Origin of the sequence: Pseudomonas sp., assembly GCF_030683065.1 — a bacterium.
Lineage (GTDB): Bacteria > Pseudomonadota > Gammaproteobacteria > Pseudomonadales > Pseudomonadaceae > Aquipseudomonas.
Genome location: NZ_JAUXMX010000008.1, coordinates 1 through 55,628 on the forward strand (window position 1 = coordinate 1; position 55,628 = coordinate 55,628).

Annotated in this window: 45 protein-coding genes; 21 read left to right on the forward strand and 24 right to left on the reverse strand. The window is 62.8% G+C overall.

Annotated features, from left to right (window positions below):
• Both Q8K09_RS02340 and Q8K09_RS02345 read right to left on the reverse strand, forming a co-directional pair.
• On the reverse strand, positions 1–1,334 hold a 1,334-nt coding region (locus tag Q8K09_RS02340), incomplete at its 3' end, for a sodium:alanine symporter family protein (RefSeq protein WP_305253416.1).
• 414 nt (positions 1,335–1,748) lie between these two features.
• Positions 1,749–3,173 (reverse strand): aspartate ammonia-lyase, encoded by a 1,425-nt coding sequence (locus Q8K09_RS02345; RefSeq protein WP_305253417.1) that lies wholly within the window; start codon positions 3,171–3,173, stop codon positions 1,749–1,751.
• 293 nt (positions 3,174–3,466) lie between these two features.
• Here Q8K09_RS02345 and Q8K09_RS02350 point away from each other — a divergent pair, with 293 nt between their 5' ends.
• The 3 genes from Q8K09_RS02350 to Q8K09_RS02360 all read left to right on the forward strand — a co-directional run bounded on the left by Q8K09_RS02350 (position 3,467) and on the right by Q8K09_RS02360 (position 8,456).
• A complete protein-coding gene (locus tag Q8K09_RS02350) occupies positions 3,467–4,372 on the forward strand; it encodes a LysR substrate-binding domain-containing protein (RefSeq protein ID WP_305253418.1) in 906 nt (301 codons plus the stop codon).
• A 132-nt stretch (positions 4,373–4,504) separates the two neighbouring features.
• Positions 4,505–7,402 carry an ATP-binding protein gene (locus tag Q8K09_RS02355; protein WP_305253419.1) on the forward strand — a complete coding sequence of 966 codons (2,898 nt, stop codon included), beginning with the start codon at positions 4,505–4,507 and terminating at the stop codon, positions 7,400–7,402.
• Positions 7,392–8,456, forward strand: a complete 1,065-nt coding sequence (locus Q8K09_RS02360; protein WP_305253420.1) for an HD domain-containing phosphohydrolase — start codon at positions 7,392–7,394, stop codon at positions 8,454–8,456. The genes Q8K09_RS02355 and Q8K09_RS02360 overlap by 11 nt, the downstream gene beginning before the upstream one ends.
• A 92-nt stretch (positions 8,457–8,548) precedes the next feature.
• Here Q8K09_RS02360 and Q8K09_RS02365 read toward each other — a convergent pair whose 3' ends face one another.
• The 4 genes from Q8K09_RS02365 to adhP all read right to left on the reverse strand — a co-directional run bounded on the left by Q8K09_RS02365 (position 8,549) and on the right by adhP (position 13,130).
• A complete protein-coding gene (locus tag Q8K09_RS02365; RefSeq protein WP_305253421.1) occupies positions 8,549–9,679 on the reverse strand; it encodes a polyamine ABC transporter substrate-binding protein in 1,131 nt (376 codons plus the stop codon).
• A 39-nt stretch (positions 9,680–9,718) separates the two neighbouring features.
• Positions 9,719–10,753 carry a histone deacetylase family protein gene (locus Q8K09_RS02370; protein WP_305253460.1) on the reverse strand — a complete coding sequence of 345 codons (1,035 nt, stop codon included), beginning with the start codon at positions 10,751–10,753 and terminating at the stop codon, positions 9,719–9,721.
• 200 nt (positions 10,754–10,953) lie between these two features.
• Entirely contained in the window at positions 10,954–11,946 is a 993-nt protein-coding gene (locus Q8K09_RS02375) for an AraC family transcriptional regulator (protein WP_305253422.1), read from the reverse strand.
• A 161-nt stretch (positions 11,947–12,107) separates the two neighbouring features.
• Positions 12,108–13,130, reverse strand: coding sequence for an alcohol dehydrogenase AdhP (gene adhP, locus Q8K09_RS02380; RefSeq protein WP_305253423.1), 1,023 nt, complete (start codon positions 13,128–13,130; stop codon positions 12,108–12,110).
• A 276-nt stretch (positions 13,131–13,406) separates the two neighbouring features.
• Here adhP and purE point away from each other — a divergent pair, with 276 nt between their 5' ends.
• The 4 genes from purE (at position 13,407) to Q8K09_RS02400 (ending at position 16,015) form a co-directional block, all read left to right on the forward strand.
• Positions 13,407–13,898 carry a 5-(carboxyamino)imidazole ribonucleotide mutase gene (gene purE, locus Q8K09_RS02385; protein ID WP_305253424.1) on the forward strand — a complete coding sequence of 164 codons (492 nt, stop codon included), beginning with the start codon at positions 13,407–13,409 and terminating at the stop codon, positions 13,896–13,898.
• 88 nt (positions 13,899–13,986) lie between these two features.
• Positions 13,987–15,072, forward strand: coding sequence for a 5-(carboxyamino)imidazole ribonucleotide synthase (locus Q8K09_RS02390; protein ID WP_305253425.1), 1,086 nt, complete (start codon positions 13,987–13,989; stop codon positions 15,070–15,072).
• A 127-nt stretch (positions 15,073–15,199) separates the two neighbouring features.
• Complete coding sequence (locus tag Q8K09_RS02395) at positions 15,200–15,445, forward strand: GlsB/YeaQ/YmgE family stress response membrane protein (RefSeq protein WP_305253426.1); 246 nt, start codon at positions 15,200–15,202, stop codon at positions 15,443–15,445.
• A gap of 36 nt (positions 15,446–15,481) precedes the next feature.
• A complete protein-coding gene (locus Q8K09_RS02400; RefSeq protein ID WP_305253427.1) occupies positions 15,482–16,015 on the forward strand; it encodes a DUF3299 domain-containing protein in 534 nt (177 codons plus the stop codon).
• Positions 16,016–16,364: 349 nt separating this feature from the next.
• Here the strand turns inward: Q8K09_RS02400 and Q8K09_RS02405 are convergent, their stop codons facing one another.
• The gene (locus Q8K09_RS02405; protein WP_305253428.1) at positions 16,365–19,238 is read right to left on the reverse strand and encodes an EAL domain-containing protein; all 2,874 of its coding nucleotides are present in this window, start codon (positions 19,236–19,238) and stop codon (positions 16,365–16,367) included.
• A gap of 235 nt (positions 19,239–19,473) precedes the next feature.
• Between Q8K09_RS02405 and uvrD the strand changes: the two genes are divergently transcribed.
• The 3 genes from uvrD (at position 19,474) to aroE (ending at position 23,730) form a co-directional block, all read left to right on the forward strand.
• Positions 19,474–21,663, forward strand: coding sequence for a DNA helicase II (uvrD, locus tag Q8K09_RS02410; protein ID WP_305253429.1), 2,190 nt, complete (start codon positions 19,474–19,476; stop codon positions 21,661–21,663).
• A gap of 109 nt (positions 21,664–21,772) precedes the next feature.
• Positions 21,773–22,867 (forward strand): TRAP transporter substrate-binding protein, encoded by a 1,095-nt coding sequence (locus Q8K09_RS02415; protein ID WP_305253430.1) that lies wholly within the window; start codon positions 21,773–21,775, stop codon positions 22,865–22,867.
• 44 nt (positions 22,868–22,911) lie between these two features.
• Entirely contained in the window at positions 22,912–23,730 is an 819-nt protein-coding gene (aroE, locus tag Q8K09_RS02420) for a shikimate dehydrogenase (protein ID WP_305253431.1), read from the forward strand.
• 433 nt (positions 23,731–24,163) lie between these two features.
• Here aroE and Q8K09_RS02425 read toward each other — a convergent pair whose 3' ends face one another.
• The 3 genes from Q8K09_RS02425 to betC form a co-directional block, all read right to left on the reverse strand.
• Positions 24,164–25,732, reverse strand: a complete 1,569-nt coding sequence (locus Q8K09_RS02425) for a SulP family inorganic anion transporter (protein WP_305253432.1) — start codon at positions 25,730–25,732, stop codon at positions 24,164–24,166.
• A gap of 140 nt (positions 25,733–25,872) precedes the next feature.
• On the reverse strand, positions 25,873–26,799 hold the full coding sequence (gene choX / locus Q8K09_RS02430; protein ID WP_305253433.1) for a choline ABC transporter substrate-binding protein: 927 nt from the start codon (positions 26,797–26,799) through the stop codon (positions 25,873–25,875).
• A 48-nt stretch (positions 26,800–26,847) separates the two neighbouring features.
• Positions 26,848–28,356, reverse strand: a complete 1,509-nt coding sequence (gene betC / locus Q8K09_RS02435) for a choline-sulfatase (RefSeq protein ID WP_305253434.1) — start codon at positions 28,354–28,356, stop codon at positions 26,848–26,850.
• A 112-nt stretch (positions 28,357–28,468) separates the two neighbouring features.
• Here betC and Q8K09_RS02440 point away from each other — a divergent pair, with 112 nt between their 5' ends.
• Entirely contained in the window at positions 28,469–29,425 is a 957-nt protein-coding gene (locus Q8K09_RS02440) for a LysR family transcriptional regulator (protein ID WP_305253435.1), read from the forward strand.
• Between the two features lie 98 nt (positions 29,426–29,523).
• Entirely contained in the window at positions 29,524–30,429 is a 906-nt protein-coding gene (pbpG, locus tag Q8K09_RS02445; protein ID WP_305253436.1) for a D-alanyl-D-alanine endopeptidase, read from the forward strand.
• A gap of 804 nt (positions 30,430–31,233) precedes the next feature.
• Here the strand turns inward: pbpG and trpA are convergent.
• Both trpA and trpB read right to left on the reverse strand, forming a co-directional pair.
• On the reverse strand, positions 31,234–32,043 hold the full coding sequence (gene trpA, locus Q8K09_RS02450; protein WP_305253437.1) for a tryptophan synthase subunit alpha: 810 nt from the start codon (positions 32,041–32,043) through the stop codon (positions 31,234–31,236).
• Positions 32,040–33,251: a tryptophan synthase subunit beta gene (gene trpB, locus Q8K09_RS02455; protein WP_305253438.1), complete on the reverse strand. Its 1,212-nt coding sequence runs from the start codon at positions 33,249–33,251 to the stop codon at positions 32,040–32,042. Before trpB ends, trpA begins: the two co-directional genes overlap by 4 nt.
• Before the next feature lie 129 nt (positions 33,252–33,380).
• On the opposite strand from trpB, the gene Q8K09_RS02460 reads away from it, so the two are divergent.
• The 4 genes from Q8K09_RS02460 (at position 33,381) to Q8K09_RS02475 (ending at position 36,409) form a co-directional block, all read left to right on the forward strand.
• Positions 33,381–34,268, forward strand: a complete 888-nt coding sequence (locus tag Q8K09_RS02460) for a LysR family transcriptional regulator (protein WP_305253439.1) — start codon at positions 33,381–33,383, stop codon at positions 34,266–34,268.
• Between the two features lie 89 nt (positions 34,269–34,357).
• A complete protein-coding gene (locus tag Q8K09_RS02465) occupies positions 34,358–34,573 on the forward strand; it encodes a dodecin (RefSeq protein WP_305253440.1) in 216 nt (71 codons plus the stop codon).
• 340 nt (positions 34,574–34,913) lie between these two features.
• Positions 34,914–35,915: an LLM class flavin-dependent oxidoreductase gene (locus tag Q8K09_RS02470; protein ID WP_305253441.1), complete on the forward strand. Its 1,002-nt coding sequence runs from the start codon at positions 34,914–34,916 to the stop codon at positions 35,913–35,915.
• A gap of 68 nt (positions 35,916–35,983) precedes the next feature.
• Entirely contained in the window at positions 35,984–36,409 is a 426-nt protein-coding gene (locus Q8K09_RS02475; RefSeq protein WP_305253442.1) for an OsmC family protein, read from the forward strand.
• 44 nt (positions 36,410–36,453) lie between these two features.
• Here the strand turns inward: Q8K09_RS02475 and Q8K09_RS02480 are convergent, their stop codons facing one another.
• Complete coding sequence (locus Q8K09_RS02480; RefSeq protein ID WP_305253443.1) at positions 36,454–36,867, reverse strand: hypothetical protein; 414 nt, start codon at positions 36,865–36,867, stop codon at positions 36,454–36,456.
• Between the two features lie 81 nt (positions 36,868–36,948).
• Between Q8K09_RS02480 and Q8K09_RS02485 the strand changes: the two genes are divergently transcribed.
• From Q8K09_RS02485 to Q8K09_RS02495, 3 genes are all read left to right on the forward strand, one after another.
• Positions 36,949–38,025 carry an aminopeptidase gene (locus Q8K09_RS02485; RefSeq protein ID WP_305253444.1) on the forward strand — a complete coding sequence of 359 codons (1,077 nt, stop codon included), beginning with the start codon at positions 36,949–36,951 and terminating at the stop codon, positions 38,023–38,025.
• A 62-nt stretch (positions 38,026–38,087) separates the two neighbouring features.
• Entirely contained in the window at positions 38,088–38,318 is a 231-nt protein-coding gene (locus Q8K09_RS02490) for a DUF1161 domain-containing protein (protein WP_305253445.1), read from the forward strand.
• 871 nt (positions 38,319–39,189) lie between these two features.
• Positions 39,190–40,425, forward strand: a complete 1,236-nt coding sequence (locus Q8K09_RS02495) for an HD-GYP domain-containing protein (RefSeq protein WP_305253446.1) — start codon at positions 39,190–39,192, stop codon at positions 40,423–40,425.
• Between the two features lie 13 nt (positions 40,426–40,438).
• On the opposite strand, the gene Q8K09_RS02500 is transcribed toward Q8K09_RS02495, so the two are convergent.
• From Q8K09_RS02500 to Q8K09_RS02510, 3 genes are all read right to left on the reverse strand, one after another.
• Entirely contained in the window at positions 40,439–40,582 is a 144-nt protein-coding gene (locus Q8K09_RS02500) for a hypothetical protein (protein ID WP_305253447.1), read from the reverse strand.
• 794 nt (positions 40,583–41,376) lie between these two features.
• The gene (locus Q8K09_RS02505) at positions 41,377–42,024 is read right to left on the reverse strand and encodes an HAD family hydrolase (protein WP_305253461.1); all 648 of its coding nucleotides are present in this window, start codon (positions 42,022–42,024) and stop codon (positions 41,377–41,379) included.
• 163 nt (positions 42,025–42,187) lie between these two features.
• Complete coding sequence (locus Q8K09_RS02510; RefSeq protein ID WP_305253448.1) at positions 42,188–42,730, reverse strand: gamma carbonic anhydrase family protein; 543 nt, start codon at positions 42,728–42,730, stop codon at positions 42,188–42,190.
• A 124-nt stretch (positions 42,731–42,854) separates the two neighbouring features.
• On the opposite strand from Q8K09_RS02510, the gene prlC reads away from it, so the two are divergent.
• Positions 42,855–44,903, forward strand: a complete 2,049-nt coding sequence (prlC, locus tag Q8K09_RS02515; protein ID WP_305253449.1) for an oligopeptidase A — start codon at positions 42,855–42,857, stop codon at positions 44,901–44,903.
• The gene (locus tag Q8K09_RS02520) at positions 44,900–45,187 is read left to right on the forward strand and encodes a YheV family putative zinc ribbon protein (protein WP_305253450.1); all 288 of its coding nucleotides are present in this window, start codon (positions 44,900–44,902) and stop codon (positions 45,185–45,187) included. Before prlC ends, Q8K09_RS02520 begins: the two co-directional genes overlap by 4 nt.
• A 236-nt stretch (positions 45,188–45,423) precedes the next feature.
• Here Q8K09_RS02520 and Q8K09_RS02525 read toward each other — a convergent pair whose 3' ends face one another.
• From Q8K09_RS02525 to Q8K09_RS02560, 8 genes are all read right to left on the reverse strand, one after another.
• A complete protein-coding gene (locus tag Q8K09_RS02525; RefSeq protein ID WP_305253451.1) occupies positions 45,424–45,726 on the reverse strand; it encodes a transcriptional regulator in 303 nt (100 codons plus the stop codon).
• A 1-nt stretch (position 45,727) separates the two neighbouring features.
• Positions 45,728–46,669: a sodium-dependent bicarbonate transport family permease gene (locus Q8K09_RS02530; RefSeq protein WP_305253452.1), complete on the reverse strand. Its 942-nt coding sequence runs from the start codon at positions 46,667–46,669 to the stop codon at positions 45,728–45,730.
• A gap of 935 nt (positions 46,670–47,604) precedes the next feature.
• Positions 47,605–48,021 carry a hypothetical protein gene (locus Q8K09_RS02535; RefSeq protein ID WP_305253453.1) on the reverse strand — a complete coding sequence of 139 codons (417 nt, stop codon included), beginning with the start codon at positions 48,019–48,021 and terminating at the stop codon, positions 47,605–47,607.
• Positions 48,022–48,052: 31 nt separating this feature from the next.
• On the reverse strand, positions 48,053–48,595 hold the full coding sequence (locus Q8K09_RS02540; protein WP_305253454.1) for a rhodanese-like domain-containing protein: 543 nt from the start codon (positions 48,593–48,595) through the stop codon (positions 48,053–48,055).
• 359 nt (positions 48,596–48,954) lie between these two features.
• On the reverse strand, positions 48,955–50,616 hold the full coding sequence (cydC, locus tag Q8K09_RS02545) for a thiol reductant ABC exporter subunit CydC (RefSeq protein WP_305253455.1): 1,662 nt from the start codon (positions 50,614–50,616) through the stop codon (positions 48,955–48,957).
• On the reverse strand, positions 50,609–52,288 hold the full coding sequence (gene cydD / locus Q8K09_RS02550) for a thiol reductant ABC exporter subunit CydD (RefSeq protein ID WP_305253456.1): 1,680 nt from the start codon (positions 52,286–52,288) through the stop codon (positions 50,609–50,611). The genes cydC and cydD overlap by 8 nt, the downstream gene beginning before the upstream one ends.
• Complete coding sequence (gene cydB, locus Q8K09_RS02555; protein WP_305253458.1) at positions 52,272–53,273, reverse strand: cytochrome d ubiquinol oxidase subunit II; 1,002 nt, start codon at positions 53,271–53,273, stop codon at positions 52,272–52,274. Before cydB ends, cydD begins: the two co-directional genes overlap by 17 nt.
• 1 nt (position 53,274) lies before the next feature.
• Positions 53,275–54,675, reverse strand: coding sequence for a cytochrome ubiquinol oxidase subunit I (locus Q8K09_RS02560; RefSeq protein ID WP_305253459.1), 1,401 nt, complete (start codon positions 54,673–54,675; stop codon positions 53,275–53,277).
• Positions 54,676–55,628 lie beyond the last annotated feature (953 nt).

Sequence of the window (55,628 nt, forward strand, 5' to 3'; positions counted from 1 at the left end):
TCGAAGACCGGCACCTCTACACCTGCCTTGATCTGCTTGTCGTAGTCGCGCATCAGACGCAGGCCGACCTTGAACAGCAGGGCCAGGGCGATCAGGTTGGCGATGGCCAGCAGGCCCATGGTCACGTCGGCGAAGGCGAACACCGTCCCCAGATCCTGCATCGAACCCCACAGTACCAGCAGGATTACCAGCACGCGGTAGGCCTGGACCAGCCAGCGCTTGTCGCTGAAGAAACCCAGGGCGTTCTCGCCGAGGTAGTAGTTGTAGATCAGGGTGGTGAAGACGAACAGCAGCAGGGCGACGCTGATGAATACCCGGCCCCACTCGCCGACTACGCTGGCCATGGCGGTCTGGGTCAGGATCACCCCGGAGACTTCCATACCCGGCTGATAGACGCCGGAGAGCAGGATGATCAGCGCGGTGCAGCTGCACAGGATCATGGTGTCGATGAATACGCTGAGCGATTGCACGATGCCCTGGGCAACCGGGTGCTTGACCTCGGCCACGGCGGCGACGTTGGGTGCACTGCCCAGACCGGCTTCGTTGGAGAACAGGCCGCGCTTGACGCCCATGATGATGGCCGCGCCGATGCCGCCAGCGAAGGCCGGTTCCAGGCCGAAGGCGCTCTTGACGATCAGCGTCAGGGTCGCCGGGACGGCCTCGATGTTCAGGCCGATTACCACCAGGGCCATGGCGATGTAGGAGAAGGCCATTACCGGCACCAGTACTTCGGCGAACGTGGCGATGCGCTTGATGCCGCCGAAGATGATCAGGCCGATCACTGCCATCAGGACGATGCCGCTGACATAGGTAGGCAGGCCAAAGGTGTCATGCATCGAGCTGGCCACGGTGTAGGACTGCACGGCGTTGAAGCCGAAACCGAAGGTCACCAGCAGCAGAATCGAGACGACGATACCCAGCCAGCGCTGACCGAGACCGTGCTGGATGTAGAACGCCGGGCCACCGCGGTAGCTGCCATCGGCTTCGCGGCGCTTGTACAGCTGGGCCAGCGAGCACTCGAAATAGCTGGTGGCCATGCCGACCAGCGCGACCATCCACATCCAGAACACGGCGCCTGGGCCGCCGAGCATGATGGCGACGGAAACCCCGGCGATGTTGCCGGCGCCGACGCGCCCGGCGACGCTGAGCATCAGCGCCTGGAATGAGCTGAGCTGACCCGGACGGTGCTTGAAGGCTTCGCCGAAGATGCGAAACATGCTGCCGAAGTAGCGAAACTGGACGAAGCGCGAGGCGATGGTGAAGTACAGCCCGAGGCCGATCAGCATCACGATCAGCAGCTTGCTCCAGATCAGGTCGTTGAGAATGTCGAGCATGGGGGCCTCTCCCTTTTTTGTATTTATCGGGAATTAATGGTGATGGCGCCGCCTGGGTAGGGCGCCGCTGGCGTACGCAACGGGTGCCCGGATAGCCTGCCCAGTTCAGTCGTTTCCGGCTTAGTGTGCCGACACAGATAACCGCTTCGTATCAGGGGCTAACCCTGGCGCGCAGCGGCATGAACGCGGAGCCGACTGGACTGGACTGACTATTTCGAGCGCTAGCGCATCGGGGATTGCCCGGTGCTTGGCGGTGAGCGGTGGTTGAGCTGTTTCATGGTGTCACCCGGCGTGATGTCTTTTGGTAAGCCCACGTCGCGCAATAGCGGCATGTTGGCCGCCGGTTGCACGGCCGCGCCGGTTAGGCGCAGTCGTCCCGCACATCCTTGCGCGGGTGTTGCTCGTGGCTGTGGTTCAGGCTTTGAGCGGCACCAGGCGCGGCGCGATCATGTTTTCCGGGCGCAGGATGTCGGCCAGGGTCACGTCGTCCAGCAGATTTTCTTCGCGCACCAGTTCGAGTACGCCGCGGCCGCTGTCCAGGGCCAGCTTGGCGATGCGGGTGGCGTTCTCGTAGCCCATGTAGGGGTTGAGCGCGGTGATCAGGCCGATGGAGTTTTCCATCAGCGCCCGGCAATGCGCCTCGTTGGCGGTGATGCCGACGATGCAATGCTCGCGCAGCATGTCCATGGCGCGCTGCAGCAGGCGGATCGAGTCGAAGATCTTGTAGGCGATCAGCGGCTCCATGACGTTGAGCTGCAACTGGCCGCCCTCGGCGGCGATGGTCAGGGCCAGGTCGTTGCCGATGATCTCGAAGGCCACCTGATTGACCGCTTCCGGGATCACCGGGTTGACCTTGCCGGGCATGATCGAACTGCCCGGCTGGCGCGCCGGCAGGTTGATCTCGTTGATCCCGGTACGCGGGCCGCTGGAGAGCAGGCGCAAGTCGTTGCAGATCTTCGACAGTTTGACCGCGGTGCGCTTGAGCATGCCGGAGAACAGCACGAAGGCGCCCATGTCCGAGGTGGCTTCGATCAGGTCGGCGGCCGGCACCAGCGGCTGGCCACTGATCAGCGCCAGGCGGTCGACGGCGAGCTGCTGGTAGCGCGGGTCGGCGTTGATCCCGGTGCCGATCGCGGTGCCGCCCAGGTTGACTTCGGTGAGCAGCTCCGGCGCCAGGCTGCGCAGGCGCGCCAGGTCTTCGCCGAGGGTATTGGAGAAGGCGCGGAATTCCTGGCCGAGGGTCATCGGCACGGCGTCCTGCAACTGGGTGCGGCCCATCTTCAGTACATGGGCGAACTCTTCACCTTTGCCGGCGAAGGCCTGGATCAGGCTGTCGAGGCTGGCCAGCAGGCTGTCGTGGCCGAGCAGCAGGCCGAGGCGAATGGCGGTCGGGTAGGCATCGTTAGTCGACTGCGCCATGTTCACGTCGTTGTTCGGGTGCAGGTACTGGTACTCGCCCTTGGTGTGACCCATGGCCTCCAGGGCGATGTTGGCGATCACCTCGTTGGCGTTCATGTTGGTCGAGGTGCCGGCGCCACCCTGGATCATGTCGACCACGAACTGCTCGTGGAAGTCGCCGCGGATAATGCGGGCGCAGGCTTCGCTGATCGCCGCGTGCTTGGCCGCGCTGAGGTGGCCCAGTTCGCGGTTGGCATCGGCGGCGGCCTGCTTGACCATGGCCAGCGCGGTGACAAACTTGGGGTAGTGCGCCAACGGCACGCCGGACAGGCGAAAGTTATGCACGGCACGCAGGGTCTGGATGCCGTAATAGGCCTCGGCCGGAACGTCCAGGGAGCCAAGCAGATCTTTTTCGACGCGGAATGATGCGGCAGCGGACATGATGAGAGATATCTCTAGGGAATACGGCTAACGCCGCGATGTCCCGTAGGCTAGGGGCTGTGGCTGGAAGCTGGCCAATGCTGTTAAGCGCTGGGGTATGCATAATCGGCATAATGTCAGTGTGACTGCGAGCGTCTGGCGAACGTAGGCTGCTTCTGTAGCCCGGATGAAATCCGGGAAGCGCAGGCGGCGGCGCAACCTGCCCCGGATTGCATCCAGGCTACGAAACGCGACGCTATGGCGGCCCTAGCAGTGGGCAGCAAAATATAGATGCAGCAACGGGCGGAGCAGCGATGAATCTGGAAACCAAATGGCTGGAAGACTTTGTCACTCTGGCCGCCACCCGCAGCTTTTCCCAGGCGGCGCAAAAGCGCTTCGTCACCCAGCCAGCCTTCAGTCGACGGATCAAGGCGCTGGAGAACATGCTCGGCCTGACCCTGGTCAACCGTGCCTGCACGCCGGTCGAGCTGACCGAGCCCGGCCAGTTGTTTCTGGTCACCGCGCGCAGCCTGGTCGAGCAACTGGGCGAGGTGGTGCGTCACCTGCACAACCTGGAAGGCAAGCAGGGCGAGGTGTTGCAGATCGCCGCCGCGCACTCGCTGACCCTGGGCTTCTTCCCCGAATGGATCGCCCGCTTGCGCCGTGAAGGCCTGCCGTTGAATACCCGGCTGGTGGCGACCAATGTCGGCGAGGCGGTGCACTCGCTGCGCGAAGGCGGCTGCGACCTGATCCTCGCCTATTACGACCCGGATGCCGCGCTGCAGATGGACCCGGAAATCTTCCCCTCGCTGCACCTGGGCGTGACCTCGATGCTGCCAGTGTGCGGGGTGGGCGATGACGGTCAGCCGCTGTTCGACCTCGACAGCGGCCAGACTGTGCCGCTGCTCGCCTATACCGCCGGGGCCTTTCTCGGTCGCTCGGTCAACCTGCTGCTGCGCCAGCGCGCCCTGCGTTCGACCACGGTGTACGAAACGGCGATGGCCGACAGCCTGAAAAGCATGGCCCTGCAGGGCATGGGCGTAGCCTGGGTGCCGCGTCTGTCGGTCACCGCCGAGCTGGCCCGTGGCGAGCTGGTGGTGTGTGGCGACGAACAGTGGCAAGTGCCGCTGGAGATTCGTCTGCACCGCTGCGCTTTGGTACGCAAGGCCTCAGTGCGCCTGTTGTGGCGCAAGCTGGAGAGCGGCGAGGTGGGGCGTTAAGGCTGCCTCAGTTCGTGTCGTCGCGGGCTTCGCTCGGGGCGATGAAGGTGTATGGCATTACCAGAAGTCAGTGATATCATTTTAATATCATATTTTATCGCATTCCTCCGCGTGCCCATTGGAGCGCCTTTCATGTCGTTGAAACATCCTGTCGGTCTGCGGCAGTGGATTTGGCGCGCCTTTGTGCAGAGTGCCCTGATCCCGCTGGTGCTGGTGGAAACGGTGCTGATCGCCATCTATCTACTGAGCAACAATGCCATTCGTGATGCGCAGATCGAGCATCTGCGCCAGACCGCATTGACCGACCTGGAGGCGACGGCTTCTCTGGAAGCGAGCATCGTCGATGAGCAGCTCAAGCATGTCAGTGCGCTCACCAATCTCTACCGCAACCTGACGACCCGCACTCTGCTTGATGAGGGCGCAGTGCAACCGCTGGCCCTGGCGCTGAGCAGCGACGGCGTGCGCTTCAATCGTGAGGACCAGGGCGGCTCCGCCTACTTCTATTCGAATGCCACGCCCGTCGAGCAGCAAGACCTGCGCAAGGCTGCAAAACTTGCCAGCCTCGACCCGCTGATGAAGGAGCTCCAGACCAGCAGCCCCTTGGTCGCCAGTCTGTATTTCAACAGCTGGGACAGCCTCAACCATATTTACCCCTGGTTCCTCACGCCTGATCAGTATCCGCATGACATGGTTATCCCGGACTACAACTTCTATTACCTGGCGGATGCCACGCATAACCCCGAGCGCAAGGTGGTATGGACCGATGTCTATCTCGATCCAGCCGGTCATGGCTGGATGATGTCGGCCATTGCCCCGGTCTACCGTGGCGACTTTCTTGAAGGCGTGGTTGGCGTCGACATCACCGTCGGCGGCATCCTCGAGCAGATCGGCCAGTTGCAGGTGCCTTGGGATGGCTACGCCATGTTGGTCAGTGATGACTTGAACATCATGGCCATGCCTGCGCCTGCTGAAGAGGACTTCGGCCTCGACGAGCTGACTGAACACTCCTACGAGGAAGCGATTCGTCGCGAGATTTTCAAGCCTGAAGACTTCAGTCTGCTCAACAACGCCCAGACGACTCAGCTAGCCGGTGCAATCAAGGCACAACCGAGCGGTGTGCAATCGGTTGTGCTCGGTGGGCGCACTCATCTGGTGGCCTGGGCCATCGTCGAGCAGACGGGCTGGCGGCTGCTCACGGTGGTCGACGAAGCGGATGTGTTCAGTCAGACCAACGCGCTGGCCAATCGTTATCAACAAATCGGTTACCTGTTGATCGCCGGCCTGGTGGTGTTTTACCTGCTGTTCTTTGCCTTCATGTGGGCACGTGCGCGCCAGCTCAGCCAGCACCTGCTCAACCCTATCGCCGGTATCTCGCGGATGATGGATCAGATCGGTTCGGGCAACTGGTTGCCGCAGCAGGTGAAGTCGGAGATTCGCGAACTGGATCAATTGGCCGGCCATGCGACGAGCGTGGGCACCCAGCTGGAGCAGAGCGAGGCTGAGCGTACGCGTATTCAACAGCGTCTCGAACTGGTGCTGGAAAGTGCCACCGAGAGTATCTGGGAGCGCAGTTACGAGACCGATATCATCCAGTTGCGTGGGCGTTTCTGCGCGCGCTTCGGGCTGTCTTCGGAGGCGCTCAGCGAGGCTGATTTTCTCCAGCGTATTCACCCGCAGGATGTCGCCAAGGTTAAAGAGTCGCTCCGTCTCGCTCACGTAGGTGAACTTGATCGGTTTGACGCCGAATATCGCTTTGCCGATGCCGCTGGCGAATACCATTGGTTGCTTAGCCGTGGGCGTGTGCTTGAGCGCGATGCGCGGACGGGAAAAGCCCGGGTTTTGGCCGGCACTCACGTTGATATTAATGCACTCAAACAGATCGAAGATGAACTGCGTACAGCCATTCTTGATGCGCATGTATCTTGCGAGGCCAAGTCACGCTTCATCTCCAGCATGAGCCATGAGTTGCGTACGCCGCTCAATGCCATTCAGGGTTTCGCTCAGTTGATGCGCATGGAGCAGGGCGACCAGGCCGAGGGCGAAACGGATCACCTTGAGGAAATTCTGTTGGCCAGCCGACACCTCAATCAGCTGGTCGACGATATCCTCGACTGGTCGAGTATTCAGGCCAATGCCACCCGCGTCGACTTGCAGCCCGTCGATGTAAGCGCCCTGATGAGCGAAACCGCCGGGATGGTGCGCGGCAAAGTGGCCCGGCATGGCTTGCAGCTCAATCTCGACCTGCCCGATGAGTATTTGCAAGCCATTGCCGACCCGCGCCGCCTGCGCCAGGTGCTGATCAACCTGCTGTCCAACGCGGTCAAATACAACCGGCCAGGCGGACACGTTACGCTCAGCTACCAGGTCGCCGCCGGTCATATCCGCCTGGTGGTGGAGGACACCGGGCTGGGTATCGCCGAGGATCTGCAGGCGCAATTGTTCGAGCCATTCAAGCGCCTGGGCCGCGAGAACACCGCGATCCAGGGCACCGGTCTCGGCCTGTCGTTGTGTCGCGAGTTTGCCGCCCTGATGCATGGCAGTATTGGCCTGCACAGCGAGCCTGGTATTGGCAGCAGCTTCTGGATCGAACTGCCGCTGATCAGGCGTGGAGGCACGTTCACTGTGCCAGAAGACAGCAGCAAGCCGGCGCAGCAGCCGCGGATCTTTTATGTCGAGGACAATCCGGCCAGCCAGTTTCTGGTACGTAAGGCACTGGCCGACTTGGGCGAGGTCAGCGTTGCGAGCAATGGTCGCGTCGCGCTGGAGCAAATTCTGGCTGCCCCCCCCGACTTGTTGTTACTCGACCTCAACCTGCCGGGTCTGAATGGTGACGAAGTGCTCCGGCAATTACGCCTCGACCCGCGGACCAAGGGGTTGCAGGTCATCGTACTGAGCGCTGTTGCAGTGAGTGAGGTGATGCGCATGGCGAGCCTGGATTGTCAGGGGTTGCTGAGCAAACCCGTGGATGTGGCTGAGTTGCGCGGCTTGGTCAAGGCCATACTCTATGGAGTGACTGCAGATGCTGACTGAGGCAATGCGCTTCGCCAAGGTGGTAGTGATCGACGATGTTGCCGCCAATTTGCGCCTGCTCGAATCGAGCCTGCGCGCCCTTGGCCTGAGTCAGGTCAAGGCATTCAGCGACTCGGCAGCTGGCCTGGCGTGGTTGCAGCAAAACCCCTGGGATCTGCTGCTGCTCGATCTGGATATGCCACAGCCGGACGGCTTTGAAATCCTCCGGCAATTGTCCGAGCGCGACCGCAGCTGTTCTACGGTGATCGTTGTCACCGCGCTGAGCGATGCCGATAATCGTCGGCGCGGCCTGGCCATGGGCGCCAACGACTACATCAGCAAACCGCTGGATTTGCCGGAACTGCTGATGCGCGTGCACAGCTGCCTGCAGTTGAGCCGGGCCAGCCAGCTGCTTAAGCAGGAGCGGGCGAGCCTGGAACAAAAAGTCCAGCAACGTACCGAGCAGTTGAGCGCCAGTTTCCAGTCGTTGGTTCGCAGCCTGTCGCGGGCGGCAGAGTACAAGGACGATGAAACCGGCAGTCACATCATGCGCATCGGCGCATCCGCCGCGTTAATCGCCAGTGCCCTGGGTCAAGACCCTGAGTGGGTCGAGCTGCTGCGTCTGGCAGCGCCGATGCACGATGTCGGCAAGATAGGGATTCCCGATAACATCCTGCTCAAGCCTGGGGCATTCACCGCCGAGGAGCGGGCGATCATGAATCGTCACGCGCAGATCGGCTTCGATATTCTGCACGATGAAGCGCATTCACCGCTGCTCGAACTGGCCGCCGAGGTTGCCCTGTATCACCACGAAAAGTGGGATGGCAGCGGCTATCCGGCAGGCCTCAAGGGCGAGGCAATTCCCTTGGCTGCGCGTATTGTCGCCCTGTGCGATGTGTATGACGCACTGCGCTCGACACGCCCCTACAAGCAGGCCTGGTCGGCTGAGCGCGCTCAGCAGCTGATTCGCACCGAAGCCGGCAGGCACTTCGATCCACAGCTGGTGCAGGTGATAGAAGGCTTGTTTGAGCAGATCGAAGACCTGCAAAACAGATTTTCTGACAGCGCTGCCTGAGTGGTCGTGGATCGATCGTCGAGGCAGCCCAGCGTGCGTCTTCATGCAACCGTACGCCAGCGATTGGGCGACCTCAGGTTAGCAGGAGATCCTCAAGTCCCTGACTTGATCTTGGTCCAGGCCCGGGTGCGGATACGTTCGGCGCGCTGCGGCAGCGGTTGCAGCACGTAGAGGGTTTTCTGCGCTTCGGCGGTTGGGGTCAGGTTGGGGTTGTCGCGGATTTCCGCGCCCACCAGCGGCATGGCGTCCTTGTTCGGGTTGGGGTAGCCGAGAAAATCGCTGATCGGTGCGACCACTTGCGGCTCGAGTAGGTTGTTGAGGAACTCATGCGCTTCGTCGACGTTCTGCGCGCTTTTTGGGATGGCGAAGGAGTCGTACCACAGCGGCGCGCCCTCTTTCGGCAGGCGCCAGTCAACCACCACGCCGTTGCCGGCTTCCTTGGCGCGGTTGGCGAATTGGTAGAAGCTGCCCGAGTAGCCGATAGCCACGCAGATGTCGCCGTTGGCGATGTCGGTCATGTACTTGGCCGAGTGGAAGTAGGCGATGTGCGGCCGGATCTTCAGCATCAGCGCGCTGGCCTTGTCGTAGTCCTCGGTCTTGCTGCTGTTGGGGTCCAGGCCCAGGTAGTGCAAGGCGATCGGCAGGATGTCGCCCGGCGAGTCGAGCATGGCCACGCCGCACTGCTTGAGTTTGCTGATGTTCTCCTCTTTGAAGATCAGGTCCCAGCTGTCCACCGGGGCATCGGCTCCGAGGGCCGCCTTGACCTTGTCCGGGTTGAAGCCGATCAGCACCGTGCCGTACATGTAGGGTGCGGCGTACTGGTTGCCGGGGTCATTGGTGGTCATCAGTTCGAGCAGGCCAGGGTCCAGGTGTTGCCAGTTGGGCAGCTTGCTCTTGTCCAGCTTCTGGAACACCCCGGCCTTGATCTGGGTGTCGAGGAAGGTGTTGCTCGGTACTACCAGGTCATAGCCGGAGTTGCCGGTGAGCAGCTTGGCTTCCAGCGATTCATTGGTGTCGAACACGTCCCAGGTCAGCTGGATGCCGCTCTTGGCCTGAAACTCCTTGGGCACCGAGGGCAGCATATAGTCGGCCCAGTTGTAGACGCGCAGTTCGCGCGGTTTGCCTGGGGATTGCTCTGGGGTTTGCGCCTGTGCCTGGCCGAGGCTGCCGAGCAGGGCGCCGGCGCAGAGGGAGGTGGTCAGGGTGCGGGTGAGTCTGTTCATCGCGGTCACTCCAGTCTTGTTGTCATTGTGTCGTCCACCCTACGAGGTGCCGGCTTCGAATCCTTCCAGCACGTTGACTGCATTGACGCCTATGGCCTCCACCGCATAGCCACCTTCCATGACGAACAGGGTCGGCAGGCCTAGCGCGGCGATGCGCTTGCCCATGGTCAGGTAATCCGGGCTGTCGAGCTTGAACTGGGAGATCGGGTCATCTTTGAAGGTGTCCACACCGAGTGACACCACCAGCACCTCGGCGCCGTAGTCGCTGATGCGCTGGCAGGCCTGCTCCAGCGCCGCGGCCCAGGTTGCCCAGCCACTGCCTGCCGGCAGCGGGTAGTTGAAATTACAGCCTTCGCCGGCACCCGCGCCGCGTTCATCGGGATAACCGAGGAAGAACGGAAATTCCGCCGCCGGGTCGCCATGGATCGAGGCGAACAACACATCATTGCGCTGATAGAAGATGTCCTGGGTGCCGTTACCGTGGTGGTAGTCGACGTCGAGAATGGCCACCTTGGGCCGGCCCTGGTCGATGAAGGCCTGGGCGGCAATAGCGGCGTTGTTCAGGTAGCAGTAGCCGCCCATCACGTCGCCGGCGGCATGGTGACCGGGCGGGCGGCACAGGGCGAAGGCGCTGTGGGCGCCCTGGGTTATTTGCGCCTGGGCGCTGAGCGCTACTTGCGCCGCGCTGTAAGCCGCCTGCCAGGTGCCGGCGGTGATTGGCGCGCCGGCGTCGAAGCTGTAGTAGCCGAGCTGGCCGTGCAGGCTTGCCGGCAACTGCTGGCGCAGGGTGCGCGCCGGCCAGGTATAGGGCAGCAGATCGCCCTGACCGCCCTGGGCCTGCCAGCGATCCCAGGCCCCGGCGAAGAAGTCCAGGTAGGCCGCACTGTGGATGCGTTCGATCGGCGCGCGGCCGAAGTCCTTGGGCGCGCGTACTTCGCCCAGCTGACGATCCTTGACCCGCGCGAGGATGTGGTCGGCGCGCTGCGGTTTCTCGAAACAGGGCTGCAACTGGCCGTCGATCAACTCACAGTTGCCGTGGTGCAGGTGATGGTCGTCGCTGTAAAAAGTCAGCATTGGCAGGCTCCCAGGCTTGTTGTTCTGGTCACCATTGTTCGCCGTGCCGGCCGGCGGGCATACGCTGGTAATGGCCAATAGGGGATCGAAGTGGCCAAATTGCCTGACCGCAGTACTCATGTCGTAGGGTGCGCCGTGCGCACCAGGGTAGGCGCGCAAAGGGCTGGTGCGCACGGCGCACCCTACGAGGGCATGGATGATCAGGCGCGAAAACGACTCGGCGCCACCCCGCTCCAGCGCTGGAAGGCATGGCGGAAGCTGGCGCTTTCGCTGAAGCCGAGTTCCTCGGCGATGCGGCAGATCGACCAGTCCTCCTGGCCGAGCAGGGTCTTGGCGCGCTCGAAGCGCAGCTCGTCGAGCAGTTCCTGGTAGTGCGTGCCCAATTCCTGCAGGTGGCGGCGCAGGGTGCGCGGTGAGCAGTGCATCTGTTGCGCCAGTGCCCCCAGCCCTGGCGGCTCGGCCAGGTGATTGGCCAGCTCCGCGCGCACGCGCTGTAGCCAGGCCTGGCGGGTGGTGAACTCGGTATTCTGCTTGCGGCAGCGTGCCAGAACTTCCTGGCAGGTGACCGGGTCGGCCAGCGGTAGGCGGCGTTGCAGCCACTCGGCGGGGAAGGCAAAGGCATTGCGCTGGGCGCCGAATTGCAGCGCACAGGCGAAACTGGCCGCGTAGTGTTCGGCGTAGGCCGGGCGCGCATAGCTGAACTGCGCCGCAGTCAGCGTCAACGACTGGCCAAGCAGTTCGCCGCCGATCAGCCTGAGCGAGGCCAGGCACATTTCCACATTGAACTGTTCCAGCGCGGGCGCATGCCGGTACTCGCGGGCGCTGACCCACGCCAGTTCGCCTTCGACGTTCAGGTCCAGTTTGAAGTAGGTGCCGAGCAGCGCCGGATACTGCAGTAGAAGGCGCCAGGCGTCACCAAAGGTGGCACTCGACAACGCGGCGTAACCGAGCAGGCCGTAGGACGACACATGCAGGCGTTGGCCCAGTACCAGGCCAAGGTCGGCGCGCAGGGCCAGGGCGTTGGCGCACACCTGCAGCTCCTGGGTACGGGTGATGCGGCTGTCGGCGCTGGCCAGGTCGCCGGCCTGGATGCCACTGCCGGCGAGCAAGGGATCGAGCTGTTCGGGTTGCTCGGCGAACAGCTCGAGAATCAGCGAGACCACATGCAGGGTAGTCAGATTGGCGTGCAGCATCGACGGTATCCACGATTTTCAGGTCGTTGAAATAACGCAAGAAGCATGCCGCCGCTAGCGAGTGGCTGAGTCCCAGGGCAAGCCCGGATGCAATCCGGGGACTCAGCCGCAATCACGCTACCGGACCCCCGAATTACATCCGGGCTATCAGGGCCGGCCTCTTAGAACTGCATCACCACGCGCCCTTCGATCTTGCCCGCGCGCATCTGTTCGAACACCTGGTTGATATTGTCCAGTTTGTCGCTGTGGATGGTTGCCTTGACCAGGCCTTCGGCCGCGAAGTCCATCGCCTCCTGCAAGTCCGCACGGGTGCCGACGATAGAGCCGGTGATGCTGATGGCCTTGAGCACCACGTCGAAGATCGGCGTGGGGAAATCGCCTGGCGGCAGGCCGATCAATGCCACTGTACCGCCACGCCGAGCCATGCCGATGGCCTGGCCGAAGGCACTGCTGGACGCCGCAGTTACCAGCACGCCATGGGCACCGCCGATGTCGCGCTGGATCACCTCGACCGGGTTCTCCTTCAACGCGTTGATTGTCAGGCTGGCACCAAGCTTGCGCGCCAACTCCAGTTTGGCGTCATCAACATCGATGGCCACCACATGCAGGCCCATGGCCTTGGCGTACTGCACCGCGACATGGCCCAGCCCGCCGATACCGGAAATCGCCACCCATTGACCCGGTCGCGCCCCTGTTACCTTCAAGCCCTTGTAGACGGTGACGCCAGCACAGAGAATCGGTGCGATTTCCGCGAACTCAACATTTTTCGGCAGTATGCCGACGAAGTTAGGGTCCGCCAACACGTATTCGGCGTAGCTGCCGTTCACCGAATAGCCGGTATTTTGCTGACTTTCGCAGAGGGTTTCCCAGCCCGTCAGGCAGTGCTCGCAGCAGCCGCAGGCGGTATACAGCCAGGGCACGCCGACCCGGTCGCCTTCTTTGACGCGTTTGACGCCGGCGCCCACTGCCGCAACATAGCCAACACCCTCGTGGCCGGGGATAAAGGGCAGGCTGGGTTTCACCGGCCAGTCGCCTTCGACCGCATGCAGGTCGGTATGGCATACGCCGCAGGCTTCGATCTTCACTAGAATCTGCCCGGGACCGGGCAGGGGCACCTTGACTTCCTCGATGCGCAGCGGCTGGCCAAAGGCATGGACGACGGCTGCTTTCATGGTTTGGTTCATGGTGCGATCCTCGTTTGATGTGCAAAGAGGCACCTACAGTGCGCCGATGAGGAGTGCAGGTGTTGTTCAATGGCAATGTTTTGGCTTGCGGCGGCTAACTCTGGACAAACGGTTGCAGTGGCTGCTCGCCAAGCCTGGCTTTACGGTATACTTCGCGGCCTTTTTAGCACGCAAGCCACGCCGGTCATCCCGCGTGGCTTGTTGGTTTTTGACGCGCCGCCACCGCGACGCACACTTTTGCTGCGCCGCGAGGCGCCCGATAGAAGAGGCACTTTGATGAGCGCACTGGTTGGCGTGATCATGGGCTCCAAGTCCGATTGGTCCACCCTTAGCCACACTGCCGAGATGCTGGACAAGCTAGGTATCCCCTATGAGGTCAAGGTGGTCTCCGCCCACCGCACCCCGGACCTGCTGTTCCAGTACGCCGAGCAGGCTGACAGCCGTGGCATCCAGGTGATCATCGCCGGAGCCGGTGGCGCGGCGCACCTGCCAGGTATGTGTGCGGCCAAGACCCACCTGCCGGTACTCGGCGTGCCGGTGCAGTCGGCGATGCTCTCGGGCGTCGACTCGCTGCTGTCGATCGTGCAGATGCCGGCGGGTATTCCGGTTGCCACGCTGGCCATCGGCAAGGCTGGCGCGATTAACGCGGCCTTGTTGGCGGCGAGCATCCTCGGCCACCAGCACCCGCAGTTCCATGTGGCGCTCAAGCAGTTCCGTCAGGAACAGACCGATACCGTGCTGGAGAATCCGGACCCGCGCCAGGCCTGATGGCTGAGCGTAATCGTTGGCCAGCTAAACGCTTCGCGGGCACGCCCGCTCCCACAGGGGAGCGTGCGGCATTGAAAGAGGTAGACGCATGAAAATCGGTGTAATCGGTGGCGGCCAACTGGGTCGCATGCTGGCCTTGGCGGGCACCCCGCTGGGAATGAACTTCGCCTTTCTCGATCCCGCTCCGGATGCCTGCGCCCAGGCGCTCGGCGAGCACATCCGCGCCGACTATGGCGATCAGGATCACCTGCGCCAACTGGCCGATGAAGTCGATCTGGTGACCTTCGAGTTCGAGAGCGTACCGGCCGAGACCGTGGCCTTCCTCTCCCAGTTCGTACCGGTTTACCCGTGCGCCGAGGCCTTGCGTATCGCCCGCGACCGCTGGTTCGAGAAGTCGATGTTCAAGGAGCTGGAGATCCCCACGCCCGAGTTCGCCGATATTCACTCGCAGGCCGATCTGGATGCCGCGGCTGCCGCCATCGGCTTGCCAGCGGTACTCAAGACCCGCACCCTGGGCTACGACGGCAAGGGCCAGAAGGTTCTGCGCCAGGCGCACGACGTGAGCGGCGCCTTTGCTGAGCTGGGCAGCGTGCCCTGCATCCTCGAAGGTTTCGTGCCGTTTACCGGCGAAGTGTCGCTGGTCGCGGTACGTGGTCGCGATGGCGAGACGCGCTTTTACCCGCTGGTGCACAACCGCCACGACAGCGGCGTGCTGGCCCTGTCCATCGCCAGCAGCAACCACCCGCTGCAGGCGCTGGCTGAAGATTACGTCAGCCGCGTGCTGAGCAAACTCGATTACGTTGGCGTGCTGGCCTTCGAGTTCTTCGAGGTCGATGGCGGCCTGAAAGCCAACGAAATCGCCCCGCGGGTGCACAACTCCGGGCACTGGACCATCGAAGGCGCCGAGTGCAGCCAGTTCGAGAATCACCTGCGCGCCGTCGCCGGTTTGCCACTGGGCTCGACTGCCACGGTCGGTGAGAGCGCCATGCTCAACTTCATCGGCACAGTGCCGCCAGTGGCCGAGGTTATCGCCATCGACGATTGCCACCTGCACCACTACGGCAAGGCTTTTAAGGTCGGCCGCAAGGTCGGCCACGCCACCCTGCGCTGTGCGGATCGCGCCACCCTGGACCAGCAGATCGCCGCCGTTGAGGCGCTGATCAGCAAGGCCTGAAGTTGTCTGGCGCCGGCCCTGCCTGGCGCCAGAGACTTTTGATGGAACCTCCGCAGCTCCGCTCTATCTGATAGCGCAATGCCACGGTTTTCTGCCCTGGCTTACTTACCTATTCGGAGAACACACCGTGGGCATTATCGGCACCATTTTCATCGGCCTGATCGTTGGCTTGATTGCACGCTTCCTCAAGCCCGGCGATGACGGCATGGGCTGGATCATGACTATCCTGCTCGGCATCGGTGGCGCCATCGCCGCAACCTATGGCGGCCAGGCGTTGGGCATCTACCAGGCGGGCCAGGGTGCCGGCTTCATCGGCGCGGTGATCGGTGCGGTGGTTCTGCTGATACTCTACGGTGCTATCAAGAAGGGTTAACAACCCCTCGTTTCCTCGTCACTTGTGAGCCTGCCCATGCGTTACCTGTTGTTGTCCCTGCTGCTGCTGAGCAGCCTGGCCCGCGCCGAGCTGGCGGAAACCGACTGGCTTGAGCTGATGCCGGAAGAAGACCGCCTGGCCCTCGAAGCCATGCCGGAAATCAGCCATGACGGTCCCGAGCAGGACGGCACCTTCTACAATCCCGACGGCCTCCGGCAGCAGGAAAAAAACCTGCCGGCGGTAATGTACTCGGCCAAGACTGTCGCCGCTCTCGATGGTAAAGCCATTCGCCTGGGCGGCTATCCCGTGCCCCTGGAAACCGACGCCAAGGGCCGCAGCACGCTGTTCTTCCTGGTTCCCTATCCCGGCGCCTGCATCCATGTGCCACCGCCGCCGCCCAACCAGCTTGTACTCGTTCGTTACCCGCAAGGCATCGAGCTCGATGACATCTACGCCCCGCTGTGGGTCAGCGGTACCTTGCAGGTGGAGCAGGTCAACAACGAACTGGCGGATGCGGCCTATGCGCTGGAGGCGGGGGTGGTGAGGATGGTGGAGGAAGGCGATCTGTAAGGCCCGACTTCAGCAATCAGGCGGCTTATAAACAAAACAACGCTTTGTTTTATATGAAGAAATTAAATCTGAACAGAAACCCTGTAGGAGCCAGCTTGCTGGCGATCTTTGCAGATCAAAAGCATCGTCGGAGCGCCGAACCGCAGCAAGGACTAGGCGTCCCCCGGGCTCCTACACAGTTTGCTGCGCGGCAGCGCTTCGTCGAAGACGACGGGTGAACGCCTGCAGGTGCCGCCGTATCAGCAAGCGCGATTGCCCCAGTTCGCTGCGCGACAACCTTGAAATAGCGCTCGATCGCGACCCCGGGCCTGCACCATGGTCCCCTTTCGCGCTGCGCCTAAACGGTGATTCAGGACAGCCTTGCCTGGTCGCGTAACAAGCTGGCAAGTTGCTCCGCCGGTACCGGTCTGCTGATCAGATAGCCCTGAATCTCGTCACAGTGGTGGGCCTTGAGGAAATCCATCTGCGCCTGGGTTTCCACGCCCTCGGCGACCACCTTCAACTCCATGCTGTGGGCCATGACGATGATCGCGCGGGTAATCGCAGCATCCTCGCCGCCGAGCTCCAGGTCGCGGATGAAGGTCTGGTCGATCTTCACGTAGTCCACCGGGAAACGCTTCAGGTAGCTGAGTGAGGAGTAGCCGGTGCCGAAGTCGTCGATCGCCAGTTTCACCCCCAGGTCGCGCAGCTGCTGGAAGGTGGCGATCACGCTTTCGACGTTGTCGAGCAACTGGCTCTCGGTCAATTCGAGCTCGAGGAACTGCGGCGCCAGGCCGGTTTCGTCGAGTACCTGGCGCACCAGGTTGGTCAGCGTACCCTGGCGCACCTGATGCACCGACAGGTTTACCGACACGCGGATCTGCGCCAGGCCTTGCAGTTGCCAGTCCCGCGCCTGTTGGCAGGCGCGGCGCAGGACGAATTCGCCGATCGGTACGATCAGTCCGGTTTCCTCGGCCAGGCCGATGAAATCCCCCGGTGGCACCAGGCCCCGCTCCGGATGGCGCCAGCGTACCAGCGCCTCGGCAGCGTTGAGGCTGTCGTCGGCCAGGCACAGCTTGGGTTGGTAGAACACCTCCAGCTGATGCTCGTCGATCGCCTTGCGCAGCTGGGTTTCCAGTTGCAGGCGCTCCAGGGTGCAGGCCTGCAGGTTGTCGGTGTAGAACTGGAAGGTGTTCCCGCCCAGGTGCTTGGCATGCTGCATGGCCATATCGGCCTGGCTGACCAGGGTCGAGATCTCCCGCGCGTTGTCCGGCAGCAGGCTGATGCCCAGGGAGGCGCTGACCACCAGCTCCTGGCCGCCGACGGTCATCGGCAGGCGCAGCTTGGCCAGCAGGCGGCTGGCCAGGCGCGCCAGAGTCGAGAGGCTGCCGTAGGAGTCGAGTAACACGGCGAACTCGTCGCCGGACAGCCGCGCAATGGTGTCGGCCTCGGGAACCGCCTGACTGAGGCGGCGGCTCATCTGGCGCAGTAATTGGTCAGCCACTTCATGGCCGAGGCTGTCGTTGAGCCACTTGAACCGGTCCAGATCGACGTGCAGCAAGGCCAGGCTGCGCCCGCTCTGGCGCGAACGCTGGCTGGCCTCATGCAGGCGCTCGCGGAACAGGCTGCGGTTGGCCAGCCCGGTCAGGTCATCATAGTGCGACAGGTAGCGCAGGCGCTCCTCAGCCTCGCGCCGCGACGACAGGTCGGCGAAGAAACCGACGATATGGCTCACCAACCCGCGCGCATCGCGCACCACGTTGAGCTGGAGCAGTTGTGGGTAGAGTTCGCCGTTCTTGCGCGTCTCGATCAATTCGCCCTGCCAGTGGTCGCCGCGCTCCAGCTCAAGGCGGATCAGTTGGTACTGATGTTGGGTGTCGCGGCTGCTGATCAGGCTGGCGACACTCTTGCCGAGCACCTCTTCCTGGAGATAGCCGGTGACCTGGCTGAATGCCTGATTGGCCGCCAGCATGCGGTAATCCGGGTCAAGAATGACAATGCCTTCGCTGGCCGCTTCGAACACCGTGGCGGCCAGGCGTTGCTGTTCTTCCTGCTGTTTGCGCGCGGTGATAGTGCGCCGCGTGCCAAGCATGCGCAGCACCCGGCCCTGGGCGTCGCGCTCCACGGCACGGCCGCGGTCCTCGACCCAGACCCAGTGGCCATCGGCGTGTTTGACCCGGTATTCGATCTGATAATCGTCGCTGCGCCCCTTCATATGCTCGACCAGGGCGCGGCGTAGCAACGGCACGTCGTCCGGGTGTAGGCGTGGCTTGAGGTCCCGCAACATGGCCTGCACCGCCTCGGGTTCGAGGCCGAAGATTTCCTTGAGCTGCGAGTGGTGCACTTCATCGCTTTGCAGGTTCCAGTCCCACAGGCCCAGCTCGCTGGCTTCGAGGGCGAGAGCCAAGCGCGCCTCGCTCTTGCTCAGGGCGCGAGTGGCATCGTCCAGTTCCAGGGTGCGCTCGGCCACGCGCATTTCCAGCTGGTCGTGGGCGGTGCGCAGCTCGCCTTCGGCCCAGCGGCGCTGTTCGACTTCGCGGGCCAGTTCGCCATTCAGCGTTTCGGCCTGCTGCCGGGCGTGTTCCAGGCGGTCGATCAGCGCCTGATTTTGAAAACGTTGCAACAGGCTGCGCTGCACCAGGCGGTTGACCTGCCAGGCCACCACCAGCAGGGTTGCCAGCAGAATGCTGCCAAGAACTCCCCAGCCCCGCTGCAGGCTGTGTTCGCTGAGCAGCAGATACGCCACCGACGGCAGCAGGCAGGGCAGGGCGAAGGTCAAGAATGCCGATAGGCTGACGGCATAGGCCATGCTGGCGGAAAGGATCGCCGCGGCGATCAGCCCGTAGACCAGGGCCTGCTGGTAGAACACATCGGCCGGTACCAGGCCGATAGCGGCGAAGGCCAGGGTCAGACCGGAGGCGCCAGCGCCAGACAGGAAGTTGCGCCGCCAATGCACCTGGGCCTGGCTACTCGGCGGCGCAGCATTGAAGGCGCGGACCTGGAGCAGGCGCAAAACAGCCAGCAGCACCAGGCAGACCAACCAGCCGGACAGCAGCACGCGGTTCTGTGGTGTCCAGAGCAAATAGGCACAGGCCACACCATTGAGCAGCATGAATAGGGTCGGCACCCACGAGCCCTGATACAGCAGGCGGGTGCGTTCAATGGCGATATCCGTGGCGAATTGCTGACGAATCTCGCGTGCAGTGTCCAGCGGCAGTTCGGCTGCGCTAGCAGTCTGGGTCATAGGCTATTTTCTTGTAAGTTAGGATGCCTAGGTCGGCGGAGCATACCCGAGCTAGACGCTTCGCCCAACAATCATCTGTGTAAATTTTGCCACCCGACAGGCAACTCTGTATGGGCAGGTTTGACCTGTAACCACCGCCTGGCAAGGTGACTTACCGGTCGTCCGCTGGCCGCGCTGCGGCGATGCGCCGCGCACCCGGTTTGCCCTCGCTGCCGCCGCCCCCTAGAATGCCGCGATGCAAAATGACCCCGAACTCCTGATTGCTTCTCTCAACGATGCCCAACGCCAGGCCGTAGCGGCCAGCCTGGGCCGTCAACTGGTGCTGGCCGGCGCTGGCTCCGGTAAAACCCGGGTGCTGGTGCACCGTATCGCCTGGCTGATCCAGATCGAAAACGCTTCGCCGCACAGCGTCCTCTCGGTGACCTTCACCAACAAGGCCGCCGCCGAGATGCGTGCGCGCATCGAGCAGATGCTCGGCGTCAATCCGGCCGGCATGTGGGTCGGCACCTTCCACGGCCTGGCGCATCGCTTGCTGCGTGCGCACTGGCAGGAAGCCGGTCTGGCGGAGAATTTCCAGATTCTCGATTCCGACGACCAGCAGCGCCTGGTCAAGCGGGTGATCCGCGACCTGGGCCTGGACGAGCAACGCTGGCCGGTCAAGCAGGCGCAGTGGTTCATCAACGGGCAGAAGGACGAAGGCCTGCGGCCGAAGAATATCCAGCCCGGCGGCGATCTGTTCCTGGCCACCATGCTGAAGATCTACGAGGCCTATGAAGCGGCCTGCGCCCGCGCCGGCGTGATCGACTTCTCCGAGCTGCTGCTGCGCGCCCTCGACCTGTGGCGCGACAAGCCGGGCCTGCTCGAGCATTACCAGCGACGCTTCCGCCATGTGCTGGTCGACGAGTTCCAGGACACCAACGCCGTGCAGTACGCCTGGTTGCGTCTGCTGGCCCAGGGCGGCGCCAGCCTGATGGTGGTCGGTGACGATGATCAGTCGATCTACGGCTGGCGTGGGGCCAAGATTGAGAATATTCACCAATACAGCCGCGACTTCCCGGACGCCGAAACCATCCGTCTGGAGCAGAACTACCGCTCCACCGCCGGCATCCTCAAGGCCGCCAACGCGCTGATCGCCAATAACCAGGGGCGTTTGGGCAAGGAGCTGTGGACCGAAGACGGTGATGGCGAACCGATCAGCCTGTATTCGGCGTTCAACGAGCACGACGAAGCCCGTTACGTGGTCGAGTCGATCGAGGATGCCCTGCGCAAGGACGGCCTCAAGCGCAGCGAAATCGCCATCCTCTACCGCTCCAACGCCCAGTCGCGGGTGCTCGAAGAAGCCCTGCTGCGCGAGAAGATCCCGTATCGCATCTATGGTGGCCAGCGCTTCTTCGAGCGTGCCGAAATCAAGAACGCCATGGCCTATATGCGCCTGCTCGACGGCCGCGGCAACGATGCGGCGCTGGAGCGGGTGATCAACGTGCCGGCCCGTGGCATTGGCGAGAAGAGTGTCGAAACCATTCGCGCCTACGCCCGTGAGCATGATGTGTCGATGTGGGAGTCGATTCGCCTGATGGTCGCCAACAAGGCCCTGCCGGGTCGCGCCTCGGCTGCCCTGGCCGGCTTTATCGAGCTGATCGAGAATCTCGCAGCCAAGGTGCTGGAGATGCCGCTGCACCTGATGACCCAGACCGTCATCGAGCAGAGCGGGTTGATCGCCTACCACAAGGCCGAGAAAGGCGAAAAAGCCCAGGCACGGATCGAAAACCTTGAGGAACTGGTCAGCGCCGCGCGCGCCTTCGACAATGACGGCGATGACGAGTTGAGCCCGCTGCAGGCCTTCCTCGGCCATGCCTCGCTGGAGGCCGGCGACACCCAGGCGGCGGAAAACGAAGACAGCATCCAGCTGATGACCCTGCACAGCTCAAAGGGTCTGGAGTTTCCCCAGGTGTTCCTGGTGGGCATGGAAGAAGGCTTGTTCCCGCACAAGATGAGCCTGGAAGAACCCGGCCGTCTCGAAGAAGAACGTCGCCTGGCCTATGTCGGCATCACCCGCGCGATGCAGAAGCTGGTGATCAGTTACGCCGAAGTCCGCCGTTTGTATGGCACTGAAACGCGTAACTCGATCTCGCGCTTTGTGCGTGAGATTCCGCCGCAACTGGTCCAGGAAGTCCGTCTGTCCAATAGCGTCAGCCGACCCTTCACCGGGAACAGCCGCAACATGAGCGGCAGCAGCATGTTCGCCGGCAGTGCCGTACCGGACACCGCGTTCAGCCTCGGCCAGCGCGTGCAACACGCATTGTTTGGCGAGGGCACCATCCTCAATTTCGAAGGCTCCGGCGCCCAGGCGCGGGTGCAGGTGAACTTCGAAAGCGAGGGCAGTAAATGGCTGATGCTCAGCTATGCCAAGCTGGATGCGCTGTAACAGCCGAGACAACAGACCGTAGCCCGGATGCAATCCGGGGGTTCTAGCAAGGACCTCCGCGGATTGCATCCGGGCTACGGGATTAACCCACAACAACAAGGACGCCCCGATGAATCGCCGCAACCTCTTCACCGCTGCCGTGACCCTGCTCGCCGTTATCGGCCTGGCCGGCTGCAAGGACGAAAAAGCTGGCAGCGAGCAGGCCGCGGCCGTGCCGGTGCAGAGTTTCCAGTGGAAGATGGTCACCGCCTGGCCGAAGAACTACCCAGGTCTGGGCACCGCCGCCGAACGCCTGGCCGAGCGGGTGGCGACCATGAGCGCCGGTCGCCTGACCATCAAGGTCTACGCCGGTGGCGAACTGGTGCCGCCGCTGGAGGTGTTCGACGCCGTGTCGCGCGGTACCGCCGAGCTGGGTCATGGCGCGGCCTATTACTGGAAGGGCAAGGTGCCAGCGGCGCAGTTCTTCACCGCCGTGCCTTTTGGCCTGTCTACCAGCGAAATGAACGCCTGGCTGAGCAAGGGTGGCGGTCAGGCGCTGTGGGACGAGGCCTACGCCCCGTTCGGGGTGAAACCGGTGGTGGTGGGCAATACCGGCATGCAGATGGGCGGCTGGTACAACAAGGAAATCAACGCGCTGGATGACCTCAAAGGCCTGAAGATCCGCATGCCGGGCCTCGGTGGCGAGGTGCTGAGCAAGCTTGGCGCGACCACCGTCAACTTGCCCGGCGGCGAGGTATTCACCGCCCTGCAGACCGGCGCTATCGACGCTACCGACTGGGTCAGCCCCTACAACGACCTGGCCTTCGGCCTGCACAAGGCGGCCAAGTTCTACTACTACCCCGGCTGGCAGGAACCGCAGGCGGTGCTCGAACTGCTGATCAACCAGAAGGCCCTCGACAGCTTGCCGGCCGACCTGCAGGCGATCCTGACCGAAGCCGCTCGCGCCGCCAGCCAGGACATGCTTGATGACTACGTCTACCACAACGCCCTGGCCCTGGATGAGCTGAAGCAGCAGGGCGCCCTACTCAAGCGCTTCCCCGACGAAGTGCTCGACGCCATGCAGCGTGAATCCGCCGTGGTACTCGGCGAACTGGCCGCGCAGAGCGAACTGAACGGGCGTATCTGGGCCTCGATGCAGGCCTTTCAGGCCCAGGTCAGCCAGATGCACAAGCTGTCCGAACAGGAGCTGTATGACTGGCGTTGATCCATGCGAGTTCTTCCAGACGTTTAACTGAAACAGGATTCCCCATGGACCGCTACGGCGTATTCGGCAACCCCATCGGCCACAGCAAGTCGCCGCTGATTCATCGTCTGTTTGCCCAGCAGACCGGCGAGCCGTTGAGTTATGAAGCGCTGCTCGCGCCGCTGGACGACTTTGCCGGTTTCGCCCGGCGTTTCTTTGCCGAGGGCAAGGGCGCCAATGTCACGGTGCCGTTCAAGGAACAGGCCTTTCAGCTGGCCGACAGCCTGACCGCGCGCGCCCAGCGCGCCGGCGCGGTGAATACCCTGAAGAAGCTGGATGACGGCAGCCTGCTCGGCGACAACACCGACGGCGCCGGGCTGGTACGCGACCTGATGGTCAACGCCGGCTTCGAACTACGCGGCAAGCGCATCCTCCTGCTGGGTGCCGGTGGTGCCGTGCGCGGAGTGCTCGAGCCCATGCTGGCGCAGCAACCGGCGGCCTTGGTGATCGCCAATCGCACGGTGGCCAAGGCCGAGCAACTGGCCAGTGAATTCGCCGACCTGGGGCCGGTGGTGGCCAGCGGTTTCGACTGGCTTGATGCGCCGGTCGACCTGATCATCAACGGCACCTCGGCCAGCCTGGCCGGCGAGTTGCCGCCCATCGCCGCCAGCCTGATCGAGCCGGGGCACACCTTGTGCTACGACATGATGTACGGCAAACAGCCAACCGCCTTCAATTGCTGGGCCGCCGAGCAGGGCGCGGCGCGTGCCCTGGATGGCCTGGGCATGCTGGTCGAACAGGCCGCCGAAGCGTTCTTGCTCTGGCGCGGCGTGCGCCCGGACAGCGCACCGGTGCTGGCCGAGATGCGCCGGCAACTGGCCTGACGCGGCAAACGCCGTAGGGTGCGCAGTGCGCACCAATGACTTGAGCCAGGCGAGCAGCAGGTTTTTGTAACCCGGATGCACTCCGGGGAAGTCTGGCGCCTGACAAACCGTTCCCGGATTGCATCCGGGCTACGCGTTGGCGCGACGACGCGCGCTATTTTCACAAGTGCTGAGCCCGTAGGGTGCGCCGTGCGCACCAACGACTTGGGCCAGGCGAGCAGCATGTTCTTGTAACCGGGATGCACTCCCGGGAAGTCTGGCGCCTGACAAACCGTTCCCGGATTGCATCCAGGCTACGTGTTGACGCGACGACGCGCGCTATTTTCACAGGCGCTGAGCCCGTAGGGTGCGCCGTGCGCACCAATGACTCGCCGCACAGGGCATGGCCGTATAACCGCATCGGTGCGCGGGGCGGCCCTGCTGCGGGCCGGTCTCAATCCTCGAACTGCACCGGGCACCGCTCGGCGCCTTCGAGCTTGTGGATTTCCTCGATCACCTGCGGCCGGGCGCGGCGCAGGATCAGGCTGCGGTTTTGCGCGAGCAACCGCCGCGCTTCCTGGTGAAGCATCTCCACCCCGGCGTAATCGATGAAGTTGACGTGGTTGGCGTCGATGATCACCCGCTCACCCTTGCTGCGCTGGATGAGCTGCTGCAGGTAATGGCAGGCACCGAAAAAGATCGAACCCTCGACGCGCAACAGTTCTTCCTCGTCCTCTTGGCAGAATTTTACCCGCGGTTGCGACGTGCGTTTGAGGTAGAAAAACAACGAAGCCAGCACCCCGGCATAAATCGCCGTTTGCAGCTCCAGCAGCAGGGTAGCGAACAGGGTCAGCAGCATCACCAGGAACTCCGAGCGGCTGACCCTGAACAGTGCACGCAACCCGGCGATATCCACCAGCCCCCAGCAAATCAGGAGAATGCCCGCCGCCATGCTCGGCAGCGGAATGTGCTGAATCAGGCTGGCGCCGATCAGGGCAAACAGCGCCACCAGCAGCGCGGAAAATACCCCAGCTAATGGCGAGCGCGCGCCGGCCTGCAGGTTCAGCGCCGAGCGGGTGAAGGAGCCGGCTGACAGGGAGGCGGAGAACCAGGGGCCGAGGAGGTTCGACAGGCCCTGGGCGCGCACTTCCTGGTTGGCGTCGAGAAACTGCTGTGACTTGCTGGCCAGGGCGCGGGCAATCGACAGGCTGGTGACCAGGCCGAGCATGCCGCAGGCCACCGCTGCCGGTAGCAGTTGCAGCACGCTCGCCAGCTCGAAGGTCAATGGGCTGAACGGCGGCAAGCGTCCCTCGAAGGCGCTGACCAGGGCGATCCCACCGAGCTGGGCCGGCCATGCCAGCACGCCCAGGCTGCCGGCGACGATGCCGATCAGCAGGGCCGGCAGGCGTGGCCACAGGCGCCTGACCAGCAGGCTGACCGCAAGGGTAAAGCCGGCCACGCCCAGGGCGCGCCAGTCGGTTTCCGCCAGGTGCTGGCCGATGTTGAGAAGGGTCGCTAGCGCCGTGGCCTGGCTGGGCACGCTGATGCCGAGCAGGTTGGGCAACTGGCCGAGGGCGATGACCACGGCCGCGCCCAGGGTGAAACCGAGCACCACCGAGTGCGAGACGAAATTCACCAGGGCGCCGAAGCGCAGCATGCCGAGCAGCCACTGGAACAGCCCGGCGAGAAAGGTCAGCAACAGGATCAGGGCGATGAAATCGTCACTGCCCGGCGTCGCCAGTGGGCTGACGCTGGTGAACAGAACGATGGAAATTGCCGCGGTCGGCCCGCAAATCAGGTGCCAGGACGAGCCCCACAGGCAGGCGATGATCACCGGCACGATGGCCGCATACAGACCGTACTCGGCCGGCAGCCCGGCGATCAGGGCGTAAGCGATGGATTGCGGCAGCGCCAGGATAGCGCCGCTGAGGCCCACCAACAGGTCGTTGGCGAGGCTGCGCTTGCTGGTGTTGGGCAGCCAGCGCAGGAACGGCAGCAGGGTCTGGCGGCTGGGTAGCGGCATGCAGTGTCGCTCTTGGGTTGGGTGGACAGAACACGGAGCGGGTTGACCGTCTACGCGGCGGCGATGCTATGCCGCCGCGTAGGCTGTCAAGCGGTGGACTGTTCGCTCCTACGCCCAGCCTACGCAATCCAGCGACCAGTTCAAAGCCGCGCTTTCACTGCTGCCAGGCCGTCGCCGCCATCGCGGCTACTGACGCCTTGCAGCCAGTCGTCGAGCACCGCCGGATTGGCCTTCAGCCAGGCCTTGATCGCTTCGGCATTGCTCGCCTGCTTGCTCAGCACCTTGTCCATGATGGCGTTTTCCATCTCCTGGGTGAAGCTCAGGTTGCTCAGCAGCTTGCCGACGTTCGGGCACTCTGTGGCGTAGTCCTTACGGGCCAGGGTGTTGACGTTGCCGCTTTCACCGAAATACTTCTCGCCGCCCTTGAGGTACTTGATGTCGTAGTTGACGTTCATCGGGTGTGGCGTCCAGCCGAGGAATACCACGAACTGATCGCGTTTCACCGCGCGGCCGACCTGCACCAACATCGCCTGCTCACTGGATTCCACCAGCTTCCAGTCGCCCAGGCCGAACTCGTCGGCGTCGATCATCTTGCGGATCGATTCGTTGGCTGGCGAGCCTGAGGCGATGCCATAGAGCTTGTTGTCGAACTTGTCGGCGAACTTATCGAGGTCGGCAAAGGTCTTCACCCCGGCCTCATAGGCATAGGTCGGTACGGCCAGGGTGTACTCGGTGCCGCTGAGGTTTTGATTGAGCTTGTCGACCTGGCCGGTGGCGACGAACTTGTCGTAGTTGCTTTGCTGCGCAGGCATCCAGTTGCCGAGGAACGCATCGACCTGGCCTTTGTGCATGCCGGTGAAGATGATCGGTACGGCCAGGATCTGGGTCTGCGCCTTGTAGCCCAGGCTATCGAGCAGGAAGCTGGCAATGCCGTTGGTCACGGCGATATCGCTCCAGCCCGGATCGCCCAGTTTCACTGTGCTGCAACTGGCGTCTTCGGCGTAGGCGTGGGAGGTGCTGGCGGCCAATAGCAGCCCGCCGCTAAACACTGTGGCTAGTTTGTGCATGACGTGTTTCCTCTGAGTTCTAATTATTTAGTTGCACGCGTGTTGCGGTCACACCTGTGGGTAGCGGGCGCGGCGTTCCAGGTCATCGAGGTCGATGTGGTTGCGCATGTATTGCTCGCTGGCATCCACCAGCGGTTGGTGATCCCAGCTTTTCAAGCGGCCCTTGGTCAGCGCGTCGGCGACCAGGCGGCGGCGCCGCTGGCTGGCCAGGGTCGCCTGATGGATGGCCGGGATATCCCAGCGCGTGCGCGCATCATTGATAAAGTCGTTGAGCAGCGCCTGATGCTCGGCCGAGTTGGCGAGGTTGTCACGCTCCTGCGGGTCGTGGCGCAGGTTGAACAGCAGCAACGGGTCCTGCTCGGAGTAGATAAACTTCCAGTCGCCGCAGCGGATCATCATCAGCGGCGCGTTGCTGCCTTCGGCCATGTACTCGCCGAGTACCTGATCGTGCCCGCCTTCGCCCTTGAGGTGGCTCAGCAATGAATGGCCATCCAGGGCCAGATCGGCCTCGACCTGACCGCCCGCCAGTTCCACCAGGGTCGGCAGCAGGTCCATGGTCGACACGCACTGGCTGATTCGCCGTGCGGCGAACTGCTTGGGTGCATGCACCAGCAGCGGCACCCGGGCTGACATCTCGAACCAGTGCATCTTGTACCAGAGGCCGCGCTCGCCGAGCATGTCGCCGTGGTCGCCGGAGAACACGACAATCGTATCCTCGTCCAGGTTGCAGTCCTTGAGGGTCTTCAGCAGCTTGCCGATGTTCGCGTCGATGTAGCTGCAGGCGCCAAAGTAGGCACGCCGTGCGTCCTTGATCTTGTCTTCGGGCAGGGTCTTGCCCCACAGGTCGATGACCTTGAGCAGGCGCTGCGAGTGCGGGTCCTGCTCGGCCTGGTCGATGACCTGGCTGGGTAGCGGGATATCGACGCCCTCGTACAGATCCCAGAACTCCTGAGGGATGGTGTAGGGGTCGTGGGGGTGGGTCATCGACACCGTCAGGCAGAACGGCTGCTCGGGATTGCTGCGCACATGGTCGAACAGGTACTGCTGGGCCTTGAACACCACCTCCTCGTCGAAGTCCAGCTGGTTGCTGCGCACACACGGGCCGGCCTGTAGCACCGAGGCCATGTTGTGGTACCAGCTCAGGCGCTCCTCGGGTGCATCCCAGTTCACCGCCCAGCCGTAATCGGCCGGGTAGATGTCGCTGGTCAGGCGCTCCTCGTAGCCGTGCAGCTGGTCCGGGCCGCAGAAGTGCATCTTGCCCGACAGCGCGGTGTGGTAGCCGAGACGGCGCAGGTAGTGGGCGTAGGTCGGCACATCGGCAGGCAAGTCGGCGGCGTTGTCGTAGGCGCCGATCTTGCTCGGTAACTGGCCACTGACCAGAACGAAGCGCGAGGGCGCGCAGAGCGGGCTGTTGCAGTAGGCGGCATCGAATACCACGCTCTGTTCGGCCAGGCGTACCAGGTTGGGCATCTTGATCGGCGATGCCGCATCGTGAATCGGCAGAATCGGCGCGGCCATCTGGTCGGTCATGATGAAAAGGATATTCGGACGTTTCATGGTCGCGGGTTTTCCATATTAAAGATTTATGCGACATTGCTGGCCTGATCATCAGGCCTCTACAAATCCTGGTAAACCCGCGGTGAATACATGACTTGGATAACAACAGCTTATGTTTAAGAGCGCCGCCGGACTATCTCTGGATGTGCTGCGGGTGTTTGAGTCCGCTGCTCGCCACCTGAGTTTCACCGCAGCTGCCGCCGAACTGGGCAGCAGCCAGCCGGCCATCAGCCAGCAGATCAAGCGTCTTGAACAGCAGTTGGCAGTCCGTTTGTTCGACCGGGTCTATCGCGGCATCGTTCTTACCGAGGCCGGCGAGTTGTTGCTGCACTACGTGCAGGATGGCCTGCAAAGCCTCGACGCTGGCCTGGCCGCAGTCGCTGCCGGGCAGCAGCATGAGGTGCTGCAGGTGGCCACCGACTTTGCCTTTGCCGCCTATTGGCTGATGCCCAGGTTGCAGCGTTTCCACCAGCTTCACCCGGAGGTGGATGTCAGCCTGATCACCAGCGCCCGCGACCTGGCCGCGTTACCGGCGGAGATCGATGTGGCCATCGCGTTCGGCGATGGCCGCTTCAAGCATGGCGAGGCCCATCTGCTGTTTAACGAGGAAGTATTCCCGGTGTGCAGCCCGCAACTGCTCAAGGGCCGGGTCTTGCCGCTGGCGCCGACGGCGCTGGCCGAGCTGCCCCTGCTGCACCTGCGGCCGGAGATTCGATCGCGCTGGTTCGACTGGAATGGCCTGTTCCGTGCCTTCGCTATTGCCGAGACACCCAGCCTGGGCATGTTGCGGTTCGACAATTACACCCTGCTGATTCAGGCGGCCATCGCCGGCCAGGGCGTGGCTATCGGTTGGCGCCATCTGGTCGATGAGCTGCTCGATCAAGGCCTGCTATGCCGCGTATGCGCCGGCGAGGCGCGCTCTGACTTCGGCTATTACGTGGTGCTGCCCGAGCGCAAGCGCCGCCAGCGATTGACCCAGTACTTCGTCGATTGGCTCAAGCTGGAACTGGCGCGGGAGGACGAAGTGGCTTGCAGCATTCCGCCGAACGGGCGTAATCCAGCGTTTTAGACGCCCTACACTGCAAGAGTGATAGCTGAGTTCCGTATACTGACGTGGTCAGTCGCTACGGCTCTGGCACTCTCCCACTCAACCCAGTGAATTTATCCGTGAATATCCGTCATTCGATCGTAAGTCTGTTGCTGGTCTGCAGCGGCCTTGTAGTCTCGACCCTCCAGGCCGCGCCGGCCAAGCCTCAGCAGGAGCTGGCCGCTGGCAGCGCGCTGTTGATCGACCTGAAGACCGGCCAGGAACTCTATTCCAGCAACCCCGACCTGCGCCTGCCTGTGGCCTCGGTGACCAAGCTGATGACCGCCATGGTGGCGCTCGACGCCAAGTTGCCCCTGGACGAGGTGTTGCCCATCACCATCCGCGACACTGTCGAAATGCAGGGCGTTTTCTCGCGGGTGCGCATCGGCAGCGAGATCAGCCGTCGGCAGATGCTCCATCTGGCCCTGATGGCCTCGGAAAACCGCGCCGCCGCCAGCCTTGCCCACCACTATCCGGGCGGCCATAGCGCTTTTGTTGCAGCGATGAACACCAAAGCCAAGGCGCTGGGCATGCACCACAGTCGATTCGTCGAGCCCACCGGCATGTCCGAGCAGAACGTCTCCACCGCCCGCGACCTGGCGCTGATGATCAAGGCGGCGCAGCAGTATCCGCTGATCGGCCAGTTCAGCACCGACTCGGAAGTCACCGTGGCTTTCCGCAAACCCAACTACACCCTGGGTTTTCGCAACACCAACGCGCTGGTGCGCAAGGCCGACTGGGATATCGACCTGAGCAAGACCGGCTTTACCAACGCTGCCGGCCGCTGCCTGGTGATGCTCACCTCGATGAACCACCGCTCGGTGGCCTTCGTCGTGCTCGGCGCCTTCGGCAAGTACACCCACATGGCCGACGCCAACCGCCTCAAGCGCTGGATGGAGACCGGCAAGGTCACCCCGGTGCCAGCCGCGGCGCTCAGCTACAAGCGCCAGAAGCTGGCGGAGTGGAGCCAGTACGCCGGGCAGTAGTAGGCAAACGCCTCGGTCGGTAGCCTGGGTTGAGCACCGCGATACCCGGGAATAGATGCCCCGGGTGTCGCTTCGCTCGCCCCGGGCTACGGTTGCAGGCAAGCACCCCGGTCGGGCAGGTACCTCCGTCGGTAGCCTGGGTTGAGCATCGCGATACCCAGGAGTAGGTGCCCCGGGTGTCGCTTCGCTCGCCCCGGGCTACGGTTGCATGCAAACGTCCCGGTCGGGCCGGTACCTCCGTCGGTAGCCTGGGTTGAGCACCGCGATACCCAGGAAGAGTTGCCCCGGGTGTCGCTTCGCTCGCCCCGGGCTACGGTTGCAGGCAAGCACCCCGGTCGGGCAGTTACCTCCGGTAGCCTGGGTTGAGCACCGCGATACCCGGGAATAGATGCCCCGGGTGTCGCTTCGCTCGACCTGGGCTACGGTGGTGGGCAGCGTCCCTGTCGGGCAGGTATCTCCGTCGGTAGCCTGGGTTGAGCACCGCGGTACCCGGGAGGAGGTGCCCCGGGTGTCGCTTCGCTCGACCCGGGCTACGGTTGCAGGCAAACGCCCCGGTCGGGCAGGTGCCTCCGGTAGCCTGGGCTGAGCACCGCGATACCCGGGAATAGATGCCCCGGGTGTCGCTTCGCTCGACCCGGGCTACGGTTGCAGGCAAAACGTCCCGGTCGGGCAGGTACCTCCGGTAGCCTGGGTTGAGCACCGCGATACCCGGGAAGAGGTGCCCCGGGTGTCGCTTCGCTCGACCCGGGCTACGGTTGCATGCAAAACGCCCCGGTCGGGGCGTTTTGGTTTTGTCAGGTACAGTCAGTTGCGGGCGTTGCGTACGCCTTCGGCCAACGCCGCGACCAGGGTCAGCACGCCCTCGATGGCCGCGTCGTCGTTCTCGGCATTGGCGATCTGGTCGATCAGCGCCGAGCCGACTACTACACCTTCGGCCAGGCGGGCGATGGTCGCCGCATGTTCCGGGGTGCGGATGCCGAAGCCGATGCACAACGGCAGATCGGTGTGGCGACGCAGGCGAATGATGGCCTGCTCCACATGCTCCAGGGTCGCCGCGCCAGCGCCAGTCACGCCCGCTACCGACACGTAGTAGACAAATCCGGAGCTGCCGTTGAGCACCTTGGGCAGGCGCTTGTCGTCGGTGGTCGGGGTGGTCAGGCGGATGAAGTCCAGGCCTGCGACTTGCGCCGGGTCACACAGGTCGACGTTATGTTCCGGTGGCAGGTCGACCACGATCAGGCCATCAACGCCCGAGGCCACGGCTTCGGCGATAAAGCGCTCGACGCCGTATTTGTGGATCGGGTTGAAGTAGCCCATCAGCACCAGCGGCGTGACCTGCTCGCCTTCACGGAATTCGCGAACCATTTGCAGGGTTTTTGCCAAATCCTGGCCGTTGTCCAGCGCGCGGATATTGGCGAGCTGGATCGCTGGGCCATCGGCCATCGGATCGGTAAAGGGCATGCCCAGTTCGATCACATCAGCGCCGGCAGCAGGCAGGCCTTTGAGGATCGCCAGGGAGGCGTCGTAGTTCGGATCACCGCCGGTGACGAAGGTCACCAGGGCGGCGCGGTTCTGTTGTTTCAGCTCGGCAAAGCGGCTTTGCAGGCGGCTCATGCGTGCTTCTCCTGTTGTTCCATGTGGTGCACGATGGTTTGCATGTCTTTGTCGCCACGCCCGGACAGGTTGAGCACCATCAGGTGATCTTTAGGCAGGTTGGGCGCGCGCTTGAACACTTCGGCCAGGGCGTGAGCGGTTTCCAGGGCGGGAATGATGCCCTCCTGGCGGCAGCAGATGTGGAAGGCTTCGAGGGCTTCGGTGTCGGTCACCGAGGTGTATTCGACGCGGCCGACTTCATGCAACCAGGCGTGTTCCGGGCCGATACCGGGGTAATCCAGGCCGGCGGAAATCGAGTGGGCGTCGATGATCTGGCCGTCGTCGCTTTGCAGCAGGAAGGTGCGGTTGCCGTGCAGTACGCCCGGTACGCCGCCGTTCAGGCTGGCCGCATGCTTGCCGGTTTCGATACCGTGGCCGGCCGCTTCGACGCCGATGATTTTCACCTCTTTATCATCGAGGAAGGGGTGGAACAGGCCGATGGCATTCGAGCCGCCGCCGATGCAGGCGATCAGGCTGTCGGGCAGACGACCTTCCTGGGCGAGCATCTGGTCGCGGGTTTCCTTGCCGATCACGGCCTGGAAGTCGCGCACCATCGCCGGGTACGGGTGCGGGCCGGCCACGGTGCCGATCATGTAGAAGGTGTTGTCGACGTTGGTCACCCAGTCGCGCAGGGCTTCGTTCATCGCGTCTTTCAGGGTGCCGGTGCCGGCGACCACGGGGATTACCGTGGCGCCCATCAGTTTCATGCGCAGCACGTTGGCATGCTGGCGGTGGATGTCGGTGCTGCCCATGAAGATCACGCATTCCATGCCGAAACGCGCCGCAACGGTGGCGGTGGCTACGCCGTGCATGCCGGCGCCGGTCTCGGCGATGATGCGTTTTTTGCCCATGCGCCTGGCCAGCAGGACCTGGCCGATGCAGTTGTTGATCTTGTGCGCGCCGGTGTGATTGAGCTCTTCACGCTTGAAGTAGATCTTCGCGCCGCCGCACATGTCGGTCAGGCGCTCGGCGAAATACAGCGGGCTCGGGCGGCCGACGAAATCGCGCTGGAAGTAGGCCAGTTCTTTCTGGAACTCAGGGTCGAGCTTGGCCTTCTCGTATTCTGCGGCCAGGTCGTGGATCAGCGGCATCAGGGTTTCGGCGACGTATTGGCCGCCGAATGAGCCGAACAAGCCGTTGGCATCTGGGCCAGTGCGGAAGGAAGTCATGGCGTTCTCCTTGGGAAATGGGTGCGCTGTGCAGGTGGCACCCGCTTTGCGACGATGGACAGAGGATAAAGCTGTGGCCCGCTCAGCAAAAGCGATAAGATTGCCGCGACCTGTCAGGAAAACTCACAGATGAGCCAGGATTTACCGCCCCTCAATGCCCTGCGCGCCTTCGAAGCGGCCGCGCGGTTGAACAGCGTCAGTCAGGCCGCCAACGAGCTGCATGTCACCCATGGCGCGGTAAGTCGGCAGGTGCGCGCGTTGGAAGAGCACCTCGGGGTGGCCCTGTTCAGCAAAGAGGGACGTGGCCTTAAACTCACAGATGCCGGGATTCGTCTGCGCGATGTGTGTGCCGAGGCGTTCGGCCGTTTGCGCAGCACGTGCGCCGAGTTGCAGCAGGGGCAAGCCGATGCACCCTTTGTGCTGGCCTGTCCTGGCAGCCTGCTGGCGCGCTGGTTCATTCCGCGCCTGGATCGGCTCAACCGCGAGCTGCCGGAACTGCGCCTGCAACTCTCGGCCAGTGAGGGTGAACTGGACCCGCGACGTGCCGGCGTGGATGCCACCCTGTGGTTCGCCGAGCCGCCCTGGCCTGCGGACATGCAGGTGTTCGAGCTGGCGGGCGAGCGTATCGGACCGGTCCTGAGCCCGCGTTATGGCCGCTTCGCCGAGTTGCACACCGCACCCGCGGCGGCGCTGCTGGGCGAGCCTCTGCTGCACACCAGCTCACGCCCGCAAGCCTGGCCAAGCTGGGCTACGAGCAATGGCCTGGATACCAGCGCACTCAGGCTAGGCCAGGGCTTCGAGCACCTCTACTACCTGCTGGAAGCCGCAGCCGCCGGCCTTGGCGTAGCCATCGCCCCGCAACAGCTGGTGGCCGACGATCTGGCAGCGGGGCGCCTGGTCGCCCCCTGGGGCTTTGTCGCAACCCCGGCGCGCCTGGCGTTGTGGGTGCCCGCGCGGCGAGTGGGCAAGCGCGCGCAATGCCTGGCCGAGTGGTTGCGCGGTGAATTGGCTGGCTGAGGCCGGCGCGTCACACCTAGGCGCAATAGAAACCGCGCACCGGCGACTTATCGACTAGCGTTTAACTACCTTGCAGTGGAGAAAACGTCATGTCTGATCACCACACCTACAAGAAAGTCGAGATAGTCGGTTCTTCGCGCATCAGCAGCGATGATGCGATCAACAATGCCCTGGCCGAGTGCGCCAAGTCGATTCGCAACCTGGAATGGTTCGAAGTCGTGGAAAGTCGCGGGCATATCGAGAATGGCAAGGTCGGCCACTACCAGGTAACCCTCAAGGTTGGTTTTCGTATCAGCGACAGCTGAGACGGTGTTGCCGGCCTGCTTGCCTGTTAGCGTCACGGCCGACAAAGGTTATACCCAGGTATGGCAGGCACACCGCTTTTGCAGGCGCTCGCCTGCTGCCTTCGACGCCACGCTGTCGCGCAGCAAACCGGGGCTCTCAAGGATCAATACCCTGGTATTTGGGGCCGCCTAGGCGGTGCCGCCTGGCTCGGCCAACGTGGGTCGGGCGGCCACAAATTGACCCGCTGTCAGCTGCCGGCTGGCCGTTAGGCTCTGAAATCCGTAGAGTAAGCCCTACTATTTAGCTGGGTTATTGGCGTGTGTATGCGCCGTAACCCACGCAAGCCAACAGGCAGGGCCGATGAGCGTTTTAGCACAGACCAAGATTTCCACCCTCGATCTCGTACCGATCCGCGATGACGGCAGCCCCGCGCAGGCGCTGCAGAACGCCCTGGCGCTGGCCCGGCATGTCGAGCGCCTCGGCTTCACCCGCTTCTGGGTAGCCGAGCACCACAATATGGACGGTATCGCCAGCTCGGCCACCGCAGTGCTGCTCGGTTACCTGGCGGCAGGCACCTCGACTATTCGTGTTGGTTCCGGCGGGGTGATGCTGCCCAATCACGCGCCGTTGGTGATCGCCGAACAATTCGGCACCCTGGCCACCCTGTATCCGGGACGCATTGACCTGGGCCTGGGGCGCGCGCCCGGCGCCGACCAGTTCACCGCCCAGGCCCTGCGCCGCGACCGCATCGGCAGTGCCGATGACTTCCCCCGCGATGTCGAAGAGCTGCAGCGCTACCTTGGCCCGCGCACCCCGGATCAGCGGGTCATTGCGATGCCGGGTACGGGCACTCAGGTGCCGATCTGGCTGCTCGGTTCCAGCCTGTTCAGCGCCCAGTTGGCGGGTGAGAAAGGCCTGCCTTATGCCTTCGCCTCGCACTTCGCGCCGCACTATATGCATGAGGCGATTCGCGTTTACCGCAACCACTTCAAACCCTCGGCGGTGCTCGACCAACCCTATGTGATGCTTGGCGTACCCCTGGTTGCCGCCGACAGCGACGAGCAGGCCGAGTACCTGGCCACGTCCGCCTACCAGCGCATTCTTGCCTTGATCCGTGGCCAGAGCCTGGTGCAGAAACCGCCGGTCAACAGCATGCAAGGCCTGTGGCTGCCCCACGAAAAAGAGGCGGTTGCCAGCTTCCTGGGCCTGGCGGTGGTCGGCGGCCCGGAGAAAGTCCGCGCACGCCTTGAGGTGTTGCTGGAGCAAACCGGCGCCGACGAGCTGATTTTTACCTGCGACCTCTACGACTTCGCCGACCGCTTGCGCGCCTTCGAGATTCTCGCGCAAGTGCGTGCTGGCTAAATCACTGCGAACTTGTCGCGCCAATAGGTCTCTGAACTCTTTAGCCCTTAATGCAATGGAGAACCCAGATGAAAAAGACAGCATCGGCCCACTGGCAAGGCGGCATCAAAGACGGCAAAGGCACTATCTCAACCCAGAGCGGCGCCTTGTCGCAAAGCCCTTATGGCTTCAACACGCGCTTCGAGGATCAGCCGGGCACTAACCCGGAAGAGCTGATCGGCGCGGCCCATGCGGGTTGTTTTTCCATGGCCCTGTCCAAGGAACTGGGCGACGCCGGGATGACTGCCGAAAGTATCGAGACCAAGGCTGAGGTGACCCTCGACCAGCGCGATGGCGGTTTCGCCATCACTGCCGTGCACCTGACCTTGCGCGCAAAAATTCCCGGAGCCGACCGCACGGTCTTTGCGCAGGCGGTGGAAGCCGCCAAGAACGGTTGCCCGGTATCCAAGGTATTAAATGCCGAGATCACCCTGGAAGCCGTGCTCGACGCCTGATCCGACAGGATCCGTGACGTGACCGCAGAACAGTCTGCGGCCTGCTAGAAAACCCCGCAGCGCAATACCTTGGCTCGCGCCAGCACATTGCGCTGCTCGTCATAGAGCCAGCCCTGGGCGCTCATCGCCAGCGTCCGGGCTTCGATCCGGTAGCGCTGGCCGGCGGCGAAGTCGTCGTAGCGCACGCGCAGCTCGCAGGTGCGCTGCACCGGCTCGGTCATCATGCTGCTGCCGCCCTGCACCTCGAACTGGAAGCGCGCGACCAGTTCGTGGGCACCGGGGGTGAGCTGGAAGTAACGGCCATCGTTGAGGCGTTTGCCGTCGAGCTCCTCGGCCATCAGCAGGTCGCTGGCCGTGGTGTACAGGTCAACCCAGGCCATGCCAGGGTCGCGTGGCGGCAATGGCGAGGCGCACGCGCTGAGCATCAACAGGCTGATAATCAGTAATGGGTAGCGCATGGCAGTCTCCGAAATTGACGTTACACAATCAGCTTACGCCGGTAGTGCGGACAGTAGCTGTAGTGCGTTAGTTTGCCGAATATGAACTATCGCACTGCTCACTATTTTATCGACTCGCTCTGCCGGCCCTGGGTTCCGCTGCTGGCAGCGCTGTTGCTCGGCGGTTGCAGCACCCTGGATTACTACGGCCACCTGGCTCGCGGCCAGGTACAGCTGTTGCAGGCGAGCCAGCCGGTCGACGCCATGCTGGGCGACCCGCAGGTGAATGCCAGCCTGCAGCAACGCCTGGCCCTGACCCAGCAGGCGCGCGACTTCGCCAGTGCCGAACTGGGCCTGCCGGACAACCGCAGCTACCGCCTGTATGCCGATATCCAGCGGCCCTTCGTGGTGTGGAACCTGTTCGCCACCGCGGAATTTTCCGTCACGCCCGAGCTGCACTGCTTTCCCATCGCCGGTTGCGTGGCCTATCGCGGCTACTACAGCCAGGGCCGCGCTCGCGGTGCGGCGGCGCTGCTCAAGCAGCAGGGGCTGGACACCTACGTCGCTGGGGTCGAGGCCTATTCCACCCTCGGCTGGTTCAATGACCCGATCCTCAACACCATGCTGCGCTGGAACGATGAACGCCTGGTGGCGGTGATCTTCCACGAACTGGCGCATCAGCAGCTGTATGTGGCCGACGACACCGCGTTCAACGAATCTTTCGCCACCTTCGTCGAGCGCGAAGGCCTGCGCCAATGGCAGCAGGCGCAGGGCCAGCCGGTTGCCGACCCGCACGCAGCCCAGCAGCGCGAGCAGTTCAGCGCACTGGTGCTGGCCAGTCGCGCGCGCCTGGAGCAGTTGTACGCCAGCGACCTGGCGGCAGACGCCATGCGCGTGGCCAAGCAGGCCGAGTTCGAGCGCCTGCGCCAGGAGTACCAAGCCCTGCGCGAGCGCGAGTGGGGCGGCCATGGCCGCTACGATGCCTGGATCGCCGCGCCACTGAACAACGCCAAGCTGCTGCCGTTCGGTCTTTACGATCAGTGGGTGCCGGCCTTTGCCGCCTTGTTCGCCGAGGTTGACGGTGATTGGCCGCGCTTCTATCAGCGCGTCGCCGCCCTCGGCAAATTGCCGGCCGCGGCGCGCACCGCGGCACTGGCAGCCTTGCACAAAGCCAGCTAGAACTTGCTGTACCGTGCGCCGGTCAAATACTGGCGAGTTTCGCAAAACCAAGGAGATGTACGATGAACCGATGGACAGTGGCTGTATTGCTCAGTGTGCTTGGCAGCACGGCGTGGGCGGCACCCAAACCCTGCGAGGAACTCAAGCAGGAAATCGAAGTGAAAATCCAGGCCGCCGGGGTGCCCAGCTACACCCTGGAAATCGTCGCAAATGACGAAGTGCAGGATCAGAGCATGGTGGTCGGCAGCTGCGACGGCGGCAGCAAGAAAATCATCTACCAGAAAAATGGCTGATTGAAGGCGGCGGGGCAGGCAGCCGAGCGGTAATCAGGGTCAGGGTCGACGTCTAAGTAATTCGACCCTGACCCTGATGGTTCGACCCTGATGGTTCCTTCCCCTTTTCCTGCCGGCAAAGGCATGCGTAGGCGCGGGCCATGCCCGCGAAGCCAGCAGCGCCCCCAGGCGGATTGACGGAGAGCGGACAACCCGCGATCCATTCCCGGCGTGATCCGTCCCCACGCCGAACCCTGCGCTGCCAAGCCGCAGGAACCCCTGCTTGGCTCTGAAGACCCACTGCACTATGCTCGGCCGAGCCAAGGGAGTGCCCGCCAACCCCGCCTATCCGGCAAGGACCGCCGTTACTTCCTGACTTTTTGCCATGCAGCCGCCAGCCTCGCCGTGCGCAGAGGAGAGCGGTAGCGTGCCTGCCACCAGAAAGGGAAGGGCAGGCCGCGATTAACTTTTCTTGATTGGTCAGGCCCCGCCGCGATCTACCCCCGAATACCTGCTTAAGTAGCCTGGGTTGAGCGCAGCGATACCCAGGAGAGGATGCCCCGGGTGTCGCTGCGCTCGACCTACGCGGCTCGACCCAGGCTACCCGCTCATGTGTGGGGCATAGCCGCGAGTCCGCTGGACGGGCGCCGCGCTGCCAGAACAGTTACCGGGATAATCAGCGTTGGCGTCAGCAATGGGGGGATAGGCCACGATTAATTGTTCTTGATTCGTCAGGCCAAAACCGTGGTGTGTCCCCTAACACCCACTGCTGACTATGCTCAGCGTGTTAAGCCGCGCTGCAGCTACGGTGCGATAGGCAAAAGCAATTTGCTGATCACTGCTCGGCAATAGCTAATAGCCACCCTTTGACCGCTCCCTGCGGAGAGCCTGCATGGCCGACAACACCCCTACTGACCGGATCAAAGTCGAAGCTGCGCAGCTCAGCATCGGCATGTTTGTGGTGGAGCTGGATCGCCCATGGACGGACACCAACTTTCTCTTTCAAGGTTTTCGCATTCGCCAGCAGCAGGAAATCCGCCTGCTGCAAGAGGTCTGTGAGTTCGTTTGGGTGGATGCAAAGCGCTCGTTGGGCGTGGTCCAGCAGGCCACGGAAAATCTGGCCCAACCTGACAGGCTGGAAGCCGAGATTGCCAAGGTCGATTTCAGCCGGGAAATCAATCATGCATCGCCTGTGTGGCATGCCGCGCGTGAGGAGTCGTTGCGCATTCTGCAGGCCGTGAAAATGGGCCAGGAGCTGGATGTGGTCGCGGTCAAGGCCGTGGTCAAGGAGTGCGTCGAGAGTATTTTGCGCAACCCGGTGGCCATGCTGTGGCTGGCGCGCATCAAAAACAGCGACGACTACACCGCTGAGCATTCGCTGCGTGTGGCCATCCTTTCCATCGCCTTGGGTAAAGAGTTGGGCCTGCCGGACTATCAACTGGAGCATGTAGGTGTGTGCGGCATGTTGCATGACGTGGGCAAGATCAAAGTGCCCAGCGAGATCCTCAACAAGCCCGGCGCGCTGACGCCTGATGAGTACCGCATCATGCAGAGCCACGCTGCCGAAGGGCGCAAGCTGCTGATGAGTAACCAGCAAATCACCGCCGCCACGGTGGACGTGGCCTATTCGCACCACGAGCGCCTGGATGGCAAGGGTTACCCGCGCGGGCTGGTGGCCAGCAAGATCCCCTACTTTGCCAAGATCATTGCCGTGGCCGACAGCTATGACGCGATCAACAGTGATCGCATCTACAGCAAGGGCAAGTCCAGCCTGGAGTCGTTACGGGTGCTGTTTGATGCGGCCAGCACGCATTTTGATGAAGAAATTGTTGGCTGTTTTATCCGCATGATCGGCATTTACCCGCCGGGGGAAATTGTCGAGCTGAGCAATGGCGAGGTTGGCATCATCATCGGCTGTGCGCCGGGCAGCAAACTCAAGCCCAAGGTGCTCTGCGTACGCTTTGCTGATAAACAGCCCTGCAAAGAGCGCATCATCGACCTGGCCACTGGAGCGCGGGACGACAAAGGCAACCTTTACCGCATCCGCAGGGTGCACAGCAGTGGTGCTTTTGGTGTGGATATCGAAGCCTATCGGCAAAAAGGCCTGATCATCCCGGCCAACCTTTAACGCAATGTCTGAGTTAACGGTTGGAATGAAAGGGGACAAATTCAGCAGCGCCTCCCGCCGAAAGCACGCCGAAAATAAAGCCGTCCCCTTTTTGCGCCTGGTTCTTGCCGCGGCTCGCGGCTCCGGCAGTGCTTTGAGGTGCAAGGATCGCCAGCAAGCTGGCTCCTACAAGGCGCTGCAGTGATTGGTTTTAGGACATTAGCGGACAGGCCACGGTCTTGGCCTGACAAATGAAAAAGTTCGTCCCTTATGTTGAGGCGTCTTGTTAAGTTGCGGCTCTAAACGGGCAGCAACAAATTGACTAGTTTTTGCGGCGTGATCGCCACAGACCCCAACCGCCAGTGATCAAAACCAGAAGATTGGCGAAAAGGGCGCTCCCCCAAAATTGAATCTGATCGGCTTGCCGCTCAAGCATTTCGGGCGTTGCATCCTGATAAGGAAGAGAAGCGCCAGAGAGCGCCAAGAAACTGAAACAAGCACCCAAAAGTGCAACCACGACAAAAATGAAACTGCCTGTTCGCATGCTAGCCCTGCAATTTGACTGTTGGTTAGTAAAGCCCAATGCCATCAACTTAAGCCCCGGCCCTATCCAACCCTAGGGCCTGGGCTCTTGGCTTCAGTGGCGCCTTCACTGGTTTTGCTTGCCGATTCAGGGAAACCTCGGCGACAGGCCACGATGAATCGCTGTTTATTTGATGGGCCAAAACTTTCCCCTCCTGAATACTCTCAATGCTGCGCAGCAAACAGTACAGGCGTCAGGGTGGACGCCTGGTTCTTGCCGCGGTTTGCTGCTCCGGCAGTGCTTTTGAGGTGCAAGGATCGCCAGCAAGCTGGCTCCTACAAGGCGCTGCGGGGATTGGGTTTTATATATAAAACAATGGGTTATTTAATGGTTGATAAGGGTCTGTCGATATTCATGCTGGCTTGCTGAGCGCCTGCTTTAGCCTGACCTCAGCCGCTAAAGGCCCGGTGCAGTTCAGCCAGGGTCTGGAAGTGATAAGTCGGCAGCTCGGCCTGCAATTCAGCACAACTGCCGAAACCATAGCCAACCGCTGCTGCGTCCAGGCCGTTGCGCCGCGCACCGATCAGGTCGTGCTTGCGGTCGCCGATCATCAGCGTGCTGGCGGTATCGAGCCCTTCCTGCGTCAGCAGATGGCTGATCAGCTCAACCTTGTCGGTGCGCGTGCCGTCCAGTTCGCTGCCATAGATCATCTTGAAGTGCCGGGCGAAATCGAAATGCCGGGCAATCTCCACGGCAAACACGCGCGGCTTGCTGGTGGCGATATACAGGGTCCGGCCCTGCGCGCCGAGCGTCGAGAGCAGTGCCTCGACGCCGTCGAATACCTGGTTTTCGTACAGCCCGACCTCGGCGAAACGCTCGCGGTAATGGTTTACCGCCCGCCAGGCTCTGGCCTCGTCGAACTGATACGTCTGCATAAAGCATTGCAACAGCGGCGGCCCGATAAAGTGTTCCAGCGCCTGCAGATCCGGTTCATCGATACCCAGTTGCGCGAGCGCATGCTGCACCGAACGGGTGATGCCCACGCGCGGGTCGGTGAGGGTGCCGTCGAGGTCGAAGAGAATATTCTGGTAATCCATGGGTAGCCGTAAATTCCTCGTCAGGTTCTGATCGTGCATCGTGATCTTCACCTTCGCACAAACAGCAGGCTCTTGGCGGCAGCTCATCAGCCAGTCGCCTGCTGCCGTCAGGTCTGGGTGTCACGGGCAGTAGGCGCTACTTCGGCAAATCCAGCCGGCCTTGTCAGCTGGCATAGCCTTCGATCAGGTGTTGATCCTTCAGCCGTACGTAGTTGTCGGCGCTGTAGCGGAAGTAGCTGCGCTCTTTTTCGCTCAGTGCGCGGGTCTGTTTGGCTGGGCTGCCGACGTACAGGTAGCCGCTTTCCAGGTGGCTGCCGGGGGTGACCAGGCTGCCGGCGCCGAGCATGACTTCGTCGTCGATCACTACGCCGTCCATGATGATGCTGCCCATGCCGATCAGCACCCGGTTGCCGATGTTGCAGCCGTGCAGGGTGACGTTGTGGCCGATGGTCACATCGTCGCCGATATTCAGCGGGTAGCCGCGCGGGTTGAAGGGGCCGGCGTGGGTGATGTGCAGCACGCTGCCGTCCTGAACGCTGCTGCGCTCGCCGATACGGATGCTGTGCATGTCGCCACGGATCACTACCAGCGGCCAGATCGAGCTGTCGGCACCGATTGCCACATCGCCCAAAACCACGGCCGAGGCATCGACAAAAGCCCGCGCGCCGAGCAACGGGGTGAACTGTTGGTAAGTACGTATCGCCACGATAGAAACCTCTTAGGCTGCGGTGAGCTGCGATTGTAATTATGATGACGGTCGTACGTGCCGCGTCCAGCCCTGCCTTTTGCAGGGTCACGGCTTCAAACCCATTGTTTAAAGGTGCCCCGTCGTGACCGCCAACAATCCGCTGCTGCAAGCCTTCGATCTGCCACCTTATTCCGTCATCCGCCCTGAGCATGTCGAGCCGGCGCTGGATTCGCTCCTCGCCGAGAACCGTACCGCGATTGCCGAACTGCTCAAACAACAGTCTGGCACACCGAGCTGGAACGGGCTGGTGCTGGCGCTCGACGAGCTGAATGATCGCCTGAACCGTGCCTGGAGCCCGATCAGCCACCTCAATGCGGTGTGCAACAACGCCGAGCTGCGCACGGTGTATGAGGCCTGCCTGCCCAAGCTATCCGAGTACTCGACCGAGCTGGGCCACAACCGCACGCTGTACGAGGCCTATCACGCGCTGGCGGTTAGCCCTGAGGCGGCGGGTTTCGACATTGCCCAGCAGACCATCCTCACGCACACCCTGCGTGACTTCCACCTGTCGGGCATTGATCTGCCGGAAGCCGAGAAGCAGCGCTTCGGTGTGATTCAGAGCAAGCTCTCGGAGCTGGGCAGCCGTTTCTCCAATCAGCTGCTCGATGCCACCCAGGCCTGGAGCAAGCAGGTTAGCGAGGAGGCGGCGCTGGCCGGTCTGACCGATTCGGCCAAGGCGCAGATGCGTCAGGCCGCCGAGGCCAAGGGCCTGGATGGCTGGCTGATTACCCTGGAGTTCCCCAGCTATTTCGCGGTGATGACTTACGCCGACGACCGCGCGCTGCGCGAAGAGCTGTATGCGGCTTACTGCACCCGTGCCTCCGACCAAGGCCCGAACGCCGGCCAGCACGACAACAGCCCGGTGATGCTGGAAATCCTCGCCCTGCGTCAGGAGCTGGCCAAGTTGCTGGGGTTCGCCAACTACGCCGAGCTGAGCCTGGCGAGCAAGATGGCCGAGTCCACCGACCAGGTGCTGCACTTCCTGCGTGACCTTGGGGCGCGCGGCAAGCCATTTGCCGAGCAGGACCTGGCCGAGCTGCAGGCGTTTGCCGCCGAACAAGGCTGCAGCGATCTGCAAAGCTGGGATGTCGGTTATTACAGCGAGAAGCTGCGCGAGCAGCGTTACAGCATTTCCCAGGAAATCCTGCGCGCCTATTTCCCCGTCGACAAGGTGCTGGGCGGCCTGTTCGCCATCGTCGAGAAGCTTTATGGCATCCAGATCGAGGAGCTGAGTGGCTTTGATAGCTGGCACCCGGACGTGCGCCTGTTCGAGATCAAGGAGAACGGCGAGCATGTCGGGCGTTTCTTCTTCGACCTCTATGCCCGCGCCAACAAGCGCGGTGGCGCCTGGATGGACGGCGCCCGCGACAAGCGCCGCGATGCGGCGGGCACGCTGATCAGCCCGGTGGCCAACCTGGTGTGTAATTTCACGCCCGCCGTCGGCGACAAGCCGGCGCTGCTGACCCACGATGAAGTCACCACTCTGTTTCACGAATTCGGTCACGGCCTGCATCACCTGCTGACCCGGGTCGAGCATGCTGGCGCGTCGGGGATCAATGGCGTGGCCTGGGATGCGGTGGAGCTGCCGAGCCAGTTCATGGAGAACTGGTGCTGGGAGCCGGAAGGCCTGGCGTTGATCTCCGGGCATTACCAAAGCGGCGCAGCCCTGCCGCAGGACCTGCTGGACAAGATGCTGGCGGCGAAGAACTTCCAGTCCGGGCTGATGATGGTGCGGCAGATCGAGTTCAGCCTGTTCGACTTCGAGCTGCACGCCACTCACGGCGACGGCCGCGGCGTGCTGGACGTGCTCGAAGGCATCCGCGACGAGGTTTCGGTATTGCGGCCGCCGGCTTACAACCGCTTCCCCAACAGCTTTGCGCATATCTTCGCCGGTGGTTACGCGGCCGGTTACTACAGCTACAAGTGGGCCGAAGTGCTGTCAGCGGATGCCTTCTCGCGCTTCGAGGAAGAAGGCGTGTTCAACAGCGACACCGGCCGCGCCTTCCGTGAGGCGATCCTCGGCCGTGGCGGTTCCCAGGAGCCCATGGTGCTGTTCGTCGACTTCCGCGGCCGCGAGCCGAGCATCGATGCCCTGCTGCGGCATCTGGGCCTGAGCCAGGAGGCGGCATGAGCGACCTACCGATGAATGTCAGCAAGCGCCGCTTCATTGCTGGTGCCGTGTGTCCGGCGTGCAGTGAGATGGACAAGATTCAGATGTGGGACGAAGACGGCGTGCCGCACCGCGAGTGCGTGGGCTGCGGTTATGCCGACACCCTGGATGCGCGCGGTAACTCGGTGCCCAAGGAGCTGCCGACGCGGGTCAATATCAGCGCCCTGAAACCCAAGGTGGCCGACCCCAAGGTGCAGGCGGTGCAGTTCTTTCCCAATCCCAAGCTGAAGAAGCCGACGGAGTAGGCAGGCCTTAGCTACGCCCCGTGTCGGTATGCCGCGCAGGGCGTTTGCTCCCCTCGGTCACGCTGGGCGTTAAGCCCCGATCTGTTGCCTGATCACCCGTGCTCGCAGCGTATGGCGACAGGCCACTGCCTGTTGGGCTTCGCCGCGCTCAACACCAACCTACCCGCGTGCGCACACTACCGATTGGCTGCAACGGTGCGCGGGTTTATGGGCACATAGCCTTTCTTCGGCGCCGCTCAGAACTTCTCCGGGCGCAGCACCTCGACCTGGGCCAGGTAGCAGACCATGGCAAAGTTGGCGTAGTACTGCTCCTGCAGGTGGGCGGCGAGGCGCTCGGCGATGTCCCGGGTGCAGATGATTTCCACCCGGATATTGCCGTCGTTGTCCCAGCCGGCGCTGCGTACACCGCGGCCGCCGCGGCCGCGTGCGTCGGAGATAGTCCAGCCGGGGGCACCGAGTGCTTCCAGATCGGCCAGCAGTTTTTTCTCCAATGCCGCTTCGCAGATCACGGTGAGCAGGGTGCGGGTGTGTGCGTTCATCTCAGAGTCCCCAGGCGATCAGTTGTTCGGCCAGCATCAGGTACAGCGGAATGCCGATCAGGATATTGAAAGGGAAGGTGATCCCCAGTGAGGCGGTCAGCGAGAGTGACGGATTGGCCGCAGGCAAGGCCAGGCGCATCGCGGCTGGCACGGCGATATAGGAGGCGCTGGCCGCCAGGGTCGCGAGTACGGCAGTACCGCCCAGCGACAGGCCCATCAGGCGTCCCAGCAAGGCGCCGATCAGGGCGCCGAGCAGTGGCATCAGCAGGGCAAAACCAAGCAGGCGCAGACCGAACTGCCTGAGCGCACCGAGCTGGCCCGAGGCGATCAGGCCCATCTCCAGCAGGAAGAACGCCAGCACCGGCTTGAACATGCTGGTGTACAGCGGTTCCAGCGGTTTGATCGCTTCCTTGCCGGCCACCGCGCCGATGATCAGGCCGCCGAGCAGCAGCATGATGCTCTTGCCGAGGAATATCTCCCGGCCCAGCTCGCGCCAGTCGGTGTCGCGGGCCATGCCCTTGGCCAGGAGGATGCCGACCAGAATCGCCGGGATCTCCAGGATCGCCACGAACAGCGGCATGTAGCTCTCGAACTCGATGCCGCGCGCCAGCATGAACGCCACCACTACGGCGAAGGTACCGGCGCTCACCGAGCCGTAATGCGCCGCGACTGCCGCGGCGTTGACCCGGTCGAACCCCAGGCTGCGCAGCACGCCGAAGGCCAGCACCGGCAGCATGATGCCCAGGCCCAGTACTAACAGTGCCTGGCCGAGCAACTGCAGGCTGGCCTGCTCTGCCAATTCCACCCCGCCGTGCAGACCGATAGCCAACAACAGGATGATCGACAGGGTTTCATAGAGCGCTGGCGGCAGCTTCAACTCGCTTTTCAGCAAGCCGGCACACAGACCGAAGAGAAAAAACAGTACCACCGGGTCAAGACCCATTATTGCCTCCGTTAGATAAATCCATGTGCTGCATGCGGCAGCGGCGGAACGTTAAGCGCGTCATCTGGCGCCTGCAAGGCATTACTTCATCCGGCTGCTAGCTGTGGCAGTGCTTAAAAAGCGCTATACCCCCGTTTGTTGAGCCCTATCGCAACCCCCGTAGGATGGCGTTGAGCGCAGCGATACCCATCGAGCGATTCATACCTGTGTCCGGTTGTTGTGGCTGAAATCCATGATGGGTTCCGGCGCGGTTATTCTGCTGGCAGCAGGTCAATTTGTGGGCGCCTAACCTAGGCGGGCCCACCTGCGCGGCCCGACCTAGGCGGCCCCACCTACGCGGCCCGACCCATCCTACGGTCTTGATCCTTGAGCACCTAGTTTGCTGCGCGACGGGGGATCTCCAACAACAACGTTATCTCTCTTGCAGCAGATAACGGGTGCATCGCTTAAAAAAAGGCTATGTCCCAGTTGCACGTTGCACGACTTGCGCTGACAGCACCTCAGGAGAGATGACCAGTAAAAAGGCAGACGCGTCTGTAGGAGCCAGCTTGCTGGCGATCCGGGCCAGCAAGCCCATGCAACAGCATCGCCAGCAAGCTGGCTCCTACAGGGCTGCATGCAACACATAATGGGTACATAGCCTTTAGAAAGGTTGCGTACCCATCAAAAGCTTCGCGGACAAGTCCGCTCCCACAAGGTCACCGTACAGCCATGTAGGAGCGGACTTGTCCGCGATAGCGTTCGCCAGAACGCCGTCATTCATGCGCGCTTGCGCCCCGCACCGGCCATCAAAAAGGCCATGCACCTGTTAGCTGTTGCAGCAGGCGCGCAGCGTGGAGATTGAGCGTAGCGAAGCCCAACAAGACAATGCACAGTCTTGTTGGGCTTCGTGGCGTGTTGTTTCAGGCCGCGTGCCCCGGCCTATCGCCGCGTAATCAGAAGCTGAACACCTTGCGCCCTGGCTCCAGCATCGCGCGCCCCATTTCATCTGGTTTGGCAACACTTACGCCGTTTTTGAGTGCTTCAGCAGCGTGTCCGCTATTGGGCAGGTAGAGTGCACACACCGAGGCGGTTGCCCCTTTACTCATCGCCGCATTGAGCAGCTGGGCAGGTGTCACGTCGTTCGGCTTGAGCGGTTCGCCAGCAGCCTCTTTCAGGGCCAGATCACCCGCTTGATCACACAGCAGGATATCGACCTGCGCACCCTGCGCCTGCATCTGGTTGGCCAGCACCATGGCCATGCCCTGGGTCATGCCGCTGGCATCACTGAGAATCACGGTAACCGGCTGCCCCTCGGCCGAAGCCAGGGAATAGACGCTGCAAAGCACGATCGCACTGAGTAATTTTTTCATTATTGATGACTCCTTGTGTGCGCCAGAAGGATTACTGGCTGCGATAAATTTTCTCGGGGTTCATTTTCGGGCTCCACGGCAGCCCTTCGTTTTGCCAGCCGTTGAGCAAGCGAAAACCGGCGCGCTCGCCGTCCTTGATGCTGTCGCCCTGAAACCCGTGAATCACGTAGCGCGCATTGGGAAAGCCGTTGTCGCGCAGGTACTGGGCGCTTGGTTCGCCCCGCTCACTGCCCGAGCGGCACAGGGTGACGATCTCGGCATCGGCGGGCAGGCCGCGCTGCTCAAGTGCGTCGGCCACTTGGGCGACGAAGTCCGGGTTGCGGGTGGTATTGAACGCGCCGCGCTGCTCGTTCCAGACGCGGCGATCAACCAGCAGGTAAGGAATGTTCACGTGCACGCTGTCGGTAAAGCCGACAAACATGATCTCGACCGGATCGCGCACATCGACAAACAAAAAGGCGTTGTCTCCCGCCGCAATGCGCGCCTGCACTTCACTGGCGGCCAAGCCCATTTCATCTGCCTGCACCAACAGGCTGAGGCAGCAGCCAAAAAACGCAAAAACCAGTTTCTTCATGGTCGATCTCCTTTGGGGAATATACCCCATGGGGTATACAAATCATCCTAGCCGCAAAGCATGCCAATGCCCACCAAAAGTGCTGCGACATAATGTCCATGGGCAACCGCAAGCGGCGGTATGACGCGCACAGTCCTGCTCGCAACCGGGTTACAGGGGATCATCGGGAGAGTGTCCGTGCAGTGGCATGCAACGGACAGTGCGCGCGCCGGCAGGCAGTGGCATGGCTCACATCGTAGGAGCGGGCCATGCCCGCGAAACAACGGTCGCGGCCATGGGCGAATCGTGCGCTGCCGACCTACGGCTATTGCCTCACATCACTCAATGGGGGCGTGCAGCGGCCTTGGCAGGCGAGCGTTTCAGCCCCGTGCGGTCAGCGCGCCCCAGGTAAGCACGCGGTCGGCGGTCGGCAGGGCTTGTGCGGCGTGCCCGAGCATGAGCACCGTTCGGCCTTGTAGCCAGGCATCCAGACGCGGCTTGATGCGTTCGCGCGTGGCGTGGTCGAGGCCGGAAAACGGCTCATCCAGAATCACCACCGGTGCATCCCTGAGCAGCACCCGCGCCAGGGCCAGGCGGCGCCCTTCCCCACCCGAGAGTTGCTTGCCGGTCTCGCCCACCCAGGTATTCAAGCCCTGGGGGAAGGTGTCCACGCTGTCCGCCAGGTCAACCATTTCCAGCGCCCACCAGAGCGCCTCGTCGCTGGCATCCGGACGGCCAAGCAACAGGTTGGCGGCAATACTGTCATGCAGCAGTTCGGTTTCCTGGGGCAGGTAGGCTAACTGCCCACGCCAGGCATCCAGCGCAAGGTGCGGCAGCGCGATGCCACCGGCGCTGAAAAAGCCGCTGTCCGGGTCAATCAGCCTGGCCGCCAGTGCCGCCAGGGTAGATTTACCGCACCCGGAAGGCCCGGTGATAGCCAGGCGTTCACCGGCGGCAAGCTGCAGATCAAGCTGCTGCATACCCGCATGCGCGACGCTCACTGCCTGCCAGCGCAGACTCATATCGTGCGGTACAGGCACGGGGACAGTCGGGTTGAGCAACCGGCCGGCCATGGCGGCCTGGCGATTCAGGCGCGCCGCCGCAGCCACGGTAGCCCCCCACTGGGCAAAGGCCGCAGGCAACCCGGCAAAGCCTTCGTTGAGGGCCATCAGCGCCAGCACGATCATTACCACCACGGGCCCGCTGAGCAGCCCTTGCTGGTAGGCCAACATGCCGGCAAACAGCCCCAGCAAGCTGGCACTCAATACCCCAAGCAGCCCCAGCGCCTGGCCCAAGACAATGCGTCCCTGCAGGGCCAACTGATCGTCCAGCAGCTGCTGGCTCTTGAGCAACAGGGCCTGGCGGTGCACGGCCAGACTGCCCGCCGCGGTCAGTTCCGCCAGCCCCTGGAGCTGGTCGATGCACTGCACGCGCAGCGTATCCAGCTGCTCCACGCGACGGGCACTGAGCTGCCGGCCCGCCGCGGCCATGCCTGCAGTCACCAGCAACAACACGGCCAGCAATAGCAGCAGTAAAACCAGCGCCAGGAGCGGGTGAAACAGGGCAATCAGCCCGCAGACCAGCACAACCCCCAGCAGGGCCACCGCAGGCGGTGCCAGCAGGCGTAGGTAGAGGGTATCCAGGGCATCAATGTCGGCGGTCAGGCGGTTCAACCATTGTGCCGCGCGCAAGCGTGCGAGGGTGACGCCATCGAGCTGCGCCAAGGCGGAGAAATGCTTGACCCGCAGATCCGCCAGCAGCCCGAGTACCGTGTTGTGATTGAATACCCGCTCGCTGTAGCGCGCCACGGTGCGTGACAGGGCAAACAGGCGAATGCCGCCGCCCGGTACGTAAATATCGAACAGCGCCTGATAACCGCCCGCCCACAGCAGCGCAGTGACGCCAGTTGCGGTAATGAACCAGCCGGACAAGGCCAGCAGCCCCACCGCACTGAGCAGCGTCAGCGCCATCAATAACGCGCCAATCAGCAACCGGCCGCGCCAGTGCTTCATGCCCTGCAGCCAGGGCAGCAGTTCATGCATCGTTGAGGCTCCCGTTGGACAACTGCACGACCCGATCGGCCATCCGCACCAGCGCCGGGTGATGCGTGGCGATGATCAGCGTGCGTCCAGCCCCGGCCAATGCGTGCAAGGCCTCGACCACCTCCGCTTCACTCTGCTCGTCGAGGCTGGCAGTGGGTTCGTCCAGCAAGACCAGCTGCGCATCTGTCAGCCAGACCCGCGCCAGCGCCAGCCGCTGCGCTTGCCCGCCGGACAACCCACGGCCGCCCTCGCCCAAGGGGCTGTCCAACCCATTGGGCTGCGCGGCCAACACCTCGTTCAGCCCGACCGCAGCAATGGCCCGGCGCATGGCTGGCTCATCCGCGCCAGGTGCGGTCAGACGCAGATTTTCTGCCCAACTGCCTTTGATCAGAAACGGCCGCTGGCCCATCCAGGCCAGCGGCATGACGCCGGCAGCCTGGCCAAACAGGCTGACGCTACCGCTATCCGGCTGCACAAAACCCGCCAGGCAATGCAACAGGCTCGACTTGCCGGAACCGGAGGCTCCGGTCAGGGCAATCACTTCACCGCGCGCGACCCGCAGGTCTATGCCGCGCAGAATCAACCCTCGCCCCGCATAAGCGAGACTGAGGTCATGCACGCTGATGGTGTTGGCGTCGGCGCCGCTGGTGTCGGCTTCGCGCACCGCGACTTCACCCTGCGCCAGATCGGCCAGCACATCGGCCGCCGCCAGCGCCGCCGCCCGGTCATGGTAATGCTGGGCCAGACTACGCAGGGGCTGGAAGAACTCCGGGGCCAGCAGCAGGATAAACAGCCCGCTGAACAAGGTCAGTTCAGGTGAAGGGCCGTAGTCGATATGGCCGAGCAGGCCGAAACCGATGTACATGGCCACCAAGGCGATCGCCACCGAAGCAAAAAACTCCAGCACTGCCGAGGACAGAAAGGCCACCCGCAGGGTCGCCATGCTGAGGTTGCGGTAGTCCTGCGCGGCAGAGTCGACAGCTGCAATAGCGCTGGGCACCTGGCCGAACAGCTGCAAGCTGGTGAGGTTGCGCACGCGATCGAGAAATTGTCCGGCCAGACGGCCGGCTTGCAGTACGTGGCGCTGGCTGACCTGCTCGGCACTCATGCCAACCAAGGCCATGAACAGAGGAATCAGTGGCGCTGCAAGCAATAGAAATAACGCCGCCAGCCAGTCGAGTCGAAACACCACTAACAACAGCAGCCCCGGCACCAGCAAGGCCAGCCACTGCTGCGGCAGGTAGCGGGCATAGTAGCCATCCAGCGCATCCACCTGCTCGACCCACTGGTTGGTCAGGCTGGCGCTGGAAAAACCGGCCAGGCGCACCGGCCCGAGCCTGGCCCACAGGGCACTGACATCAACCCTGACCTGCTGACGCACCGCAGCGCTGGCATGTTGCCCCAACCGCTCCTGCAGGCCCTGAGCCAGCACCCGCAGCAACACAGCCAACACCAAGGCGAGCCCCGCGGGCCAGAGCGTGCTGAACACTGCCGCGTCGATAAACACGGCGTGCACCAGCCAGGCAATCAGGCCCATCTGGGCGATGATGGCCAGTGCACTGACTACCCCGGCAACGACAGCGCCCAACAACAGGGGGCGTACCGCAGCCTGTCGCTGTTCAAGCCAGTGGCGGCTCCGGCGTTTGCGGCTCTGCTCAGTGATAGCCTTCACCCGCCCTCACCTTGCCGCGGAACACCCAGTAGGTCCAGGCGGTGTAGGTCAGCACGATAGGGATGACAAACAGCAGGCCCAGCAGCAGGAACAACTGCGACTCCGGCGCCGAGGCAGCGTCCCAGATGGTGTGGTTCGGCGGGATGATATAAGGCCACTTAGTAACCAGCAGCCCCAGGTAAGTGAAGATGAACAGGCCCATGGTAGCCATGAAGGGCATGGCTTCACGGCGTGCGCGCAGGCTGCGGAAAATCTGCAGCGCACACAAGCCAGCCATTACCGGGAAAATCCAGATCAGGCCGATAGCCGAGAACCAGCGCGCGTAGGCAGACGGATCAACCGACGGCGTCCAGATGCTGATGGCGACAAATACCAGCAGCACCGCAGCCAGCAGCTTGGGCGCCAGTTTGTAGGCCCAGTCCTGGATATAGCCTTCGGTTTTCATGATCAGCCAGGTGCAACCGAGCAACGCATAGCCAGCCAGCAGACCGATGCCGGTCAGCACAGTAAAGGGCGTGAGCCAGTCCAGCGCGCCACCGACATACACCAGCCCTTCAGTGTTGAAGCCCTGAATGTAGGCACCGACCACCGCCCCCTGGGCGAATGAAGCGACGATGGAACCGCCGGCAAACGCCCAGTTCCACAGGTAGCGCGAGCGATTGGCCTTGAAGCGAAACTCGAACGCCACGCCGCGGAAGATCAACCCTGCCAGCAGCAGAAAGACGCCGATATACATGGCCGGCAGCAGCACCGAATAGACCAGCGGAAAAGCCGCCAGCAACCCCGCACCACCGAGCACCAACCAGGTTTCATTGCCGTCCCAGACCGGCGCCACCGAGTTCATCATCACATCGCGGGCCTGCTCGTCCGGGGCGAAGGGAAACAGAATGCCCACGCCCAGATCGAAGCCGTCCATCAGTACGTACATGATGATGCCGAAGGCGATGATCACCGCCCAGATCATCGAAAGATCGAAATGTTCCATGTCAGTGTCCTCCCTGCTCTAAACGCACATGGGTTGCAGACAACGGACGCGATGCCCGCTCCACTTCACTGGTTGCCTCGGCACTCAGCTCTTCTTCCAGGCCATCCTGCAGCACCCGCATCAGGTAGTAGAGACCTGCGCTAAAGACCACCGCATAGACCAGGATGTAACCGATCAGGGTAAACAGCGCCATGCCTCCGGTCAGCGATGGAGTAAGGCCCTGGGCATGGGTCATGATGCCGTAGATAAGCCAGGGCGCCCTGCCCGTCTCGGTCACGACCCAACCGGCCAGCACCGCGAGGAACGGCGTAACACTCATCCAGCGCATGCCGTGAAGAAACCAGGGGGTCTGCCAGTAGCGGCCACTGCGGCGCAGCACCAGCCCAGCCAGCCCGAAGGCAATCATCAGCAGGCCGATGCCAACCATCACCCGGAAGGACCAGAACACGATCCATACCGGTGGCTGCTCTGCGCGCGGCACTTCGCTGATGCCAGGCAACTCGCCATTCCAGTCATGGGTCAGGATGTAGCTGGCCAGCTTGGGAATGGCGATCTCGAAATGATTGGTCTGCGCGTCTTGATCCGGCCAGGCAAACAGCAGCAGCGGTACACCGCTGGAACGCTCCCAGTTGCCCTCCATCGCCGCCACTTTGGTCGGCTGATGTTGCAGGGTGTTGATGCCGTGGAAGTCGCCCACCACCGCCTGGGTCGGCGCGATGATCAGGATCATCCACAGGCTCACCGACAATGCCTTGCGGTTCAGCTCGACCTCACGCTTGCGCAGCAGGTACCAGGCGCTGACACCGGCCACCACAAAGGCACCGGTGAGGAACGAAGCCAGGCCCATGTGCATGAAGCGGTAGATAAACGAGGGGCTGAACAACGCCTCCGACCAGGATGAGACATGGATCATGCCGTCACGCAGCTCGGTGCCTACCGGGGTCTGCATCCAGCTGTTGGCCGAAAGAATCCAGAACGAGGAGATAAAGGTGCCCAGCGCCACCATGCAGGCGGCAAACAGGTGCACGCCCTGGGGCACCTTGTCGCGACCGAACAGCAGCACGCCGAGGAACGCGGCTTCCAGAAAGAAGGCGGTGATCACCTCATAACTGAGTACCGGTCCGAGGAAGTTCGAGGCCGCGTAGGAGAAGTTGCTCCAGTTGGTACCGAACTGGAAGGCCATCACGATACCGGAGACCACGCCCATGCCGAACACCACGGCAAAGACCTGAATCCAGAACTTGGACAAGCGCTCCCACGTCGGATCACCGGTGCGGTAGGACATGCCCTCCAAAAACGCGATGAACGAGGCCAGGCCTATGGTGAATACCGGGAATATGGCGTGAAAACACACCACAAAGGCGAACTGCAAGCGTGACAGAAACAGCGGATCGAGTTCCATCTGGGAAAATCCTGTGGTCGGAACTGACTTAAGAAACTGACCACCCGAAAAGGATAGGCAGTATTTTCAACAGGAACTTTACCCGAATAAACCCCCGGGGGTATGAGGTGGATTGACGCACGGGGCATGCACTCGGTCGGCTGGCGTGGGCCATGTAGCCGTTAGCCGTGCAGCAATGAGCCGGTTGGCGCGAAGCGCGCAGGTTGAGCGCAGCAAAGCCCAGCAGGCAGTGGCACGTCCGCCGGGCCTGGTCGCGGCGCCCCTCAGGCAACACAACCGGGCTCGTGGCCTCGCAACAGCCTCGCAACAGTTGTCGGGCCCCATCAACGCTTCGCGGGCAAGTCCGCTCCCACAAGGTCAGCGCATATCCATGTAGGAGCGGACTTGTCCGCGATAGTTCGCCGGGACGCCGTCTTTCATGCCTGCTTGCGCCAGGCGTCGGCCAGCAAAAAGGCCGCGTAACCGCTAGCTGATGCAGCGCAGCGAAGCGAAGCCCAACAGCACATAAAAAAAGCTATGTACCAATAGCCTGTTGCGTTCAGCTTCGCCGCTGAGCGTGAGAGGGCCTGAGGCCATAGGGTGCGCCGTGCGCACCAGCAATTTGCCGTCTGAGTTGGTGCGCACGGCCTGGGCGGCCCCGCGTCACCCTACCCGTTGCCAGCTATGCGAAAAGGGCTTAGGCCTGAATCTCCCATGCAACATGCAACTGGGACATAGCCTAAAAAAAGGCTATGTCCCAGTTGCATGTTGCACGACTTGCGCTGACAGCACCTCAGGAGAGATGACCAGTAAAAAGGCAGACGCGTCTGTAGGAGCCAGCTTGCTGGCGATCCGGGCCAGCACGCCCATGCAACAGCATCGCCAGCAAGCTGGCTCCTACAGGGCATTGCTGCATGCAACACATAACGGGTACATAGCCATAAAAAAAACCCGCCATAAGGCGGGTCAAGTTT

What these genes read in the sequence shown, in the direction of transcription:
- Q8K09_RS02345 (WP_305253417.1), bottom strand. Translation starts at nt 3,173, where the DNA reads ATGTCCGCTGCCGCATCATTCCGCGTCGAAAAAGATCTGCTTGGCTCC.
- Q8K09_RS02350 (WP_305253418.1), top strand. Translation starts at nt 3,467, where the DNA reads ATGAATCTGGAAACCAAATGGCTGGAAGACTTTGTCACTCTGGCCGCC.
- Q8K09_RS02355 (WP_305253419.1), top strand. Translation starts at nt 4,505, where the DNA reads ATGTCGTTGAAACATCCTGTCGGTCTGCGGCAGTGGATTTGGCGCGCC.
- Q8K09_RS02360 (WP_305253420.1), top strand. Translation starts at nt 7,392, where the DNA reads ATGCTGACTGAGGCAATGCGCTTCGCCAAGGTGGTAGTGATCGACGAT.
- Q8K09_RS02365 (WP_305253421.1), bottom strand. Translation starts at nt 9,679, where the DNA reads ATGAACAGACTCACCCGCACCCTGACCACCTCCCTCTGCGCCGGCGCC.
- Q8K09_RS02370 (WP_305253460.1), bottom strand. Translation starts at nt 10,753, where the DNA reads ATGCTGACTTTTTACAGCGACGACCATCACCTGCACCACGGCAACTGT.
- Q8K09_RS02375 (WP_305253422.1), bottom strand. Translation starts at nt 11,946, where the DNA reads ATGCTGCACGCCAATCTGACTACCCTGCATGTGGTCTCGCTGATTCTC.
- adhP (WP_305253423.1), bottom strand. Translation starts at nt 13,130, where the DNA reads ATGAACCAAACCATGAAAGCAGCCGTCGTCCATGCCTTTGGCCAGCCG.
- purE (WP_305253424.1), top strand. Translation starts at nt 13,407, where the DNA reads ATGAGCGCACTGGTTGGCGTGATCATGGGCTCCAAGTCCGATTGGTCC.
- Q8K09_RS02390 (WP_305253425.1), top strand. Translation starts at nt 13,987, where the DNA reads ATGAAAATCGGTGTAATCGGTGGCGGCCAACTGGGTCGCATGCTGGCC.
- Q8K09_RS02400 (WP_305253427.1), top strand. Translation starts at nt 15,482, where the DNA reads ATGCGTTACCTGTTGTTGTCCCTGCTGCTGCTGAGCAGCCTGGCCCGC.
- Q8K09_RS02405 (WP_305253428.1), bottom strand. Translation starts at nt 19,238, where the DNA reads ATGACCCAGACTGCTAGCGCAGCCGAACTGCCGCTGGACACTGCACGC.
- uvrD (WP_305253429.1), top strand. Translation starts at nt 19,474, where the DNA reads ATGCAAAATGACCCCGAACTCCTGATTGCTTCTCTCAACGATGCCCAA.
- Q8K09_RS02415 (WP_305253430.1), top strand. Translation starts at nt 21,773, where the DNA reads ATGAATCGCCGCAACCTCTTCACCGCTGCCGTGACCCTGCTCGCCGTT.
- aroE (WP_305253431.1), top strand. Translation starts at nt 22,912, where the DNA reads ATGGACCGCTACGGCGTATTCGGCAACCCCATCGGCCACAGCAAGTCG.
- Q8K09_RS02425 (WP_305253432.1), bottom strand. Translation starts at nt 25,732, where the DNA reads ATGCCGCTACCCAGCCGCCAGACCCTGCTGCCGTTCCTGCGCTGGCTG.
- choX (WP_305253433.1), bottom strand. Translation starts at nt 26,799, where the DNA reads ATGCACAAACTAGCCACAGTGTTTAGCGGCGGGCTGCTATTGGCCGCC.
- betC (WP_305253434.1), bottom strand. Translation starts at nt 28,356, where the DNA reads ATGAAACGTCCGAATATCCTTTTCATCATGACCGACCAGATGGCCGCG.
- Q8K09_RS02440 (WP_305253435.1), top strand. Translation starts at nt 28,469, where the DNA reads ATGTTTAAGAGCGCCGCCGGACTATCTCTGGATGTGCTGCGGGTGTTT.
- trpA (WP_305253437.1), bottom strand. Translation starts at nt 32,043, where the DNA reads ATGAGCCGCCTGCAAAGCCGCTTTGCCGAGCTGAAACAACAGAACCGC.
- trpB (WP_305253438.1), bottom strand. Translation starts at nt 33,251, where the DNA reads ATGACTTCCTTCCGCACTGGCCCAGATGCCAACGGCTTGTTCGGCTCA.
- Q8K09_RS02460 (WP_305253439.1), top strand. Translation starts at nt 33,381, where the DNA reads ATGAGCCAGGATTTACCGCCCCTCAATGCCCTGCGCGCCTTCGAAGCG.
- Q8K09_RS02465 (WP_305253440.1), top strand. Translation starts at nt 34,358, where the DNA reads ATGTCTGATCACCACACCTACAAGAAAGTCGAGATAGTCGGTTCTTCG.
- Q8K09_RS02470 (WP_305253441.1), top strand. Translation starts at nt 34,914, where the DNA reads ATGAGCGTTTTAGCACAGACCAAGATTTCCACCCTCGATCTCGTACCG.
- Q8K09_RS02475 (WP_305253442.1), top strand. Translation starts at nt 35,984, where the DNA reads ATGAAAAAGACAGCATCGGCCCACTGGCAAGGCGGCATCAAAGACGGC.
- Q8K09_RS02480 (WP_305253443.1), bottom strand. Translation starts at nt 36,867, where the DNA reads ATGCGCTACCCATTACTGATTATCAGCCTGTTGATGCTCAGCGCGTGC.
- Q8K09_RS02485 (WP_305253444.1), top strand. Translation starts at nt 36,949, where the DNA reads ATGAACTATCGCACTGCTCACTATTTTATCGACTCGCTCTGCCGGCCC.
- Q8K09_RS02490 (WP_305253445.1), top strand. Translation starts at nt 38,088, where the DNA reads ATGAACCGATGGACAGTGGCTGTATTGCTCAGTGTGCTTGGCAGCACG.
- Q8K09_RS02495 (WP_305253446.1), top strand. Translation starts at nt 39,190, where the DNA reads ATGGCCGACAACACCCCTACTGACCGGATCAAAGTCGAAGCTGCGCAG.
- Q8K09_RS02505 (WP_305253461.1), bottom strand. Translation starts at nt 42,024, where the DNA reads ATGGATTACCAGAATATTCTCTTCGACCTCGACGGCACCCTCACCGAC.
- Q8K09_RS02520 (WP_305253450.1), top strand. Translation starts at nt 44,900, where the DNA reads ATGAGCGACCTACCGATGAATGTCAGCAAGCGCCGCTTCATTGCTGGT.
- Q8K09_RS02525 (WP_305253451.1), bottom strand. Translation starts at nt 45,726, where the DNA reads ATGAACGCACACACCCGCACCCTGCTCACCGTGATCTGCGAAGCGGCA.
- Q8K09_RS02530 (WP_305253452.1), bottom strand. Translation starts at nt 46,669, where the DNA reads ATGGGTCTTGACCCGGTGGTACTGTTTTTTCTCTTCGGTCTGTGTGCC.
- Q8K09_RS02535 (WP_305253453.1), bottom strand. Translation starts at nt 48,021, where the DNA reads ATGAAAAAATTACTCAGTGCGATCGTGCTTTGCAGCGTCTATTCCCTG.
- Q8K09_RS02540 (WP_305253454.1), bottom strand. Translation starts at nt 48,595, where the DNA reads ATGAAGAAACTGGTTTTTGCGTTTTTTGGCTGCTGCCTCAGCCTGTTG.
- cydC (WP_305253455.1), bottom strand. Translation starts at nt 50,616, where the DNA reads ATGCATGAACTGCTGCCCTGGCTGCAGGGCATGAAGCACTGGCGCGGC.
- cydB (WP_305253458.1), bottom strand. Translation starts at nt 53,273, where the DNA reads ATGGAACATTTCGATCTTTCGATGATCTGGGCGGTGATCATCGCCTTC.
- Q8K09_RS02560 (WP_305253459.1), bottom strand. Translation starts at nt 54,675, where the DNA reads ATGGAACTCGATCCGCTGTTTCTGTCACGCTTGCAGTTCGCCTTTGTG.